The 56,377-nt window shown below is 60.9% G+C and carries 52 protein-coding genes and 7 pseudogenes (1 of these 59 cut by a window edge); 21 read left to right on the top strand and 38 right to left on the bottom strand.

Translation table 11 applies throughout. From position 1 onward, the window contains the following. Positions 1-25: 25 nt before the first annotated feature. Positions 26-997, bottom strand: a pseudogene (locus tag ABIN98_RS08290) (branched-chain amino acid ABC transporter permease). Between ABIN98_RS08290 and ABIN98_RS08295 the strand changes: the two are divergent. Further along, complete coding sequence (locus ABIN98_RS08295) at positions 933-1,085, top strand: hypothetical protein (RefSeq protein ID WP_346909182.1); 153 nt, start codon at positions 933-935, stop codon at positions 1,083-1,085. The pseudogene ABIN98_RS08290 and the gene ABIN98_RS08295 overlap by 65 nt on opposite strands. A gap of 10 nt (positions 1,086-1,095) precedes the next feature. Here the strand turns inward: ABIN98_RS08295 and ABIN98_RS08300 are convergent. The 4 genes and pseudogenes from ABIN98_RS08300 to ABIN98_RS08315 all read right to left on the bottom strand — a co-directional run bounded on the left by ABIN98_RS08300 (position 1,096) and on the right by ABIN98_RS08315 (position 4,499). Then, positions 1,096-1,965, bottom strand: a pseudogene (locus tag ABIN98_RS08300) (branched-chain amino acid ABC transporter permease). Positions 1,966-1,989: 24 nt separating this feature from the next. Continuing rightward, positions 1,990-2,736 (bottom strand): annotated as a pseudogene (locus tag ABIN98_RS08305) (ABC transporter ATP-binding protein). A 5-nt stretch (positions 2,737-2,741) separates the two neighbouring features. After that, positions 2,742-3,521 (bottom strand): ABC transporter ATP-binding protein, encoded by a 780-nt coding sequence (locus tag ABIN98_RS08310; RefSeq protein ID WP_346909170.1) that lies wholly within the window; start codon positions 3,519-3,521, stop codon positions 2,742-2,744. Positions 3,522-3,641: 120 nt separating this feature from the next. Then, complete coding sequence (locus tag ABIN98_RS08315; protein ID WP_346909087.1) at positions 3,642-4,499, bottom strand: IclR family transcriptional regulator; 858 nt, start codon at positions 4,497-4,499, stop codon at positions 3,642-3,644. 160 nt (positions 4,500-4,659) lie between these two features. Here ABIN98_RS08315 and ABIN98_RS08320 point away from each other — a divergent pair, with 160 nt between their 5' ends. The 7 genes and pseudogenes from ABIN98_RS08320 to ABIN98_RS08350 all read left to right on the top strand — a co-directional run bounded on the left by ABIN98_RS08320 (position 4,660) and on the right by ABIN98_RS08350 (position 12,069). Next, positions 4,660-6,774: a 3-hydroxyacyl-CoA dehydrogenase NAD-binding domain-containing protein gene (locus tag ABIN98_RS08320; RefSeq protein ID WP_346909089.1), complete on the top strand. Its 2,115-nt coding sequence runs from the start codon at positions 4,660-4,662 to the stop codon at positions 6,772-6,774. Beyond that, the gene (gene pimA, locus ABIN98_RS08325; RefSeq protein ID WP_346909091.1) at positions 6,771-8,441 is read left to right on the top strand and encodes a dicarboxylate--CoA ligase PimA; all 1,671 of its coding nucleotides are present in this window, start codon (positions 6,771-6,773) and stop codon (positions 8,439-8,441) included. Before ABIN98_RS08320 ends, pimA begins: the two co-directional genes overlap by 4 nt. A gap of 64 nt (positions 8,442-8,505) precedes the next feature. After that, a complete protein-coding gene (locus tag ABIN98_RS08330; RefSeq protein WP_346909093.1) occupies positions 8,506-9,693 on the top strand; it encodes an acetyl-CoA C-acyltransferase in 1,188 nt (395 codons plus the stop codon). 179 nt (positions 9,694-9,872) lie between these two features. Beyond that, positions 9,873-9,998: pseudogene (locus ABIN98_RS08335) on the top strand (pimeloyl-CoA dehydrogenase large subunit); the annotation flags it as partial. Between the two features lie 134 nt (positions 9,999-10,132). Then, entirely contained in the window at positions 10,133-10,549 is a 417-nt protein-coding gene (locus ABIN98_RS08340) for a hypothetical protein (protein WP_346909172.1), read from the top strand. Next, positions 10,524-10,664 (top strand): annotated as a pseudogene (locus ABIN98_RS08345) (pimeloyl-CoA dehydrogenase large subunit); the annotation flags it as partial. The gene ABIN98_RS08340 and the pseudogene ABIN98_RS08345, both read left to right, overlap by 26 nt. Positions 10,665-10,919: 255 nt before the next feature. Continuing rightward, positions 10,920-12,069, top strand: a pseudogene (locus tag ABIN98_RS08350) (acyl-CoA dehydrogenase family protein). 105 nt (positions 12,070-12,174) lie between these two features. On the opposite strand, the gene ABIN98_RS08355 reads toward ABIN98_RS08350, so the two are convergent. Continuing rightward, positions 12,175-12,501, bottom strand: a complete 327-nt coding sequence (locus ABIN98_RS08355; protein ID WP_346909095.1) for a hypothetical protein — start codon at positions 12,499-12,501, stop codon at positions 12,175-12,177. A 21-nt stretch (positions 12,502-12,522) separates the two neighbouring features. After that, positions 12,523-12,879: a hypothetical protein gene (locus tag ABIN98_RS08360; protein ID WP_346909097.1), complete on the bottom strand. Its 357-nt coding sequence runs from the start codon at positions 12,877-12,879 to the stop codon at positions 12,523-12,525. 474 nt (positions 12,880-13,353) lie between these two features. Here ABIN98_RS08360 and ABIN98_RS08365 point away from each other — a divergent pair, with 474 nt between their 5' ends. The 3 genes from ABIN98_RS08365 (at position 13,354) to ABIN98_RS08375 (ending at position 14,203) form a co-directional block, all read left to right on the top strand. Further along, entirely contained in the window at positions 13,354-13,467 is a 114-nt protein-coding gene (locus ABIN98_RS08365; RefSeq protein WP_346909099.1) for a hypothetical protein, read from the top strand. A gap of 136 nt (positions 13,468-13,603) precedes the next feature. Continuing rightward, positions 13,604-13,801 carry a metal ABC transporter solute-binding protein, Zn/Mn family gene (locus ABIN98_RS08370; protein ID WP_346909101.1) on the top strand — a complete coding sequence of 66 codons (198 nt, stop codon included), beginning with the start codon at positions 13,604-13,606 and terminating at the stop codon, positions 13,799-13,801. Between the two features lie 201 nt (positions 13,802-14,002). Next, entirely contained in the window at positions 14,003-14,203 is a 201-nt protein-coding gene (locus tag ABIN98_RS08375) for a metal ABC transporter solute-binding protein, Zn/Mn family (RefSeq protein ID WP_346909174.1), read from the top strand. Positions 14,204-14,272: 69 nt separating this feature from the next. Here the strand turns inward: ABIN98_RS08375 and ABIN98_RS08380 are convergent, their stop codons facing one another. The 4 genes and pseudogenes from ABIN98_RS08380 to ABIN98_RS08395 form a co-directional block, all read right to left on the bottom strand. Continuing rightward, complete coding sequence (locus ABIN98_RS08380) at positions 14,273-14,755, bottom strand: L,D-transpeptidase family protein (protein ID WP_346909176.1); 483 nt, start codon at positions 14,753-14,755, stop codon at positions 14,273-14,275. Further along, on the bottom strand, positions 14,752-15,201 hold the full coding sequence (locus tag ABIN98_RS08385) for a L,D-transpeptidase family protein (RefSeq protein WP_346909178.1): 450 nt from the start codon (positions 15,199-15,201) through the stop codon (positions 14,752-14,754). Before ABIN98_RS08385 ends, ABIN98_RS08380 begins: the two co-directional genes overlap by 4 nt. After that, positions 15,092-16,291 (bottom strand): annotated as a pseudogene (locus ABIN98_RS08390) (murein L,D-transpeptidase); the annotation flags it as partial. The gene ABIN98_RS08385 and the pseudogene ABIN98_RS08390, both read right to left, overlap by 110 nt. 391 nt (positions 16,292-16,682) lie before the next feature. Continuing rightward, the gene (locus ABIN98_RS08395) at positions 16,683-17,225 is read right to left on the bottom strand and encodes a single-stranded DNA-binding protein (RefSeq protein ID WP_346909103.1); all 543 of its coding nucleotides are present in this window, start codon (positions 17,223-17,225) and stop codon (positions 16,683-16,685) included. Positions 17,226-17,605: 380 nt separating this feature from the next. On the opposite strand from ABIN98_RS08395, the gene uvrA reads away from it, so the two are divergent. The 3 genes from uvrA to ABIN98_RS08410 all read left to right on the top strand — a co-directional run bounded on the left by uvrA (position 17,606) and on the right by ABIN98_RS08410 (position 21,498). Next, positions 17,606-20,560, top strand: coding sequence for an excinuclease ABC subunit UvrA (gene uvrA, locus ABIN98_RS08400; RefSeq protein WP_346909105.1), 2,955 nt, complete (start codon positions 17,606-17,608; stop codon positions 20,558-20,560). A 220-nt stretch (positions 20,561-20,780) separates the two neighbouring features. Beyond that, positions 20,781-20,933: a DUF1127 domain-containing protein gene (locus tag ABIN98_RS08405; protein WP_346900726.1), complete on the top strand. Its 153-nt coding sequence runs from the start codon at positions 20,781-20,783 to the stop codon at positions 20,931-20,933. A gap of 415 nt (positions 20,934-21,348) precedes the next feature. Further along, on the top strand, positions 21,349-21,498 hold the full coding sequence (locus tag ABIN98_RS08410; RefSeq protein ID WP_346909106.1) for a DUF1127 domain-containing protein: 150 nt from the start codon (positions 21,349-21,351) through the stop codon (positions 21,496-21,498). Positions 21,499-21,647: 149 nt separating this feature from the next. On the opposite strand, the gene ABIN98_RS08415 is transcribed toward ABIN98_RS08410, so the two are convergent. Continuing rightward, positions 21,648-22,265 carry a hypothetical protein gene (locus tag ABIN98_RS08415; protein WP_346909107.1) on the bottom strand — a complete coding sequence of 206 codons (618 nt, stop codon included), beginning with the start codon at positions 22,263-22,265 and terminating at the stop codon, positions 21,648-21,650. A gap of 219 nt (positions 22,266-22,484) precedes the next feature. Here ABIN98_RS08415 and trmFO point away from each other — a divergent pair, with 219 nt between their 5' ends. Next, positions 22,485-23,879, top strand: coding sequence for a methylenetetrahydrofolate--tRNA-(uracil(54)-C(5))-methyltransferase (FADH(2)-oxidizing) TrmFO (trmFO, locus tag ABIN98_RS08420; protein ID WP_346909109.1), 1,395 nt, complete (start codon positions 22,485-22,487; stop codon positions 23,877-23,879). On the opposite strand, the gene ABIN98_RS08425 is transcribed toward trmFO, so the two are convergent. The 6 genes from ABIN98_RS08425 to yajC all read right to left on the bottom strand — a co-directional run bounded on the left by ABIN98_RS08425 (position 23,876) and on the right by yajC (position 30,226). Continuing rightward, positions 23,876-25,753 (bottom strand): mechanosensitive ion channel family protein, encoded by a 1,878-nt coding sequence (locus tag ABIN98_RS08425; RefSeq protein ID WP_346909110.1) that lies wholly within the window; start codon positions 25,751-25,753, stop codon positions 23,876-23,878. The two genes, trmFO and ABIN98_RS08425, sit on opposite strands and share 4 nt — an antisense overlap. 188 nt (positions 25,754-25,941) lie before the next feature. Continuing rightward, positions 25,942-26,799: a phytoene/squalene synthase family protein gene (locus tag ABIN98_RS08430; protein ID WP_346909112.1), complete on the bottom strand. Its 858-nt coding sequence runs from the start codon at positions 26,797-26,799 to the stop codon at positions 25,942-25,944. Between the two features lie 27 nt (positions 26,800-26,826). Continuing rightward, the gene (locus ABIN98_RS08435) at positions 26,827-27,234 is read right to left on the bottom strand and encodes an Mth938-like domain-containing protein (protein WP_346909113.1); all 408 of its coding nucleotides are present in this window, start codon (positions 27,232-27,234) and stop codon (positions 26,827-26,829) included. Continuing rightward, complete coding sequence (gene secF, locus ABIN98_RS08440; RefSeq protein ID WP_346909115.1) at positions 27,209-28,165, bottom strand: protein translocase subunit SecF; 957 nt, start codon at positions 28,163-28,165, stop codon at positions 27,209-27,211. Before secF ends, ABIN98_RS08435 begins: the two co-directional genes overlap by 26 nt. Before the next feature lie 15 nt (positions 28,166-28,180). Continuing rightward, complete coding sequence (gene secD, locus ABIN98_RS08445) at positions 28,181-29,791, bottom strand: protein translocase subunit SecD (protein WP_346909117.1); 1,611 nt, start codon at positions 29,789-29,791, stop codon at positions 28,181-28,183. A 102-nt stretch (positions 29,792-29,893) separates the two neighbouring features. After that, entirely contained in the window at positions 29,894-30,226 is a 333-nt protein-coding gene (gene yajC / locus ABIN98_RS08450; protein WP_346897460.1) for a preprotein translocase subunit YajC, read from the bottom strand. A gap of 241 nt (positions 30,227-30,467) precedes the next feature. Between yajC and ABIN98_RS08455 the strand changes: the two genes are divergently transcribed. Further along, the gene (locus ABIN98_RS08455; protein WP_346909119.1) at positions 30,468-31,340 is read left to right on the top strand and encodes an ATP-binding protein; all 873 of its coding nucleotides are present in this window, start codon (positions 30,468-30,470) and stop codon (positions 31,338-31,340) included. Between the two features lie 62 nt (positions 31,341-31,402). On the opposite strand, the gene ABIN98_RS08460 is transcribed toward ABIN98_RS08455, so the two are convergent. From ABIN98_RS08460 to nagZ, 15 genes are all read right to left on the bottom strand, one after another. Then, positions 31,403-31,831, bottom strand: a complete 429-nt coding sequence (locus tag ABIN98_RS08460) for a nuclear transport factor 2 family protein (protein WP_346909121.1) — start codon at positions 31,829-31,831, stop codon at positions 31,403-31,405. A gap of 80 nt (positions 31,832-31,911) precedes the next feature. Then, positions 31,912-32,685, bottom strand: a complete 774-nt coding sequence (locus tag ABIN98_RS08465; protein ID WP_346909123.1) for an anti-sigma factor — start codon at positions 32,683-32,685, stop codon at positions 31,912-31,914. Then, positions 32,682-33,194 (bottom strand): sigma-70 family RNA polymerase sigma factor, encoded by a 513-nt coding sequence (locus ABIN98_RS08470; protein ID WP_346909125.1) that lies wholly within the window; start codon positions 33,192-33,194, stop codon positions 32,682-32,684. The genes ABIN98_RS08465 and ABIN98_RS08470 overlap by 4 nt, the downstream gene beginning before the upstream one ends. Before the next feature lie 108 nt (positions 33,195-33,302). Then, positions 33,303-34,691: a peptidoglycan DD-metalloendopeptidase family protein gene (locus tag ABIN98_RS08475; RefSeq protein ID WP_346909127.1), complete on the bottom strand. Its 1,389-nt coding sequence runs from the start codon at positions 34,689-34,691 to the stop codon at positions 33,303-33,305. A 233-nt stretch (positions 34,692-34,924) separates the two neighbouring features. After that, positions 34,925-35,617, bottom strand: coding sequence for a protein-L-isoaspartate(D-aspartate) O-methyltransferase (locus ABIN98_RS08480; protein ID WP_346909129.1), 693 nt, complete (start codon positions 35,615-35,617; stop codon positions 34,925-34,927). A gap of 26 nt (positions 35,618-35,643) precedes the next feature. Then, positions 35,644-36,402 (bottom strand): 5'/3'-nucleotidase SurE, encoded by a 759-nt coding sequence (gene surE / locus ABIN98_RS08485; protein WP_346909131.1) that lies wholly within the window; start codon positions 36,400-36,402, stop codon positions 35,644-35,646. Positions 36,403-36,411: 9 nt separating this feature from the next. Next, positions 36,412-37,686, bottom strand: coding sequence for a serine--tRNA ligase (gene serS, locus ABIN98_RS08490; protein WP_346909132.1), 1,275 nt, complete (start codon positions 37,684-37,686; stop codon positions 36,412-36,414). 75 nt (positions 37,687-37,761) lie between these two features. Next, positions 37,762-38,556: a twin-arginine translocase subunit TatC gene (tatC, locus tag ABIN98_RS08495; protein WP_346909134.1), complete on the bottom strand. Its 795-nt coding sequence runs from the start codon at positions 38,554-38,556 to the stop codon at positions 37,762-37,764. A 78-nt stretch (positions 38,557-38,634) separates the two neighbouring features. Further along, the gene (locus tag ABIN98_RS08500; RefSeq protein WP_346909136.1) at positions 38,635-39,234 is read right to left on the bottom strand and encodes a twin-arginine translocase subunit TatC; all 600 of its coding nucleotides are present in this window, start codon (positions 39,232-39,234) and stop codon (positions 38,635-38,637) included. Beyond that, positions 39,231-39,845, bottom strand: coding sequence for a Sec-independent protein translocase protein TatB (tatB, locus tag ABIN98_RS08505; RefSeq protein ID WP_346909138.1), 615 nt, complete (start codon positions 39,843-39,845; stop codon positions 39,231-39,233). The genes ABIN98_RS08500 and tatB overlap by 4 nt, the downstream gene beginning before the upstream one ends. A 40-nt stretch (positions 39,846-39,885) precedes the next feature. Next, positions 39,886-40,110 carry a twin-arginine translocase TatA/TatE family subunit gene (locus ABIN98_RS08510; RefSeq protein ID WP_346897477.1) on the bottom strand — a complete coding sequence of 75 codons (225 nt, stop codon included), beginning with the start codon at positions 40,108-40,110 and terminating at the stop codon, positions 39,886-39,888. Between the two features lie 140 nt (positions 40,111-40,250). Next, complete coding sequence (locus ABIN98_RS08515) at positions 40,251-41,402, bottom strand: ABC transporter ATP-binding protein (RefSeq protein ID WP_346909140.1); 1,152 nt, start codon at positions 41,400-41,402, stop codon at positions 40,251-40,253. Positions 41,403-41,430: 28 nt separating this feature from the next. Continuing rightward, positions 41,431-42,123: an SMC-Scp complex subunit ScpB gene (scpB, locus tag ABIN98_RS08520; RefSeq protein WP_394701467.1), complete on the bottom strand. Its 693-nt coding sequence runs from the start codon at positions 42,121-42,123 to the stop codon at positions 41,431-41,433. After that, positions 42,113-42,922: a ScpA family protein gene (locus tag ABIN98_RS08525; RefSeq protein ID WP_346909142.1), complete on the bottom strand. Its 810-nt coding sequence runs from the start codon at positions 42,920-42,922 to the stop codon at positions 42,113-42,115. Before ABIN98_RS08525 ends, scpB begins: the two co-directional genes overlap by 11 nt. Before the next feature lie 27 nt (positions 42,923-42,949). After that, positions 42,950-43,981, bottom strand: a complete 1,032-nt coding sequence (gene nagZ / locus ABIN98_RS08530; protein WP_346909144.1) for a beta-N-acetylhexosaminidase — start codon at positions 43,979-43,981, stop codon at positions 42,950-42,952. Positions 43,982-44,117: 136 nt separating this feature from the next. On the opposite strand from nagZ, the gene ABIN98_RS08535 reads away from it, so the two are divergent. Beyond that, positions 44,118-45,131, top strand: coding sequence for an alpha/beta hydrolase-fold protein (locus ABIN98_RS08535; protein ID WP_346909146.1), 1,014 nt, complete (start codon positions 44,118-44,120; stop codon positions 45,129-45,131). 3 nt (positions 45,132-45,134) lie between these two features. On the opposite strand, the gene ABIN98_RS08540 is transcribed toward ABIN98_RS08535, so the two are convergent. From ABIN98_RS08540 to ABIN98_RS08555, 4 genes are all read right to left on the bottom strand, one after another. Beyond that, positions 45,135-46,064, bottom strand: a complete 930-nt coding sequence (locus ABIN98_RS08540; RefSeq protein WP_346909147.1) for a DMT family transporter — start codon at positions 46,062-46,064, stop codon at positions 45,135-45,137. A 121-nt stretch (positions 46,065-46,185) separates the two neighbouring features. Beyond that, positions 46,186-48,564, bottom strand: coding sequence for an SPOR domain-containing protein (locus ABIN98_RS08545; protein WP_394701468.1), 2,379 nt, complete (start codon positions 48,562-48,564; stop codon positions 46,186-46,188). A gap of 72 nt (positions 48,565-48,636) precedes the next feature. Further along, positions 48,637-50,406, bottom strand: a complete 1,770-nt coding sequence (argS, locus tag ABIN98_RS08550; protein WP_346909150.1) for an arginine--tRNA ligase — start codon at positions 50,404-50,406, stop codon at positions 48,637-48,639. A 91-nt stretch (positions 50,407-50,497) separates the two neighbouring features. Next, positions 50,498-51,721 (bottom strand): deoxyguanosinetriphosphate triphosphohydrolase, encoded by a 1,224-nt coding sequence (locus tag ABIN98_RS08555; protein WP_346909152.1) that lies wholly within the window; start codon positions 51,719-51,721, stop codon positions 50,498-50,500. Positions 51,722-51,897: 176 nt separating this feature from the next. Between ABIN98_RS08555 and erpA the strand changes: the two genes are divergently transcribed. The 3 genes from erpA to ABIN98_RS08570 all read left to right on the top strand — a co-directional run bounded on the left by erpA (position 51,898) and on the right by ABIN98_RS08570 (position 53,605). Next, positions 51,898-52,239, top strand: a complete 342-nt coding sequence (gene erpA, locus ABIN98_RS08560) for an iron-sulfur cluster insertion protein ErpA (RefSeq protein ID WP_346909154.1) — start codon at positions 51,898-51,900, stop codon at positions 52,237-52,239. A gap of 119 nt (positions 52,240-52,358) precedes the next feature. After that, positions 52,359-53,141, top strand: coding sequence for an exodeoxyribonuclease III (gene xth / locus ABIN98_RS08565; protein WP_346909156.1), 783 nt, complete (start codon positions 52,359-52,361; stop codon positions 53,139-53,141). Positions 53,142-53,221: 80 nt separating this feature from the next. Continuing rightward, positions 53,222-53,605: a hypothetical protein gene (locus tag ABIN98_RS08570; RefSeq protein ID WP_346909158.1), complete on the top strand. Its 384-nt coding sequence runs from the start codon at positions 53,222-53,224 to the stop codon at positions 53,603-53,605. 8 nt (positions 53,606-53,613) lie between these two features. Here ABIN98_RS08570 and ABIN98_RS08575 read toward each other — a convergent pair whose 3' ends face one another. Continuing rightward, positions 53,614-54,453, bottom strand: a complete 840-nt coding sequence (locus ABIN98_RS08575; protein ID WP_346909159.1) for a tetratricopeptide repeat protein — start codon at positions 54,451-54,453, stop codon at positions 53,614-53,616. An 860-nt stretch (positions 54,454-55,313) separates the two neighbouring features. On the opposite strand from ABIN98_RS08575, the gene parE reads away from it, so the two are divergent. After that, positions 55,314-56,377: the 5' portion of a DNA topoisomerase IV subunit B gene (parE, locus tag ABIN98_RS08580; RefSeq protein WP_346909161.1), read on the top strand. Its footprint extends 988 nt past the window's final position; the window shows 1,064 of its 2,052 coding nt (coding positions 1-1,064); the start codon lies at positions 55,314-55,316; its stop codon lies off the right edge, out of view.

The following is a 56,377-nucleotide window of genomic DNA, read 5'->3' on the forward strand; positions in this document are numbered from 1 at the left end:
CCGAGGAATGCGGTTATTGTCAGTCTCATGGATATTTCCTCCCTTTACACACCAATTTCAGCGGCTTCTTCCGGCCAGTTTCGCCATGAGCATGCGGATAAGGCCCCGCAGCGCCCGATGGCATTGCATAGATGACGAGAATGAGAATGGCGCCATAGACCGCCCCTGCGAGCCCCTTGGAGATCTCCTCCGCGAAATTGGGCACGAACACCAGGAACAGGCCACCGAGCACGGCGCCCGGAATGGATCCGACACCGCCGATGACGAGCCCGACGAAGAGCGCGATGGCGAGAACGAAGGTGAAGCTGTCGGGCGCAACGAACTGGACGACGACAGCACTCAACGATCCGGCAATGCCGGCGTAAAGCGCGCTGACGCCGAACACGAGCGTCTTGTAGAGGGCGATGTCGACGCCCATGGCGCGCGCGGCAATCGGATTGTCGCGGATCGCGATGATCGCCCTGCCCGACCGGCTGTCGATCAGGTTGCGGGCGATGACGGCCAGTACCAGGCCGATCCCTAGAGTCAGAAAGTAGAACCACTGGTCGGAATTCACCGGCAGGCCCGAAGGGCGGATCCGGCTTGAGGGACGTAGATCCCCTGTACGCCGCCGGTCCAGGGCGACAGCGGTGTGGATTTCAGGATTTGCGGTGTCGCAGCTGCGAGCGCAAAGGTCGCCAACGCCAGATAGATCGCCTCAAGCCGCAGGGCCGGCAGGCCGAACAGGAAGCCGAAGGCAAAACAGATCAGCGCCGCCACCGGGATCGTCAGGTAGAAGTCGACCCCGTAGATTTCCATCAGGATCGCTGTCGTATAGGCGCCGATGGCATAGAAGGCCGAGTGGCCGAGCGAGAACTGGCCGTTTGAAGCCCGTCAGCAGATTGAGCCCGAGTATGGCGATCGCATAGATCAGCACCATCGTCAGCTGGAAGATGACGAAGTTCTTGACCACGAACGGCAAGGTCACCGCCAGCACGAGACCGGCAATCAGGGCGATCCGGGGCCAGGACTGGGGAACGTCACGCGGCTTCGCAGGGACCTGGCGCAGGGACTTGAACCGGGAAGAAAGCGTTGAAGGCATCTGATTCATATCCACTAGACCCTGCTGACGAGGCGGCTGCCGAATAGGCCGCTTGGCCGGACCATCAGCACGGCCACGATCAGGGCGAGTGCGATGGTCAGTTTCAGCTCCTGGCCGATGTAGGGGATGAAGGAGCCGGCGAGGTTTTCCACCACACCGACGATGAAGCCGCCGACCACGGCGCCGGCCGGACTGGTGAGCCCGCCGACCACCGCGCCGGCAAAACCGTAAAGCAGGATCGAGAGCATCATGTTCGGTTCCAGGAAGACCACGGGCCGCGATCAGCATGCCCGCAACCGCACCGATCGCGGCCGCCATCCCCCATCCGAGTGCCACCATCCAGCCGACCCGAATGCCGACCAAACGCGCCGATTCCGGATTGACGGCGGCTGCCCGCATGGCCAGTCCGACCCGAGTGAAGCGGAAGAACAGGAACAGGAGGATCAGCAGGACGAAGGTCACACCGAACATCCCCGTGTCATGGGCGCTGACGGGCGCGCCCTCGAACAGGGGCTGCGAGCCGAACGGCGTCGGGAAGGACTTGATGGTGAAATCCCAGATGAAGCCCGCCGCACTGTTGAAGATGCTGAACAGCGCGATGAAGACGACGATATGGCTCAGGACCGGCGCATTGTGCAGCGGCCGAAACACGATCCGCTCGATGGCGACCCCGGCAACGAAGGACAGCGCGAGAGTGAGGACAAACGCCGCCCAGTAGGGCATGCCCCATTCGATCAGCTGCCAGGCGACGAAGGTGGAGAACATCGCCATCTCGCCCTGGGCCAGATTGAGATGATGGATAGCCTGGTAGATCATCACGATGGCAAGAGCGATGCAGGCAATAGAATGCCGCCCGTTGCCAGTCCCGCGAGAACCTGGTGGATGAAGAGTTCCCATACTACTGCCCCCTAATAGCCCAGATACGCGCGTCGGATACTTTCATCCCGGCCGATCTCGTCCGCCGGGCCGGACATGATCACCCGGCCCGGTCTCGATCAGATAGGCGTGGTCGGCGATTTCGAGCGCAAGTGCGGCGTTCTGCTCCACGATCAGCATGGATATGCCCTGCTCGTTCTTCAGACGGCCGAGCGTTTCGAACAGCTCCTCGATGATGCGTGGAGCCAGTCCGAACGAGGGTTCGTCGAGCAGCATGAGTTTGGGCCGCAGCATCAGTGCCCTGGAAATGGCAAGCATTTGCTGCTCGCCCCCGCTCAGGGTCTGGGCCTGTTGATTGCGCCGTTCCGCGAGCCGGGGGAAACAGCTGGTACATCCGCTCGATATCGGCGGAAATTTCGCGCCGGTCCCCGACGGGTCATGGCGCCGAGCTTGAGGTTCTCCTCCACCGTCACGCCGATGAAGGTGCCCCGGCCTTCGGGAACATGGGCAACGCCGAGCGAGACAATGTCCTCTGTCGCCTTGCCGGCGATAGGAGTCCCGTCGAGTTCGATGTCCCCTTTCGTCGGGATCATGCCGCAGAGCGCTCTTAAGGTAGTCGTCTTGCCGGCCCCGTTCGCGCCGAGCAGCGTGGTCACGCACCCCGGGGCGATGTCGAAGTCGATATCGAACAGCGCCTGGATGCGCCCGTAATAGGCGTTCAGGCCACGGACCCGAAGCAAGGCCTCGCCGGAGAGCGCCGGGGTTTGGGATGCAGCCATGGCGCTCAATGTTTCGTCCCCCCGAGATAGGCCCGGATTACCTCGGGGTCGTTCTGCACCTCTTCCGGCGTGCCTTCGGCGATCTTTCGGCCGAAATCGAGGGCAACGACCTTGTCGGAGACCGACATGACGAGGCTCATGTGATGCTCCACCAGAAGCACCGTGACGCCCCGCTCATTGCAGATGCTGCGGATCATGTCGCCGAGTTCACCGACCTCGCTATGGGTCAGGCCGCCGGCCGGTTCGTCGAGCAGCAGCAGCTTCGGTTTCCCTGCAAGGGCGCGCGCCAGTTCGACCCGTTTCTGGGTCCCTGTCGGAAGATCGGAAACACGGGTGTGAATGCAGTCGCTCAGGTCGAAGGTTTCGATCAGTTCCAGGGCCGTTTCGTCGATGGCGGCCTGCCGCTTCGCCTCTCCGATCCGGAGGGCATCGATAACGAAATTGCTCGAGGTGCCGGAATGGGCGCCCAGGCGCACGTTGTCGAGCACGCTCATGGTCTTGAAGAGGGCAATGTTCTGGAAGGTCCGGGTAATGCCGAGCTGCGCAATCCGGTGCGCCGCCCGGCCGAGGAGTTCGCGGCCATCGAAGCGGATGGTCCCGTTGTTCGGGAAATAAAGCCCGCTCACACAATTGAACAGCGTCGTCTTGCCGGCGCCGTTCGGGCCGATCAGCCCGAGGATACGGCCGGGCTGAAGATCGAAGGAAATTCCGTCGAGCGCGACGATGCCGCCGAAGCGGATGGTCACGTTGTCCAATGCCAGCAACGGCTCAGCCGCCGAATGCACGCCCCCCTTGCCCGGCCGATCGTCGGCCAGGCGACTTGCAACAGATCTCACGCGCTCCTCCCAAGAGCAGGACGTCGCTCGCGAACCAGCGTTCTGGAACCGCTCGCCCGCAACCTCCGCCTAGTGGTGCCGGTTTTGACCGGTCTGCCATTCGCCCGCACCGCCGTTCAGGACGGTTCTTATTTGCCGGACGGCGTCGAGCAGCCGCGGTCCGATATCCTGTTCAAGCCGGTCTCTGGACAGTGAGAAAGCCGCGGCTCCGCAATTGAAGGCATAGATGCCGGAGCCGTCGGGCATGACCAGCGGCACGCCGATGCCGTTGATGTCCTGCCGCCAGTCGCCCATCGAAATTGAAAATCCCTGCCGGGCCACCTGCTCACAGCTAAGATCTATGTTGGCACGCAATGCCGGCCACTTATCGCCGTAGAACCAGGCCAGATCCTCAAACAGCACTTCGCGCTTTTCGTCTTGAATAACCGCGATATAGGCCCGCCCCATGGCCGAGGCGGCAAGCGGAATACGCGAACCGATGTCCAGACGGACCATCAGGGCATTCGCGTTGAAGCAATGTTCGACGTAGATCATCCGTCGCTTGTCCGGAGCCCCCAAGGCGACCGACGCCCCCGCCTGATCGGCAATCGCCTGCATGTAGGGCCGGGCGATCTGCCTAATTCCGAACTGAGCCAAGGCGCTGTAGCCCAGGGCCAGTGCGGCCGGTGCGATCTTGTATTTGGAAAACCGTTGCACGTGCGCGAGATAGCCGAGCTGCGTCAGCGTATAGGTCAGGCGTGAGACCGTCGGCTTCGGGATACCGGTTCTTTCCGCGATTTCCAGGTTGCCGAGCATGTCATCGTCGGGCCGAAACGAGCGAAGGACTTCGAGGCCGCGCGCCAGCGCCACGACGAACTTGCGGTCTCCCGAATAACGGGTGTCACCGGTCGCAATTTCGTGGCTGTCACCGACACGTTTTCCTGACATTTCTACTAATCCCCGGTACACCAGCGGGAGCGATTGACAAGGACTGCACCATAATCTAGCGTCCACGTCAAATTATAAAATATAGTTTCGCAGAGCGGAATTGGAGCAAAGCTCGATTGCCGCCGGCGAAACAGAACCGGTCAGGAAGGACGCCGAAAATATGAGCGATTTGGTCACGATCACGCGCAACGGCAGCATCGCCATCGTTTCCATCGAGAATCCCCCAGTGAACGCGCTCCCCTATGAAGTCAGGGCCGGAATCTTCAATGCCATGGAGCAACTGGCTGCAGACGATTCCGTTGCCGGCGTGGTTCTGACCGGCTCTGGGCGCACCTTCAGCGCAGGCGCCGACATCCGCGAATTCGGCAAGCCTTCCCAGGAGCCCTGGCTGCCCGTCGTCATCCAGAAGGTCGAGGATATGCCGAAGCCGGTGGTCGCCGCCATCCACGGCACGGTTCTGGGCGGCGGCTTCGAGCTCTCCCTCGGCTGCCATGCCCGGATCGCGGCGCCCGGCACCAAGGTCGGCCTACCGGAGGTCAAGCTCGGCCTGATGCCCGGCGCCGGCGGCACCCAGCGCCTGCCACGCATAATCGGCCCGGAAGCGGCTCTGAAAATCATCGTTCCCGGCGAACCGGTCGGGACAGAAGCCTCGCTCAAGATGGGTGTGATCGACGCGGTGTCGGACGATCCCATCGCCGCTGCCGTGGAACGCGCCAGCCAGATGGCGGCCGATGGGAAACCGCTGGTGAAGGTCCGCGAGAACGACGCTGCGCTTGCGGCGGCCAAGGCGGACCGGTCATCTTTTGAGGAAACGGCCGCAGCGCTATTGAAGAAGGCCAAGGGCCTGAAAGCACCTGCTGCGTGTATCGATGCCGTGCGCTGGTCCATGGATCTGCCTGTCGAGGAAGCTCTGCAGAAAGAGCGCGAAACCTTCATGAAGCTGATCGACGATGATCAGTCCAAGGCCCAACGACATATCTTCTTTGCCGAACGTGAAGCGGCGAAGGTCGCCGACATGCCGAAAGACGTGAAGCCGCGCGAGGTCAACAAGGTGGGCGTTATCGGCGCCGGCACCATGGGCGGTGGCATTTCCATGAACTTCGCCAATGTGGGTATTCCAGTCACCATCATCGAGACCTCGCAGGAGGCTCTGGACCGGGGCTTTGCCACGATCGAGAAGAACTACCGCATTTCCGTCTCGCGCGGGCGCATGACCGAGGACGACCTGAAGGCGCGCATGAGCCTCTTGACCGGATCGACCGACATGAACGACCTCGCCGACGCGGACATGATCATCGAGGCGGTGTTCGAAGAGATGGACATCAAGAAGCAGATCTTCGGCGACCTGGACCGGATTGCCAAGCCGTCCGCGGTTCTGGCCACCAACACCTCCTATCTCAATGTCGATGACATCGCGCAGATGACGACACGCCCGGGATCGGTTCTGGGCACCCATTTCTTCAGCCCGGCCAATGTGATGAAGCTGCTGGAGATCGTGCGCGGCGCGGAAACCGAGCCGGAAGTGCTGGCAACCGCCATCGAGATCGGCCGTCGCATCAAGAAGGTCCCGGTGGTGGTCGGCGTCTGTTTCGGCTTCGTCGGCAACCGCATGCTGCGCGCCCGTTCGCTGGAAACCGAACGCCTGCTTCTGGAAGGCGCGTCGCCGCAACAGGTGGACGCCGCCCTCACCGGCTTCGGCTTCCCGATGGGTCCCTTTGCCATGGGCGACCTTGCTGGCCTCGACATTGGCTGGCGTATCCGCAAACAGATGGGCGGAACGGCAGACGGCGGCAGCGCGGATATTGCCGATGCGCTGTGTGAAATGGGCCGCTTTGGCCAGAAGACCGGCCGCGGCTTCTATATCTACGAACAGGGCTCCCGCGCCGGTACGCCGGATCCGGAAGTCGAGGCCCTGATCGAAGAGACAGCCGCCAAGAAGGGCATCACCCGCCGCCAGATCAGCGAAGAGGAGATTGTCGAGCGGCTGATCTATCCGATGATCAGCGAGGGCGCGAAGATCCTGGACGAGGGCATTGCCCAGCGTCCGGGAGACATTGATGCCGTGTGGGTCTTCGGCTACGGCTTCCCGCTGTGGCGCGGCGGCCCTATGTTCTATGCCGACCAGGTCGGCCTTGCGCATATCCGCGACCGGCTGAACCATTATGCCGAGTCTACCGGCAACAAGGCGCTGAAACCCGCGCCGCTCCTCAACCGTCTTGCCGATGAGGGCCTGGGATTTGCCTCCCTTGCCCGCAAAGAGGCAAAGGCGGCATGAGCAAACGGCCGTTTGCCTGGGAGAAGTCCTATCCACCCGGCATGGAGTGGGACTTCAGACCGGAGCCTTCGGTGCTTTCCCGGATCGCGGACACAGCGGTTGCCCGCTATCCGGAACACCGGGCACTGGAATACCGCGGCCACGTCCTCAGCTACGCGGAATTCGGGCACAAGCTGAATTCCGCGGCGGCCGCCCTCCTGCGGGAGGGCATCGGCGCAGAAAAGGCCCTCGCGCTCTATATGCCGAATACGCCCTATTTTCCGGCCCTTTTCTTCGGGGGCTGCAAGGCCGGCGCGCGCATGGTCCTGCTCAGCCCGCTCGATGCGGAGCGGGAACTTGCCTACAAGCTCAAGGACAGCGGCGCGCGGGTGATGGTCACGACCGACCTGGGCTCCCTGCTGCCTATGGCATTGAAGCTGCTGGATGCCGGCCATCTTGATAAGGTCATCGTCGCCGAGGACAGCGCCTGGGGCGCCTCTCCGGCACCGCTCGCGGAAATCCCGGACCGGCCGGATGTCATGACCTGGGCCGACTTTGCCAAGGGAGCACCGATCCCGGACGCCTGGCCGGCGGTTTCCCCGGAAGATATCGCGCTGCTCCAGTATACCGGCGGAACGACCGGCATGCCGAAGGGCGCCATCCTGACCCATGGCAACCTTACAACGTCGGCTGCGATCTACAACAACTGGTTCCAGAAGCAGCGGCCGTCCGTGCCGGGGACCGACAAGATCATCTGCGTCCTGCCGCTGTTTCACATCTACGCCCTGACGACGATCCTGATCCGGCAGGTCAGCAACGGCAACGAAATCCTGCTGCGCCCGCGCTTCGATCCGGAAAGCGTGCTGCAGGATATCGAGATCAAGAAGGCGACGATCTTTCCCGGCGTTCCGACCATGTGGATCGCGCTTGCGAACCTGCCCGACCTGGACAGCCGGGATTTCTCGTCCCTCACCTATTGCAGCTCGGGCGGCGCGCCGCTTCCCGTCGAGGTGGCCAAGCGCTTCGAAGCGCTGACCGGTCTGCCCCTGCTTGGGGGCTGGGGCATGACAGAGACCGCACCGGCGGGCACCAACCTGCCCTGCTCCAACCCGGCCAAGCCCGGATCGATCGGCATTCCCATGCCGGGCCTCGAAATGGGGATCGTTGCGCTAGAAGATCCGACGCGTGAACTGAAGCCCGGCGAAACCGGAGAACTGCGGGTCAAGGGGCCCAACGTCACCTCCGGCTACTGGAACAAGCCTGACGAATCCGAAGCGGCTTTTGCCGACGGCTATTTCCTGACCGGCGATATCGGCCTGATGGATGAGGACGGCTATTTCTATATCGTCGACCGCAAGAAGGACATGATCCTGTCCGGCGGGTTCAATGTCTATCCGCAGGTGGTCGAACAGGCGATTTACGAACATCCCTCCGTCGCTGAAGTGCTCGTGGTCGGTATCCCTGACACCTATCGCGGCGAATCCGCCAAGGCCTTCGTTGCCCTGCGCCAGGGTGCTGCCCCGTTCACTCTGGAAGACCTGCAAACCTTTCTCGCCGACAAGGTCGGCCGCCATGAGATGCCACGGGACCTGGAATTCCGGACCGCCCTGCCCCGCACCGCGGTCGGCAAGTTTTCCAAGCTGCAATTGAAACAGGAAGAGATCAAGAAGCGCGCAAGCGGTTCTTGAGGCTCACAGAATAAAAACGCGCCGTCACGGCGCAGACAAAAGTTTATAGGGAGAAGCAGAACTCATGCGGGAAGCCGTCATCGTCTCCACGGCCCGCACTCCGATCGGCAAGGCCTATCGCGGTGCGCTCAATCTCACTTGCGGACCGACCCTTGCCGGCCACGCGATTGCCGCAGCCGTCGCGCGGGCCGGCGTCGACGGCGGGGAAGTCGAAGACGTCGTCTTCGGCTGCGCCCTTCAGGAAGGCACGACCGGCGGCAACGTCGCCCGCCGCGCGCTGCTACGCGCCGGCCTGCCGGTGACGACCGGCGGCGCGACGATCGACCGACAGTGTTCCTCCGGCCTGCAGTCGATTGCAGTCGTTGCCCGCTCGATCCTTCACGACGGCATGTCGATCGGCGTCGCTGGCGGCGTGGAATCGGTATCCCTGGTCCAGAACGATCACATGAACAAATTTCACGCTGTCGACGAGACGCTGATGGAGATCAAGGGCGACGTCTATCTGCCGATGATCGACACGGCCGAAGTGGTCGCCAAGCGCTATGGAATCTCCCGCGAGGATCAGGACGCCTATGGCCTGGAAAGTCAGAAGCGAACCGCGGCAGCGCGGGAAGCCGGACGGTTCGATGCGGAAATCGTACCGATTTCCACCCGCATGGCCGTGACCGACAAGCAGACCGGTGAGGTTTCCTTCAAGGATGTGGAACTGGCCGCCGACGAAGGCCCGCGCCCGGACACGAATGCGGAAGGGCTTGCCGGGCTGAAGCCGGTGCGCGGCGACGGTATGACCATTACCGCCGGCAATGCCAGCCAGCTTTCCGACGGCGCTTCGGCCTGTGTGGTGATGGAGCGGAAGCTCGCCGAACAACGCGGCCTGGAACCGCTCGGTATCTTCCGCGGTTTCGCGGTCGCCGGTTGCGAGCCGGACGAGATGGGCATAGGGCCGGTCTTCGCCGTTCCCCGGCTTCTGGAACGCCACGGGCTCTCGGTCGACGACATCGACCTTTGGGAACTGAACGAGGCCTTTGCCGTCCAGGTCATTTACTGCCGGGACCGGCTCGGCATCGATCCGGCCAAGCTCAACGTCAACGGCGGCGCGATTTCCGTCGGCCACCCTTACGGCATGTCCGGCTCCCGCCTTGCCGGCCACGCCCTGATCGAGGGCAAGCGCAGCGGAGCGGAATACGCGGTGGTGACCATGTGCGTCGGCGGTGGCATGGGCGCTGCCGGACTGTTTGAAATCAATTCGTGAGGCCTTAGCCATGGATCTGGCATTTACACAGGAAGAACAGGCATTCCGCGAGGAAGTCCGCACGTTCTTCCACGAGAACATCCCGGCCGACATCCACGCCAAGATGATCGACCAGCACTCGCTGGAAAAAGCAGGACCTGGTGACCTGGCAGCGGATCCTGAACGCCAAGGGCTGGGCCGTGCCACACTGGCCGGTCGAATTCGGCGGAACGGCTGGATCCAATCAAGCTCTATATCTTCTGGGAAGAAATGCAGCAGACGCCCGCGCCGCAGCCGCTGCAGTCGGCGTGCATATGGTCGGGCCAGTGATCGCCACCTTCGGCAACGAGGCCCAGAAGCAGCGCTTCCTGCCGCGGATCGCCAATCTCGACCACTGGTGGTGCCAGGCTTCTCGGAACCGGGCGCCGGGTCCGATCTCGCCAGCCTCCGCACCAAGGCCGTGCGGGACGGCGACCATTATGTCGTCAACGGCCAGAAGACCTGGACCACCCTTGCCCAGCACGCCGACTGGATCTTCTGTCTGGTGCGGAACCAATCCGGACGTGAAGAAGCAGGTGGGGATTTCCTTCCTGCTGATCGACATGAAGACGCCGGGCATCGAGGTCCGGCCGATCCAGACCATCGACGCGCAAGGAGGTCAACGAGGTGTTCTTCACCGACGTGCCGCGTGCCGGTGGAGAACCTGGTCGGCGAAGAAAACAGGGGCTGGGATTACGCCAAGTTCCTTCTCGGCAACGAACGCTCCGGCATTGCCCGGATCGGTATTTCCAAGCAAGGCGCATCCGGCGGATCAAGGAACTGGCAGCCAGGAATTCTACGGGTCTGCGCCGATGATCGAGAACCAGCGGTTCCGTGAGAGGCTCGCCGCCGTCGAAGTGGAGCTGAAGGCGCTGGAGATGACCCAGCTTAGGGTCGTGGCCGCTGAGGCCAAGCGGGGCGACAAGGGCAAGCCGGATCCGGCCTCCTCGATCCTGAAGATCAAGGGCTCGGAACTGCAGCAGGCGACCACCGAGCTGTTGATGGAAGTGGTCCGGGCCGTATGCCCTGCCGTTCCAGCCGGGTCTCATGGAAGGCTCGAACGAGCCGCCCATCGGCATGGACTGGGCCGCGACCGCCGCGCCGACCTATTTCAAACTGGCGCAAGGTCTCGATCTACGGCGGATCCAACGAGATCCAGAAGAACATTATCGCTAAGGCAATCCTGGGTCTGTGAGGGGGGCTGTGAGATGGATTTTGATCTGAACGACGAGCAACGGCTCATCAAGGACAGCGTCGAGCGCCTGCTCGCCGATCGCTACGATTTCGAGCAGCGCAAGAAGCACGGCGCTTCCGATAAGGCTGGAGCCCGGATATGTGGGCGCAATATGCGGAGCTCGGCCTGCTCGCCATGCCTTTCTCCGTGGACGACGGCGGAATGGACCAGGGACCGGTCGGCACCATGATCGTCATGGAGGCCTTCGGCCGCGCCTTGGCGCTGGAGCCTTATCTGGCAACCGTCGTCCTCAGCGGCGGGTTCCTGCGCAATGGAGCGAATGCGGCCCAAAAAGGCGGACCTGATCCCGCAAATTGCCGACGGCAGCCTGACGCTCGCCTTTGCCCAGACCGAACGTCATTCCCGCTACGACCTCGCGGACGTGACGACGACGGCGCGCAAGGACGGCGGTTCCTATGTTCTGGACGGGGCGAAGAGCGTGGTTGTTCACGGAGACAGTGCCGACAAGCTGATCGTGACGGCGCGGGTGGCCGGCGACCGGCGCGACAGGTCCGGGATCGGCGTGTTTCTGGTCGACGGGACTGCGCCTGGCGTGTCCCGGCGCGGCTATCCGACCCAGGACGGCCAGCGGGCGGCGGAAGTGCTGCTGGAAGGCGTTCGCGTCGAGGCCGATTGGGTGATCGGCGATCCGGAGAACGGTCTGCCGCTGATCGAACAGGTCACCGACGAAGCCATTGCCGCCCTCTGTGCGGAAGCGGTCGGCACCATGTCGGTGATGCACGAGACCACGGTCGACTACCTGAAGACGCGCAAGCAGTTTGGTGTGGCCATCGGCGACTTCCAAGTGCTTCAGCACCGGGCGCCGACATGTTCCTGATGTTGGAGCAGGCGCGCAGCATGTCGATGCTCGCGACCATGATGGCGAGTGAACAGGACTTGAGCGAACGCCACCGTTCCATTGCCGGGGCAAAGGTGCAGATCGGCCGCTCCGGTCGGTTCGTCGGCCAGCAGGCGGTCCAGCTTCACGGCGGTGTCGGCATGGACCATGGAACTGGCCGTCGGTCCACTATTTCAAGCGGATGACCATGATCGACACAGCCTTCGGCGATGCGGATTATCACCTCAGCCGGCTTGCCGATGCCGGCGGGTTGATTGCTGCCTGATTGTCGAGAGGTTTCGTATTGAGGCCCGCAAGGCATTGCGGGCCTTTTTGCGTCTGTGGGTCTAGAAGAAAAGTTGCTGCACCAGGATCTTCGCCGCGATCAGGGTCAGCAGCCCCAGCATGATCTTGTCGAAGGTTTCCTTCGCCAGATGCCGGGCCAGATAGTTGCGACCGGCATGAACAGGGCAATGGCAACGGTTACGCCGAGCCCGAGAAAGAACCGGTGCCAGTCAAGAAGCCCGACCACGACCAGTTGTTCAATCTGCCCGATGGACATGACGATAAAGAACACCGAAATCGTTGCGATGAAGGTGCTGCGCGGCAGCTTCAATGCATTGAGAAAGGTGATTGAGGCCGGTGCGGAAATGCCGGTCGCTCCCTGAAGCGCCCCGCCCAGAAACCGATCGGACCGGCCATCTTGACGCAGCGGCATAGCTCAGCATCCAGTCGGCCTTCAGGATCCGGAAACCGACATAGCCCAGGACGACCAGCGCCATGGCAACCGACAGGGTATCGGACGGCAAGCCGGCGAGAAGAACCGTACCGACAATCGCTCCAATGCCACCTCCGCCGGCAAACAGTACCATGAATGGCCATGGCAATTGGGCTTTGCGGTGCGCCAGGCCTGATTAACGTTGGTCAGCAGGTTCGACGTAACGAAAACGGCAACTGCGAACTGAACGTCGGTCAGCGCCGCGAGGACCGGCACACCGATAACGGGAGCCCCTGCCCCGGTCGCGCCCTTTAAAAGGCCGCCCAGGACACAGGCGAGCAGCGCCGGAAGGATCAATGCGAGATCGATGTGAGGCAAGGAACGCTCCGAAGAAATCTGAAGATGCAGCCAGGCTGGATTCGGTTGAGCTGCTCAACCCTATGACGGATAGGCCTTTTCGGATCCAAAAACCAGTCTTGGGTCGGCAAATCTCATATTTCGAGATAAACGGCCGAAACCTGAGACCCGGTCGATATTTCCACATTCACAATCAGAACGGGACCAGGGTCTTGCGCCACGCATCAATAGACGTTACATAGTTACATGTTATGTTATTACATACCGCCAATTGGAGCGTCTCTTGCCTGTATCCATCTCTTCGCCTCTCGTTCAAGCTCTGCTTCCTCGTCTGCTGTTTGCGGCGTCTCTGAGCCTGACCCTGCTCTTGCGTCAGCGGAAGTCTCCGTGGTGACAACGATCAAGCCCGTCCATTCGCTGGTTGCCGGCGTCATGGAGGGAGCCGGCTCTCCGGAACTCCTGATCAAGGGAGCCGCGTAGCCGCATGATTTTTCCATGAAGCCCTCCCAGGCGGCACTGCTTCAAAATGCCGATGTGGTTTTCTGGATTGGCGATCATCTGGAAACGTCTCCTCGCAAGCCGATTTCGACCATCTGCCGAAAAGGCTGAAAGGATCGAACTGTTTGACGCTCCGGGTGTCGAGCATCTCAAATTCCGCGAAGCGAGGTTTTGAGGCCATGACCACGATTCATGGTGAAGAGCATGGCCATGATCACAACGAAAAAGCATGCCAAAGGCCACGATCATGACGAAGCCGAGCATGCCGAAGGCCACGATCATGACGAGGACGGACATGAAGAAGGCCATCACCACAGTGCCGATGGACTTGAATCCCCACATCTGGCTCGACCCGGAAAACGCCCGCGCCATGGTCAAGGATATCGCCATACATCTGAGCGAGGCAGATCCGGACAATGCCGCAACCTACAAGGCAAAACGCTGAAGCCATGGATCAAAAGCTCGCGGACCCTGATCACAAGCACCGACGAAAAGCTCGCCCCGGTGAAAGGGCGGCCCTTCATCGTCCTTTCATGACGGCTACCATTATTTCGAGGACCGCTTCGGCATGCGGCCGCCGGTGCGATCACCCTGAATCCGGAAGTTCCGGCAAGGAGCAGACCGGATTACGGAGATCCACGACATCATCAAGAAAAACCAGGCCGCCTGTGTTTTTGCAGAACCCCAGTTCGAGCCGAAGATGATCCGTGTCGTTCTAGAAGGGACCCAGGCCCGTTCCGGCACGTTGGACCCGCTCGGCGCCGACCTGACGGACGGACCTGGTCTTTATTTCAAGCTGATCAGCAACATGGCCGACGCCATGACGGACTGCCTGTCCGGTTCCTGACGCCCAGAAAAGCAGAAAAGCCGCGGAGAGCAATCTCCGCGGCTTTTTTCGTTACGATCCGATCTGCTCTCAGACCCGGGCGTCTTCCCGGGTCTTTTCAGTGATGTCGAGTGCCTTCAGCAGATACATATCGCGATCGTAGATATCGTCGAAGTAACTGATGGTGCCCTCGTCGTTCGGCCAGGCCGTGAAATAGGAGATGTAGACCGGAATATCGCCGGTCACATCTTCCTGGGCATTCTGACCCTGGTTGATCCGGCCGGTGACATAATCCTTGGATTTGCCGAGGACCGCGGCGGCCATCGCCTTCGGATCCTGCAGACGGATGCAGCCATGGCTGAAGGCCCGGACATCCTTCTTGAACAGACTCTTGGACGGCGTATCGTGCATGTAGATGTGGTGTTTGTTGGGGAACATGATCTTCACCTGACCAAGCGCATTGGAAGCTCCCGGATACTGGCGAACATTGATGCTCTGCTGCTTGGAGGCCACCGCATACCAGTCAACGGAGGACGAGGAGACCTGCTGGCCGGAGACGGTCGAGACCCTCATAACCGGCTCGGTCCAGATAGCTCGGATCCCTGCGCCAGCTTGGGCAGCATCTCGTTGACGATGATCGAATAAGGAACGCCCCAATAGGGGTTGTATTCCACCAGCCTGATCTTGTCGTAGAAGAAGTTCGTCTGATTGGATTTCTTGCCCACCACCACACGCATGGAAAGCGGTTCTGTGCCAGGCTCGTAATAGGTCGCGGTAAAGGCCGGCTGGTTGATGAAGACCCGGCGAGCACCAAGGTCGACCGGCAGCCAGCGGCGGCGCTCCATAGCCAGTTTCACCTTGGCGATCTTGGCGACATTGGTCTCGCCGACCATGGCCCTTGATCGTGTTCTTGCCGATGATCCCGTCAGCCGACAGCTGGTTTTCCTTCTGGAAATCCTTGACCAGGGCAACCAGTTCAGGGCTGTACAGCTCCTCTCCGGCGTAAGCGGCAATAACATCCGCGTTCTTTTCCTTCAGTTCGTCCGAACCGTTTTTCCGGATCGCGGCAACGATGTGCTTCATTTCCGGGCTGGAACCACCGGCCTTCAGGAAGGTTCCCGGCGCGATCACGATCTGGTCTTCGGCTTCATCCTCCGCGCGCAGGCGGGCAAGTTCCTTCTTCAGAGCCGCATACTGCGGGTTCTGGGGATTGCGGGACACCAGATAGGCTTCCAGATTGTCCTTGGACTTGATCTCTTCCAGAACGGCCACGAGATCGATTTCGCGGCGCGGCAGATCGTGGTAGCCGGAGATCCGGTCCGGATCGACCCGGCCGCGCTCCGCATCGAGGACATAGGTCAGCACCGCGCTGGAAAAGGTCAGCTCAAAATTCATCAGCGCTTTCTCGCGCGTCAGCTTCGGGGCAGCGTCATCGGCCGATGCCGTATCCGGCACAGCTTTTTCGAAAGACGGCAGGTCGACCTTGTAGTCTTCCGGATCCAGGCCTTCCTTGTCCGCATCGGCAAGCGCCATCTTCGCGCTCAAGGCCCGGCTGTTGACATTGCCGTCCTTGATCCAGAGAAAATCCGGGTGTTCACGGTAGAAGGCCTTCAAGGCATCAGCCACTTCGGGAAGCATTTCGAAGTCGAGCCCCTTCAGGGCCGGACGGGCCTTGTCGAACTCGGTAAGAACGGCCGGAGCCGTATCGGCGGTAACGCCCTCACCCTCGTTTGCCTGATCTTCGTTTGCCGCGACAGCAGCCGTCTTCACCTCGGCAAGACCGGCAAAGGAAACCCGTTTCCAGACATCCGGCTTGTAGGTGAAGAATTTCGGCGCGGAGACACGCACCGTACGGGCCTTTTCGCGCAGGAGTTCGTCGCGCGCCCGGAGTTCCTGCATGCGATGGTATTTCGGATTGAACAGACGATCGAAGAACCCTTGCGCCTGAGCCGTATCAGCCCCGAAACCGGCAAAGGCACTGCCGAGCACCAGCGTCGCCAGCCCTGCGATGACGGTTGAGGACAAAGCCCGTCGTTTCACCTCATGAGAACCACCCGCTGTGCCGAAGCTGCTGGGCTTCATCTTTGCAACGTTCGCCAGGATCCGCATCTTCCAATCGCCTTAAGCTCGTAGGAACGGCGAACGACACCATTCGCCTTGTCCCGAATAAAATTTCGTTTCTTGCGAACCGCCTGCCTCACGAATCCGCATCCGTTACGCCTGCTTGAACCGGTCCCGTCGGACCGGCCATCCCAGTAAGCCCCAAACCGAGCTGGCGTAGCGGCAGCTTGGCAAAGTATTACACCATTCTTCGACACAGCGTTAAGAACCAAAGCCTTTTTGGCATCAACATTCACGCGGCTGTGACCGAAAAAACGCAGAACCGCACCGTCGGCGAGCAACAATGCAAATCACACAACTTGCAAAGCCGCCCCCTTACGGAGCCTTAACGGGCCTGAATAGCACCGTGCAAAACCGCGAAAAAGCCGTCTCGGAAGGTTTAGAACGGAATTTCATCGTCCATGGGTCCGGCGCCGCCGCCACCCTGAGAACCGCCATAGCCGCCACCGGAGCCGCCGCCATAGCCTGGGCCGCCGCCGTAGCCGCCACCAGACGATTCGCCACCGCCAAAACCGCCTCCGGAAGAACCGTAGTCGGGCAGGCTGCCGCCACCCTGGCCACCGCCTTCGCCCCGGCCGTCAAGCATGGTCAGGTTCGAATTGAAGCCCTGCAGAACCACTTCGGTGGAATACCGTTCCTGACCGCTCTGGTCCTGCCACTTGCGGGTCTGCAACTGGCCTTCGAGATAGACCTTGGAACCCTTGCGCAGATACTGCTCCGCCACCTTGCAGAGACCTTCGTTGAAGATCACCACCCGGTGCCATTCCGTCTTTTCCCGGCGCTCGCCCGAATTGCGGTCGCGCCAGGATTCCGACGTCGCGATCCTGAGATTTGCGATCGGCCGACCGTCCTGTGTGCGGCGAATTTCGGGATCCGCTCCCAGGTTGCCGACCAGAATTACCTTGTTGACGCTGCCCGCCATGACTGAACTCCCGAGATTACGCTTCCGGCTCTGCGGCCGCCGGATCTTGTCTTCGGCCGACCCTAACGCCAAACACAAGGGCACGCCGGGTCTTTCCACGCAATTCCGGCCTTTTCCACAAAGGCTTGGTCATGCGTGGGGTGCAAAACTTTTCCAGTTGCCATATTTGTTCTTCTTATGTTCTGATTGTCAAGGCTGCACCGCACCTGGTGTCAGGAGAGATCGGGCGAGCTTGCGTTTTTTTGACGCCCGTCATTTGCCTTCGCCATTGAACATTCTAAATATGGAGCGTCGCCGGACAGCGCCAAAGCAAGCCGCCTCCCCAAGGCTCGTTCAGGCTACCCCGGACTCCCAAAGCCGCCCGAGAGGATCAATACCACATGGCGCATGACGTTCACGCCGACACAAAGGCCCCGGACCCGACCCGGATCATTTCCGTGCGCGGTGCGCGGGAACATAATCTGAAAGGGGTCGACCTGGACCTGCCAAGGGACCGGCTGATCGTCATGACCGGCCTGTCCGGATCTGGTAAATCGTCGCTTGCCTTCGACACGATTTATGCCGAGGGCCAGCGCCGCTATGTGGAAAGCCTGTCCGCCTACGCACGCCAGTTCCTGGAAATGATGCAGAAGCCGGACGTCGACCAGATCGACGGCCTGTCGCCGGCCATTTCCATCGAGCAGAAGACCACCTCCCGAAATCCGCGATCCACCGTCGGAACGGTCACCGAGATCTACGACTATATGCGCCTGCTGTTCGCGCGCGTCGGTGTCCCCTATTCTCCGGCGACCGGCCTGCCGATCGAGAGCCAGACCGTGTCCCAGATGGTGGACCGGATCCTTGCGCTCCAGGAAGGCACGCGTCTCTACCTGCTGGCGCCGATCGTGCGCGGCCGAAAGGGCGAATACCGCAAGGAACTCGCCGAGCTCATGAAAAAGGGCTTTCAGCGGGTCAAGATCGACGGCGAATTCCATGAGATCGCCGAAGCCCCTGCCCTCGACAAGAAGTTCAAGCACGATATCGACGTGGTCGTGGACCGGATCGTGGTGCGCGAGGACATCGCCGGACGCCTGGCGGATTCCCTTGAAACCGCTCTGCGGCTCGCCGACGGCATCGCGATTGCGGAATTCGCCGACAAGCCTCTTGAGGCAGCCGCCCCCGGCGCGGTGCTGCAGAACCAGAACGAAACCCACGAGCGCGTCGTCTTTTCGGAAAAATTCGCCTGTCCCGTTTCCGGCTTTACCATTCCGGAAATAGAGCCGCGGCTGTTTTCCTTTAACAATCCCTTCGGGGCCTGTTCGGCCTGCGACGGACTGGGAACGACGCTTGCCTTCGAGGCAGAACTCGTCGTGCCCGACCATACGCTTTCCCTGCGCGAAGGCGCCGTTCTGCCCTGGGCAAAGACCGGGTCGACCTCACCTTATTATGTCCAGACCCTGGAGGCGCTGTGCCGGCACTTCGATGCCTCCATGGCGACGCCGTGGAAGGAACTGCCGGAAGAGGTCCGACAGGCCATTCTCTATGGCACCGGCAAGGACAAGGTGGCCTTCATCTATGATGACGGCGCGCGCAGCTACAAGACCGAAAAGGTCTTCGAAGGCGTGATCGGCAATATCGAACGGCGCTGGCGGGAAACCGAATCCACCTGGGTGCGGGAGGAACTCTCCCGATTCCAGTCCGACCACGCCTGCCCGGCCTGCACCGGGTACCGCCTGAAGCCGGAAGCGCTTGCGGTGAAGATCGGCGGCCTGCACATCGGCCAGGTGACCGAGTTCTCCATCCGTGTCGCCAACGACTGGTTCAATGAGCTGCCCGAAAAGCTGACGCAGAAGCAGAACGACATCGCAGGCCGGATCCTCAAGGAAATTCGTGAACGGCTGAAATTCCTCAACGACGTCGGTCTGGAATATCTGACCCTGTCGCGCAACTCCGGCACCCTTTCGGGCGGAGAAAGCCAGCGGATTCGCCTTGCCTCCCAGATCGGTTCAGGTCTGACCGGTGTGCTCTACGTTCTGGATGAGCCTTCGATTGGTCTTCACCAGCGCGACAATGCCCGGCTGCTGGATACGCTGAAGCACCTGCGCGATCTCGGCAACACGGTCATAGTCGTCGAACACGACGAGGACGCGGTGCTGACGGCGGACTTCGTGGTCGATGTCGGGCCGGGAGCCGGCGTCCACGGCGGCGAGATCGTCGCCCAGGGAACGCCGCAGGAAATCATGGCCAATCCGGCCTCGCTGACCGGCCAGTATCTGTCCGGCGCGCGCATGATCCCGCTTCCCGAAGAACGGCGCAAACTGAAAAAGACCAGGAAGATTTCCGTGGTCGGCGCGCGCGGCAACAACCTCAAGGACGTTTCCGTCGATGTGCCGCTCGGAACATTTACCTGCGTCACCGGGGTTTCGGGCGGCGGCAAGTCCACCTTCCTGATCGACACCCTGTTCAAGTCGGCTGCCCGCCGGCTGAACGGCGCGCGTGACAATCCTGCCCCTCACGACCGGATCGACGGGCTGGAGCACCTGGACAAGGTGATCGATATCGATCAGTCGCCGATCGGACGCACGCCTCGCTCCAATCCGGCGACCTACACGGGCGCCTTCACGCCGATTCGTGAATGGTTCGCAGGCATGCCCGAGGCAAAGGCCCGCGGTTATGCGCCGGGACGCTTTTCCTTCAACGTGAAGGGCGGACGCTGCGAAGCCTGCCAGGGCGACGGGGTCATCAAGATCGAGATGCACTTCCTGCCCGATGTCTATGTCACCTGCGACGTCTGCAAGGGCCGGCGCTACAACCGGGAAACCCTCGAGGTCGAGTTCAAGGGCAAGTCGATCGCGGATGTGCTCGACATGACGGTTGAAGAAGCCGCGGAGTTCTTCTCCGCCGTTCCCGCGGTCCGGGACAAGATGGAAACCCTGGCACGTGTCGGTCTTGGCTATATCAAGGTCGGTCAGCAGGCGACGACGTTGTCCGGTGGTGAGGCGCAGCGGGTGAAGCTGGCGAAGGAACTGTCACGACGCTCGACCGGGCGCACGCTCTATATTCTCGACGAGCCGACGACCGGGTTGCACTTCCATGACGTTGCCAAGCTTCTGGAAGTCCTGCACGAGCTGGTCGAGCAGGGAAACACGGTTCTGGTGATCGAACACAATCTGGAAGTCATCAAAACGGCCGACTGGATCATCGACATGGGACCGGAGGGCGGCGACGGCGGCGGAACGGTCGTTGCGACCGGCCGTCCGGAGGATGTCGCGGAGATCGGGGCCAGTTATACGGGGCAGTTTTTGCGGGAGCTTTTGCAACGCAGACCACAGCACGCATCGGATGCTGCCGAATAGGTTGCAACGCAACATAATCCCACTTCGCATTGATTTACCTAATTTTTCTGACCCGGCATGCATCTGTGCCGGGTCATTTATTTTGCATTGCACTGAACGCATGACTGACATGCATACATGGCACTTCTTTTTTTTCGGCCTCGAATTATATTCCACTCATCGGATCAATGATGCGGCGCACACAAAAGATGCTGCGACGCAATCGACAAGGACAAAAACAATGTTCGACAATGTCGTTCGCAAATATAACAACTGGGTCAACTACCGGCGTACCGTGGACGAGCTCTCCCGCCTGTCCAGCCGCGAACTGAGCGACCTCGGCATCAGCCGCAGTGACATTCGCTTCGTCGCACGCCGCACTACCGCCCAGTAAAGAGCTCGCGTTCCTCTAGCTACCTCCTCCCAAGCGACGGAACGCGCGACCTTGGCAAGGCATCCTCCTCCCAGTCTTGCCAATCAAAACGACGCCCGCCAGAACCTCCTCCCACTGGCGGGCGATCGTTTTTTTAAAGCCTGAAAATCCGCTTACCAGACCGCACCCTCGGCAATCTCGATTGACCGGGGATTTTTTGCGCCTCCCCGATGCGGCCACACCGCCGGGGATTCTGTTACGCGGCCCGTTTATAACCTGCTGTGAGATCTGCATTTTTCGAAGAGCAGACGTGCGGTTTCCCTTCTAGCTGCCGCAAAATTAGGCGCCTATATCCCGCCCATACAAAGAAACGAATGAGCCAGACGCAGAACGACAGCGCCAGGTCTAAAAACAGAAAACATAGAAAGGCCTCATCATGCTTGACCAGGTTGTTCGCCATTACCGGAACTGGAAGCAGTACCGGAGCACCTACGATGAACTCTCCCGCATGTCGAACCGGGAACTTGCCGACATCGGCATCAGCCGGAGCGATATCGCGCGCTACGCCCGCATGGCGGCGAAATAATAGCGGTTGGCAGCCCCTTCCGGGCAGCCCGATTTGCCGAACCGCAAACGGCAACAAACAACACCTGCCCGCGTCCTCCCGCCGGCAGGTGTTTTTGAGTCTGATTCGATTCGAATCGCGGCCTGATTCAGGCTCCAGGAGCTTGGCCTCTAGCTGGCCATCCAGGCGTCCAGGTTCTGCACCACCGGCTTTTCGCCGTTTTTCTTCGGCCATGAATCGATGGCGAAGACCTCTCCGGTCTTCTTTTCCTTCACCGTCGCCGTTGCATGCGGATAACGGCCATCCAGGAAGAAGCCCCGCGCCACCGGTCCGCTGACCGTGTGATATTTCAGATAGCCGTGCTTTTCGGCGACCAGCAGCAGGCTTGCCGTATTCGTCGCCTCGTCGATGCAATCCATCTGTCCCCGGACACCAGCATTGTGCAGGTCCAGTCCGCCGACGTCGTTTTCGGAGCCGACTTCGGGCGCGACGCGCTTCTCATTCCAGGCCACCGCATTCGCAATCGCCTTGCGTTCCGCTTCCGCTGAGCGGCTGCCGGCGGACAGAATGCGCTTCAGACGCTTGAGGCTCCGGCTGGAGAAATTCACCGGGGTTTTATACGTGCAGCCGAAGCCGTGGCAGACATAGGTTCGGTCTGGCCGGGGTGCTACACCGTCATGGGAGGCGTACCAGGACGTCGCCTGACCGGTCGACTGCCCGGCGCAGGCATTGAGCAACAGCAATCCTGCCAGGCCGGCCGCGTTCAGAGCTTTCGTCGCGATCTTCAAGACGTCCTCATTCACGAATCGTGGGTGTACGAATTGAACGAGTGAACCAACGCCGTTCCTTAACGTCAATCCAGATCCGACCATTGCTTGAATTTGTCTCTGCCTGTAAAGGGAAGGAATGTTGAAAACGCAGTTCCTCCCAGATGGCGCCCGTGCCGAAGGCATGCCGGCCAGGAGGCGGCAGCCGCACCACCCAGAACTCTTTGAAGGTTAGACAGGATGACCCCCATCCATGTGATCGGCGGCGGCCTAGCAGGTTCCGAAGCCGCCTGGCAGATCGCCGAACGCGGCATACCAGTTGTCTTGCACGAGATGCGCCCGGTGCGCGGGACGGATGCCCACAAGACAGACGGACTTGCGGAGCTCGTGTGCTCCAACTCGTTCCGCTCAGATGACAGTGAGCAAAACGCGGTCGGCCTGCTGCATCATGAACTGCGCCATGCCGGGTCGCTGATCATGCGCTGCGGCGATGCCCATCAGGTGCCCGCCGGCAGCGCGCTTGCCGTCGACCGGGACGGGTTTTCCGATGCGGTCACCAAGGCTCTTGAAGACCATCCTCTGGTCACCATCGAGCGCGGGGAAATCGCAGGGCTACCGCCGGCCGACTGGGACAGCGTTATCGTGGCGACCGGACCTCTGACCTCCCCGGCCCTGTCGCAAGCAGTCCTGGAAAAGAGTGGGGAAGATGCGCTGGCATTTTTCGATGCCATTGCGCCGATCGTCCATTTCGACAGCGTCGACCTGTCGAAAGCCTGGTTCCAGTCACGCTACGACAAGGTCGGGCCCGGCGGAACAGGCAAGGACTACCTCAACTGTCCCATGGACAAGGATCAGTACGAGGCCTTTATCGACGCGCTGCTGGCTGGCGAAAAGACCGATTTCAAGGAATGGGAGGAAAACACCCCCTATTTCGACGGCTGCCTGCCGATCGAGATCATGGCCGCCCGCGGACGGGAAACGCTGCGCCACGGCCCCATGAAACCGATGGGGCTGACGAATGCGCATAATCCGGACATGAAGGCCTATGCGGTGGTGCAGCTGCGTCAGGACAACGCGCTTGGCACGCTCTACAACATGGTAGGATTTCAGACCAAACTGAAATACGGCTCCCAGGCCGAGATTTTCAGGATGATTCCCGGGCTAGAGAATGCCCAGTTCGCACGCCTCGGCGGCCTGCACCGCAACACGTTCCTGAATTCCCCACGGGTGCTCGACGGCACGCTCCGGCTCAAGGCAGATCCGCGCCTGCGCTTCGCCGGCCAGATCACCGGCTGCGAGGGCTATGTGGAATCGGCAAGCGTCGGCTGCATGACCGGGATCTTTGCCGCCCTGGAACGTCTCGGCCGCCCGATCACGATACCGCCGGAAACCACCGCGATGGGCGCTCTCATCGGTCATATCACCGGCGGCCATATCGCCCGGGACGACGAAGGGCCCCGCTCCTTCCAGCCGATGAACGTCAACTTCGGCCTGTTTCCGCCGGTGGAAGCACCGAAGACCGGCCCTGACGGCAAACGCCTGAAGGGCAAGGAGAAGACCAAGGCGAAGAAATCCGCCATGACCCAGCGCGCCAAGGCGGATTTCGAAACCTGGTTCGTCGCACTGGAACGTTAACCGGCCTTCCGTTCACTGTCCGAAGCCAAGTCGGCAGGCTTGCGCTCCTCGCGCCATTCCCGTCCAACCGCGGGAAGACCGCTGTCCTGCGCCAGGTAGGTGGTGGAGGATGGGAACGCGAAGTCCGTACCGCTGTCGTGGACGATTTCCATGATCTTCATCAGGATATCCTGCTGGACTTCCAGGAAGGTATCGCGCGCCGAAGTCTGGATATAGGCATAGATCTCGATATCGAGAGAGAAGGCACCAAGCTCCATCAAGCGGACACGAAGCGGTTCCTCGGCGACCAACTCATGGGTTTCCAGGAATGAACGGATCCCGTCGATCACCTGGTTCAACTGGGCTTCGCTGGTCTCGTAGCGCAGGTTGATCCGATGTTTCAGATGGAACTGGTCCCGTCGGCTGTAATTGATGATCTTGCGCTTCGCGAGGTCCGCGTTCGCAACGGTGATCACAGTGCGGTCGAGTGCCCGGATCCGCGTGGAGCGAATGCCGATCGCCTCGATCGTTCCGGAAAGATCGTCGAATTCGCAGAATTCTCCGACGCGAACCATCCGGTCCGCATAAAGGATGATCCCGCCGATGAGGTTTTCAAGCGTGGGCTGTGCGGCAAGGGCAACTGCCAGACCGCCGACACCGAGACCGGCGATGACGCCATAGACCGGAATGCCGATCTGGGTCGCGCCGTAGCCGATGACCAGCACTGCAACGGCCACGCCGACCAAACGGAAGGCCGTAACGAGCAGGCTGGAGTCGAGGCTTCTGGTCGGAACGGACGGGTTCTTGATGACCCACGCGGAGATGAGTTCGACGATCCGATAGGCAAGCCACCCCGTCGCCGTCCAGACTATCGCGGTGGAGATGGTTCCCGTGGCGATCATGACCTCGCCAGTGATGTTGATCTGTTCCTCGATCAGGTACCGGTATGCGAGCACCGACAGGATCACGATCGACGGTATCTGCAGACCGCGCAACTTGCGTCTGGTATCCGAAAGAGGAACGGGCCGCCAACGGCTCCACCGATGGTACAGGACCGGGACCGCCAACGTGAGAGCGGAAAGAAGCACCAGCGCAATCCACTGCCAATAGGCCTGGGACAGAACCTGATTGCCAAGCCATTCAGGGCCGGAGCGGATCAGGTTGTACCACTTCGGCGCAACGAGATTTCCGGGTGTGTAGATGTAATAGGCATAGAGATCATCGCCCCTGTCCTGGCGGGAGGGAAACGACTTGATCAGCTCGTAATCCTCTGGAATCCCGTCTACCGAAGACTTGGTGATCAAAAAACGGCTGCCGTTGCCCGGCATTTCCGTTCTCTCAAAGACGATATCCGTCCCGGGAAGCTTCCAACGTTCCGGCAACTCGCCAATCGCCTTGGAATTCAGGAAAGATCCCGCCGGCGCACCTGGCACGTCCTCCAACGCCGGAAGGTAGATCCGGTCGAGGATCTCCTGAAACTGCAGGACTGTCTCCAGGCTCGCGCTCTTGCGCGCCGTATCCGGGATGTCGCTCAGATCGAAGATTCCGGCTGCCTTGTCGAACATCGCCCTGACGAAGGCGAGCCTGTGTTCCTGCTCTGGGGTCAGAAACCTGTTCGAACTTTCCTGGAATTCGGAGCGGACATTACGCCAGATGGTCTCCGCCTCCTCCATGAGCATGAGATAGCTTTCAAGCGCCGCGCGCGGACTGCTGGTGTCCGGCGGAGCGAGAGGATTTTCTCGCAGGTAGGTTTTGATGTCGAAAGCGGCCCTATTAACGGCAGGTTCAGAGACCTTCCTGATCGCTCTCATGGCCGCCAGATCGGGATCCGGCTTCACCCCGGTTGCCGTCTGGGCAAAGCTGTCCGCCCCCCCTGCCCAGACGGCGATCGACAACCCTACAACCCCACAAAACAAGCGAAAGGCGCGAACAACAGCTTCGCCATGAATCCGTAAAACAGCCATCAGCTACCAAACCCCGGCGGGCAAGAATGCCCACTTTCCCCTACTCAAAAACCGTGGTCATTATTATCAAGGAAGGCTGAATATTGGGTTACGCACGCGGGACGTCGCGGGAATTCCTGTCAGGCGGACAGGACGGCGCCGGATTTCCGCGCAGCGCGCCACAGGATCCACTGCCGGCGGAGTTGGGACATGCGCACCGGTTCGCGCAGCGGATCGTACCCCGGCTTTTCCATCCGCTTCAAAAAGGGCTCGACCAGCGCGACCGGCAGAAACGCCGGAGCGACATGAGGCGGAATGTCCGAGACATGCTGCCGAACCCGATCCAAATGATGACGTACGTGAGAGCGCAATTCCGCCAGTGCCGCGCGTAGCGGGTCCGTCGTTTGACCGTTGAAGACGGTCTGCGGATCGACGCCATGGCGCTCCAGCAGATCCTTCGGCAGATACATCTGCCCCCGCGCCGCATGCCATGGCAGGGAGCGTATCAGACCGGCCAGTGCATAGGCGACACCCGCATGACCGGCAATCGTTGCAGTACCCGCATCCTCTCCCCGGTTCAGAACCAGACTGCCGAGCTGGATCAGCGCAGACGAGGTTTCTCCCGCGTAGCCCTCCAGATCATTCAGGCTGGGCATCGGATCGTCGTAGAGATCGAAAATCCGCGCTTCGGTCATCGCGATCAGCGGTTCCTTCGGCAACCGGTATTTTTCAACCGTCTCGCCCAAAGCAGCTGCAACGGGGTTTGCCGAAGCGGTTCCATGCTCAACGCCTTCCAGATAATCACGCCACCACTGCAGCCGAACCTCGCCCGGAAGCGGGTCGCTGACCATATCGCGGACCCGGGCGATTTCGGCGTTGAAGGCGTAAAGCGCAAGAAGACCCGGCCGATCCTCGGCCGCCGCGAACAATGCGGTCAGGTAGCGGTCCCGATCGGCTTCATAAACCAGATCGCGCGCGTGATCGAAATCAGAGTTCATGTGGAGAGATATGATCCGGCATCGGCTTTAGTCCACCGCCAGAAGGGCTGCGGCAACCGCACGGTCCTCGGACAAAAGCACGTTGAAGGTTCTGACCGCCGCCCCTGTCGACATGGGATCCGCCAGAATGCCGGCCTCGCGGAAGGCTTCCTTCAGTTGGGCCGGCAAAGGCCGCAGCTCTTTCCCGGTCCCGACCAGGAGAACCTCGATGTCCTCCTGCTCCTCGAACACCCGCTCGAAAGCGGCTGCAGTGAATTCTGAGGTATCAGTCAGGTTCCAGCCGTAGATCCCGCTCGGCACGCACAGCAGAGATCCGCGATGGGACATATTTGCGAAACGGAACCCGCCGTCGCCATAGGCGTCCAGCGGGGCCCGTCCCGGAAAATGCGCATCCCGGATGTCCATGCCGTCAGGCGGCCGCTTCCGCGTCGACATCCGGCTCTTCTGCGTCCTCGCCGCCCGGCGTCTTGCCGTCGCCGCGCAGGTTGAACAGGATCAGGAAGGGTGCCGCCAGGAAGATCGACGAGTAGGTACCGATCACGATACCGAAGATCATGGCGAGCGTGAACGACCGGATGACCTCACCACCGAAGGCCCAGAGCGCGAACAGCGCCAGCAAGGTTGTGAACGATGTAAGTGTCGTTCGTGACAGGGTTTCGTTGATCGACCGGTCCAGCAAGTCGGTCAGCGGAATTTTCTTGTAACGCCGCAGGTTTTCGCGGATGCGGTCGTAAACCACCACCGTATCGTTCAGCGAATAACCGATAATGGTCAGCACCGCCGCGATACTGGACAGCGAGAAATCGAGCTGCAGGATCACGAAAAGGCCGACGGTGACCAGAACGTCGTTTGCCGTTGTCAGAATCGCGCCGATGGCGAACTGCCATTCGAAACGGAACCAGATGTAGACCAGGATGGCGAGCAGAGCCGCGCCGACCGCCATGATGCCTGCACGCGCCAATTCGCCGGACACGCGCGGGCCGACCACTTCGGTACGGCGGAATTCCACATTCTGATCTTCAAAGGCGGCCTTGATATTCGCGACAACCGACTGCTGGGCCAGTTCGCCACCGGACTGTTCCTCAATCCGGATGAGGACCTCGTCATCGGCGCCGAACTGCTGCACCTGAACGTCACCCAAGTTCAGGTTGCCGAGTTCGGACCGGATGGACGCGATATCGGCGGGACCTTCGGTCTTGATTTCGATGACCGTGCCACCCTTGAAATCGATGCCGTAATTCAGGCCAACGGTGAAGAACAACGTAATCGACGCGATCGCGGCCAGGATCGACAGCGGAAAACTGAATTTCCGCAGCCACATGAAGCGCAACTTGGTGTTGTCCGGAACAAGTCTGAGCAGTGCCATTTTTCTTCTCCCGGATCAGATCGGCAGTTTCGACGGCCGGCGCGTCCGCACCCAGAGGGAGACGAGCAAGCGGCTGAAGGTGAAGGCGGAAAACACCGTTGTGAAGATACCAATGGCAAGCGTCACCGCGAAGCCCTTGACCGGGCCGGAGCCGAGCTGAAACAGGATCAGGGCCGCAATCAGGGTCGTGATGTTGGCATCCATGATGGTTCCCAATGCCCGCTTGTAACCGGCATCGATCGCCGAGATGGCGGAGCGTCCTGCCCTAGCCTCCTCGCGAATACGCTCGAAGATCAGCACGTTGGCATCCACCGCCATACCGATGGTGAGCACGATCCCCGCGATACCGGGCAGTGTCAGGGTTGCCTGCAGTAGGGTCAGGGCGCCGAAGATCAGGATGATGTTCGCCGCAAGAGCGATATCCGCGATCACGCCGAAGCGGCCATAGGCAAGAACCATGAAGATGACCACCGCCGCAGCTGCAATCAGCGAGGCGAGCTTGCCCGCTTCGATGGAATCGGCACCAAGTCCCGGCCCGATGGAACGCTCCTCGATCACAGTCAGTTTCGCGGGCAGAGCACCGGCACGGAGGAGAACCGCCAGATCGTTGGCGCCTTCGACGGTGAAGTTACCGGAAATCTGCCCCGATCCGCCGGTAATCGGTTCGCGGATAACCGGTGCGGAAATCACGTCTTCATCGAGAACGATGGCGAAGGGTTTGCCGACGTTCTGCTGGGTGACGACCGAGAACTTGCGTGCCCCGGCCGTATTGAAACGGAAGTTGACCACCGGCTCGTTGGTGCGCTGGTCGAAGCTGACCTGCGCATCGACGAGATCGTCACCGCCCAACAGTGCATTTTCCTCAAGCAGATAGGGAATTGGCGGATCGTCGATCGAATTCAGGATGATCGTACCGACCGGCGGCCGATCCTGCAGCGCCTGCTGGGCCGTCATGGTGGTGTCGACCATGTGGAAGGTCAGCTGTGCCGTCTGACCGATCAGGTCTTTCAGCCGCTGGGGATCGCTTTCGCCCGGCGCCTCAACCAGGATTCGGTCCGATCCCTGGCGCTGGATGTTGGGTTCCGTCGTTCCAAGTTCGTCGACGCGGCGTCGGATCACTTCGATCGATTGCTCGACGATGGACTGCATCCGATCGGCCAGGCCCTCTTCCGTGTAGGTGAAACGGGCGAGACCGTCGTCGGACACGGAGAGTGCGAATTCATAGACCTGCTGGCCGCCGAACAGGGAATTCACCAAGGGATTCCGCAAGCCATCAAGCCGCTCGCGCGCCTCGTCGAGCTTGGTCAGGTCGCGGATGCGAACCTGAGCACCTTCACCCTGAACGCCCAGGCCGGTGTAACCGATACGCGGCTGCTCGCGAAGCGCCGTGCGAATCTCGCCGACCAGCGTCTTCAGCCGCTTCTGCATATAGTCCTGCTTGTCTATCTCGTAGAGAAGATAGGCACCGCCTTGAAGATCGAGGCCGAGAACCATCTTGTTCGTCGGTAGAATATCGGGCCAGCTCTGCAGTGTCTTGGCAGAAAAGAAGTTCGGCAGCGTCGTAATGGCGCCTAGGGCGATCACAAGAGCAATCAGCGCGATCTTCCAGCGAGCGAAGTAAAGCATGACTTGAGCCTAAGCTGGGGCCTGTTCAAAGGCCCTATCCGGGCGACCCGGCCGCGCATCGCCGGCCGGGCTAAGGGAGACGGTAAACGAAATAACGGAGCCTCAGGCGCCGTCTTTCGCCGGCTCCGACTTGGAACGTACTTCCTGAACCATCGAGCGGACGATGCGCACCTTCACGCCTTCGCCCAGTTCGACCTGCAGTTCGTTATCGTCAACGACCTTGGCAACCTTGCCGATCAGGCCGCCGGACGTAACGACCGTGTCGCCCCGGCGAAGGTTTGCCACCATGTCCTGATGCTGCTTCATGCGTTGGCGCTGCGGGCGGATGATCAGGAAATACATGATCGCGAAGATCAGCACGAAAGGCAGCAGAGACATGAGAAAGTCCGGGCTCATGGGAGATCCGGTCTGCGCATAGGCTGGGGTGATGAACATTAAACTCTCCTAAGGGCGGCTCTGGCTTCCGGATCCGCTTGAACGGTTTCCGGCAAGAAAGCCTCAATTCCAGTGGCGCGGACTATAACGACGGCGCTCCGGTTTTCAAGGGATTGAACCGGTATCAGGCGTACCGAAACCGGAATATCCGGCGTTTTCGGTTACCGCCAGCCATGATAGTCCTTTGCCACTGTCACACAGGGCCTGAAATGGTCCCCATTGCAAAGGGTTACAAGACCAGATGTCTGACGGAAGCGACCTATCACGCTTGAACGAAAAACTCGATACCCTGATCGGCCTGATTGAACGGGCCGTCCCGGCACAGCCCTGCCCGCCCGATTTCGACGCTGCCGAGGCTTTTGTCTGGTCCCCCCATCCGGGTGAGCTCGTTCCCGTGGCGAAGGTGAATCGGGTCGACATCACCCTGCTTTGCGCCGTCTCCCGCCTGCGGGACCTTCTCTTGGACAACACGAGGCGCTTCGCCAACGGCCTGCCCGCCAACAATGCGCTTTTGTGGGGCGCGCGCGGCATGGGCAAGTCGTCGCTGGTCAAAGCCGCCCAGGCCGCCATCAACAAGGAACTGGGCACAAGCATCCTGAAACTGGTGGAAATTCACCGCGAAGACATCGAGAGCCTGCCGCTTCTGATGAAGATGGTGCGCGACACGCCCTACCGTTTCATCATCTTCTGCGACGATCTGAGCTTCGACCAGGACGATACGTCCTACAAGTCGCTGAAGGCCGTGCTGGAAGGCGGGATCGAGGGACGTCCGGACAATGTGATCTTCTACGCCACGTCCAACCGGCGCCACCTCCTGCCGCGCGACATGATCGAGAACGAGCGCTCCACAGCCATCAATCCGGCCGAGGCGGTTGAGGAAAAGGTCTCTCTCTCCGACCGTTTCGGCCTGTGGCTCGGCTTCCACAAATGCAGCCAGGACGACTACCTGGACATGGTGAACGGCTATGTGGCGCATTATGGCCTGAAACTCGAAGCCGACCGGCTGCGGGCCGAAGCCCTGGAGTGGGCGACCACCCGCGGCAGCCGGTCCGGTCGTGTCGCCTTCCAGTTCATCCAGGACCTCGCCGGTCGCCTCGGCCAGACGCTGGACTGATCGGACAAGGTCCGGAGGCTCCGGGGCGCATATGTCGCCCGGAAGCCTCCGGCATTTTCACATCAGTACTTGCCGAGCTTCGGGTCGATCTGCCAGATCTCGGCGACCAGCTTCTTGTCCCGGAACGTCATCACGTAGCGGACCGGGATGGTGTTCTTGCCCGAGAATTTGACATCGGCCGTGACGGTTGTCCCTTTCGGATTGGCGTTTTCCCGCAGATCCGTGACCTCGGCCTTCAGCGGACCCTGAACCTTGGCGAATTTCGTCCACACGCCTTCGATGGCGGACTTGCCCGTGTAGACGCCGTTGAGCGGGCCGCCGACCCATTCGAATACGGTCGTGTCGGTGTAATCGGCCGCGATCCCGGCAACATCGCCCTTGGCAATGGCAGCGATATGGGCCTTGGCGAGACCCGCATCGGCGAAGGCCTGACCGGCGGACAGAACGGACAGTGCGGCGACCGCCGCAGCGGCAGAGATTTTCAGTGACATGGATTGTACTTCCCTGTTTTGAGGTGCAACACCTGAAGTACGTTCCGGGGGAGCGTTTATTCCCGGGTCACCGTATTTTTTCAAATATCGAATTGGGCGCGGACAAGCTGGGCCGCCGGCATGAGCTCCTTTTCCGTAAAGCCGCCGGCAAGACCGAAACCGGCATTTCCATCCGACCAGGTCACGACACCGGTGTCCGCCCTTCGCTCGTAGCGCATTGCCGGGGCGCCCTTTCCGCCCCCATCGTTGCGGACATAAAGAACAACCCGTCTGCCCTGGGCATTTTCATACATGAGGAGCGCTGCGGGGCTGTCGTCGGCCACGATCAGACGTCCGCCGATAAACGCGAAACCCAAGTCCTTCAGGCTTGGGATCGTGATCGGCATTCCAAGGCGGTTGGTGAGCCAGGTCGACAGATGCGCGGACTGGTCGGCCCGCACTTCCACCGGATGCAGCTTTTCGGGCGCATAGACGTCATAGGCAGCGGTCGAGCCGAACGCCAGACGCTCCCGGCTGTCGTCTCCACCTGTTTGCATCCCCAAGACACCGACAGTGAGGCCGGCACCGAGAATCATCCCGGCAACGGCCGCAGCCATCGGAACGACGAACTGCGTCCTGCGGCCACGGGCGAGCGCAATCTGCGCGGGCGGAATCGGTTCCTCGAAAGCCGGATCATAGGTTTGTTTCAAGACGCTGTTGATGAGACGGTAGTCCTCCACAGTCTCGCGGGCTTCCGGATTGGCCGCAAGATACGTCTCCATCTCCGCAATCCGTTCGTCCGGCAACAGTCCGTCCGCATAGGCGTGAAGATCGTCGCGGCTTGGTATATAGGAGGATTTTTCCGTCATCGTCATTTCACCCGCCGGATTGCCGGCTTGCCTTCCGTTCGCCCCAGGCTTTCGCGCAGTCTCGTTCGTCCGCGGTGCAGACGCGACATGAGCGTACCAATCGGGATACCGAGCACTTCAGCCGCTTCGGCATAATTCAGTTCCTCGATACCGATTAGAAGCACCGCGTCGCGCTGCTCCTGCGGCAACCGGTCGATTTCGTCGAGAACCGCCTTGACCTCCAACCGGCCATCAGGTCCGGGCCCCTTGGACGCGGTCATGTCGTTTTCATCCAGCGGCAAAGGCAGGCCCCGCGCCGACTGATGGCGGATCATGTCGACATGGAGGTTGCGCAGAATGGCGAACAACCAGGGGCGCAGACGTTTTCCCTGCCGGATGGAATGAAATCCGCGCAGCGCGCGCTCAAGGCAGCCTTGCACCAGATCATCCGCCCGCTCGCTGTTACGCGTCAATGCCCGCGCATATCGCCTGAGGTGGGGAATTTCCGCCACAAGATGGGAACGATCTGGTTTCATTTTTCAAAGGCCCGGACATCAGGAAAAAGGCAGCGGATTGACACCCGCTGCCTTTGATAGACGTCGTTGCGGCAGCATTATTCCCGCCGCCTTCAAAAATATTCCGCCTCAGCTTTTCGGCAGATACTTGAGCGGATCGACCGGCTTGTTGCCTCGGCGCAGTTCGAAGTGAACCTGCGGCTGGGAGACAGACCCGGTTGCCCCGGCATTGGCGATCACCTCGCCTCTCGACACATTGTCGCCGCGCTTCACGTTCAGCTTGCTGTTGTGGGCATAGGCCGACACCCAGCCATCCGCATGGCGCAAGAGCACCAGATTGCCGAAACCCTTCAGCTCATTGCCGGCATAGATCACAGTTCCGCTTCCGGCTGCCTTGACCGGCGTCCCTTCCGGCACGGCCAGATTGACGCCCTCATTGCGGGTTCCGCCCGGCTTCGAACCGAAGTCGGAGATGATCCGGCCGCGCACCGGCCACCGGAACAGCTGTCCGCCGGCGTCGCCCGAATCGCTCTGCTCGACGCTGGCGACTTTTTCCGCCGGCTTGATCGGCTCTGTCGGCCGCGCCTCATCGTCTTTTGTGGTGCTGATCACCGTGACCCGGGGCGTCGTCGTGGAATTGCCGCTTTGCGCCGGCATTTCCGGCGGAACCGGCACATTCCCGCCAACAGGCTGAACCGATGCGGAGCGTACCGACCCGGTCGTCGTCACGGGCTTGCGCTTCGGTAAAACAGCAACGCGGACAGGCGCGGCATCAGCAGTGTTGCCGGAGCGGACTTCGGCAAAACTCGGCTGGCGAGCCGGCTTGCGATCCGGCGACGGGGCGCCGCTGGCGACCGGTGCGGTCGGGCTGACCGAGCCGGTGTAGACAGGCTGACTGCTTCGGGGCGGAGCCGGTCGCGCCGAATTTCCCGATGCCGTTTCCGGATGCACATAAGTCGGGATCAGCAGAGACTGACCTGGCTTGACCTGTCCCGGATATTCAATGCCATTGACGGCTGCGATCGCTTCCACCGGCACCCCGTAGCGGCGGGACATGGCTTCGACCGAATCGCCTTCGCGAACGGTCACGCGCGTTCCTCCGACAGAAGTCCAGTTTTTCCAGCGAACCGCACCGGAAGAGGCGACTTCCGGCGCAGGCACGGTTTCCACCGGGCTGGTGCGCTGACTTCTCACGATCTGCGGCTCGGAAGACGGAAGGCTCGCGCGCTCCACGGCGTTGCGCTGCGTCGGCACAGACCCCGTATAGGTCGGCTGGGAAGCTGTGGGCGGCAGGCCTCGTTCGGTCCCTCCCGGACCGTTTACGATATCCTTATAGGTCGGCTGCTTCGCCCCGCCAGCCAGAATGGCGCGCTGGTTGTTTGTGCCGCCCGTATATATCGGGGCTTCGCCGAAGCGTTCGACGTCGGCACTGCATCCGGCAAGGACCCCGGCGGCGACTGAAATGAGAGCGACCTTGAGAACCCGGCCACTGCGGACGATACGCTTCCGCTTTTTCATAGTTCTACTCAAACCGATAGACATGAAGGTTATGGTTAAGAGTAGAAACCAGTAAGGTTTATAAAGAGCTAAGACGCCTGCTAAAATTGATGACAAATCAGCAAACGCACATGAGCAGCCGGATTACGGATCATTGACTGATCCCGGTACTGCATTGTTCACACGCCGTGTCGCGTTCTTCCGGTACCTCGCGGTATCGGATGCCATGCATTACCGCTCTTTTACAGGCAGCTTTACAGGCGGTCGGCGCGGCTTTCCATCAAGGATACAAGGCGAACCCGGTCGATCTCCTGATATTCATCTCCGGCAGCACCACGCAGGATCCTCGTCAGGATCTGCTGTTCGCCCGGCTTGCCGACGGCTGCGATCAGAATACCTTCGGGCGCGAGCTGGCTGATCAGGACTTCCGGCACTTCGGGAACGGCACCGGTCAGCACGATGCGGTCAAACGGGGACCGTTCCTTCAATCCGCGAAGTCCATCCGCATGGTGGATACGAACATTCCGCAGCTTGAGGGCGGCAGCCCTTTGGGTCGCCAGCTCCACCAGGGTCTTGTAGCGGTCGATGCTGTCGACTTCGCCGGCCAGATACCCAAGCACGGCCGTCTGATAGCCGGACCCAGTTCCCACCTCCAGAACCCGGTGATCCCGGGTCAGGGCCAATGCCTGAACCACGCGGGCAACATAGGAGGGAGCGGAAACCGTCTGCCCGCATTCGATCGGTATCGAGGCGTCCTCGTAGGCCAGCCGGTGATAACGGGCAGACAGAAACAGGCGGCGCGGCAGACGTTCGATGGCGGAAAGAAGAGACCGGTCGCCGATGCCGCGGCCGCGCAAGGCAAGAACCAGCCCGGCGCGGGCCTCCGCCTCATCGTTGGAAACGGCAGTCGCATCTTCGGGAACGATCGCCCCCGGATGATCGGTCATGATGCGCCCTGCCTCCTTTTTCGAATCTATCCCAGCTCCCTGGCCAGGTTTTCGATCATATCATGAGCCGTCAGATCGATCCGCAACGGCGTGACTGAAATGTAACCGTCGGCAACCGCCTGAAGATCGGAATTCTGGAGGACGGAGGGGCCGCGGTCCCTGAAACCGAGCCAATAATAAGGATAGCCGCGGCCGTCCATGCGCTCGTCAATGACCAGACCGCTCTGCTCGTGGTGGCCCTGGACCGTCACCTTCACGCCCTTGACGTTCTCCGGTCCGAACGACGGAAAATTGACGTTGAGCAGCGTGTAACGGGCGAGCGGAAAATCGAGCAACTTTCGGAACAAGTCCGGGGCATGGGTTTCCGCGGTCATGTAATTCGGCTCGCTGCTGACGTCCCAGCTATAGGCCTGCGATACGGCGATGGAGCGAACGCCTAAGATCGCCGCTTCCATCGCACCCGCGACCGTACCCGAATAGGTAACGTCTTCGGCCAGGTTCTGCCCCTTGTTGATGCCGGACAGTACGAGGTCCGGCAGGCCGGGCAGAACCTTGCGCACGCCCATGATGACACAATCGGTCGGCGTGCCCTTGAGCGCATAGTGCCTGTCGTCGATCTGGCGCAGGCGCAGAGGCTCGCTCAAGGTCAGCGAGTGGGCCACGCCACTCTGGTCGGTCTCCGGCGCCACCACCCAGACATCGTCGGACAGGGTGAGCGCGATGCGTTCAAGCGCGGCGAGACCCGGCGAATGGATGCCGTCGTCATTGGTAATGAGAATACGCATAGCTGCCCTTTAGCGAATCTTTTCCAGGCCGTTCATGTAGGGACGCAGGACATCCGGTACCGTGACCGAGCCGTCCGCGTTCTGGTAGTTTTCCATGACCGCGATCAGCGCACGGCCAACGGCCACTCCGGAGCCGTTCAGCGTGTGTACGTGACCGATCTGCTTGCTGTCCTTCACCCGGTAGCGGGCATTCATGCGCCGGGCCTGGAAGTCGCCGCAGACGGAACAGGAGGAGATTTCCCGATAGGCGTCCTGCCCCGGCAGCCAGACCTCAATGTCGTAGGTCTTGCGCGAGCCGAAACCCATGTCGCCAGTGCAAAGCGTCATCACACGGTAATGCAGGCCGAGCAGTTCCAGCACTTTTTCCGCACAGGCGAGCATCCGTTCCAGTTCCTCGATCGACTGGTCGGGGGCGGTCACCGAAACCAGTTCGCATTTCATGAACTGGTGCTGGCGCAGCATGCCGCGGGTGTCGCGGCCGGCGGAGCCGGCCTCGGAGCGGAAACAATAGGTCAGCGCGGTGACCCGCAGCGGCAGCTCGTCCTCGGCCAGGATCTCGCCTGCGACCATGTTGGTCAGCGGAACCTCGGCGGTCGGAATCAGGTAATGCTCGCCACCGGTCTTGAACAGATCTTCCTCGAATTTCGGCAGCTGGCCGGTGCCGTAAAGTGCGGACCCGTGCACCAGAAGCGGCGGCGACACTTCCGTGTAGCCGTTCTGCTGCGTGTGCACATCCATCATGAACTGGCCGATGGCCCGCTCAAGCCGCGCGATCTGTCCCTTCAGGAGGACGAAACGCGAGCCGGACAGCTTCGCGGCGGTGGCAAAGTCCATTCCCCCCTGTGCTTCGCCCAGTTCGAAATGTTCTTTCGGTTCGAAGTCGAAAGACGGCTTCTCGCCCCACTTCTTGAACTCGACGTTACCGGCCTCATCTTCCCCGTCCGGCACATCATCGAGCGGCAAATTGGGGATAACCGCCAGGGCGGCTTCCAGATCGGCGATCAGACGGCGCTCCACCTCCTCGCCTTCCTGGATGAAGGACTTGATCTTCGCGACTTCGTCGATCAGCGCCTGGGCGGCAGCCTCATCGCCGGATGCCTTTGCCTTGCCGATTTCCTTGGAGGCGGCGTTACGGCGCTCCTGGGCTTCCTGCAGGCTTGCAATGTGGGAACGGCGTGCCTCGTCGAGCGCAATCAGCTTTTGTGCAGAGGCTTCATAGCCACGGCGTGCCAAAGCCTTGTCGAAGGCTTCGCTGTTTTCCCTGATCCATCTGATATCGAACATCGTGCTTCCCGGACAGCGCTTGAAGGTCAAACCTGGGTTGGCGGCCTGACGAACTGCGCGGGATGACGAGGAACCTCAGGCCTCTTCGGCCTCCCGTTCCGCTTCGAGCTCCGCACGCTTCTTTTCGGCAAGCCGGACAGAAATGATGGAGACTTCGTAGAGAAGCAAGGTCGGCAGCGCAAGACCGATCTGCGAGATCGGGTCAGGCGGCGTCAAAAGAGCGGCCGCGGCAAAGGCGCCGACGATCGCGTATTTGCGTTTGGCCCTCAACCCGTCCGCCGTGACGATCCCTGCGCGCCCGAGCAGGGTCAGCACCACCGGCAGCTGGAACACCAGGCCAAAGGCGAAAATCAGGATCATGATCAGGCCGAGATATTCACTCACCTTTGCCAGGTGATGGATCGCGACCTTGCCCGTATCGCCGGTCTGTTCCATCGACAGGAAAAACGTCATGGCCATGGGCATGACCAGGAAATAGACCAGGCAGGCTCCGATCAGAAACAGGATCGGTGTGGCAACCAGGAACGGCAGAAACGCCGAACGCTCGTTCTTGTACAGACCGGGCGCGACGAACATGTAGACCTGGGAGGCGATGACCGGGAAGGCAAGGAACAGCGCGCCGAACAACGCCAGTTTCATTTGGGTGAAAAACCACTCCTGCGGCGCTGTGTAGATCATCTCCACTTGCGCATCCGGACCGGCGGCCTGCAGATACGGCACCGTCAGGATATTGTAGATATCGTTCGCGAAATAAAAGCAGATGATGAACATCACCAAGACGGCCGCGATCGACCACATCAGCCTTTGCCGCAGCTCGATCAGATGTTCGATCAAGGGCGCCTTCGACGCTTCGATATCTTCGTGGCTCATGCCTTGGTGTCTTTCTGTACCGGTTCGCCTTTGGCGATTTCGCCTGTTCTTGCCGCCTGGGCTCTGGTCTCGTTACGCTTATCCATGCTGGGGATCCAGCTTAACATTCCTTGCCCGCAGCAGCAGGGTCAAGACGACGGGAATCTGGAACGCCAGTCCGAAGGCGAAAATCAGGGACATGTTGAAACCGAGATATTCGCTTGCAAGGGTATAGTGATGGAGCTCGGCCGACAGGGCGCTTCCAGCAGGGGCCATCGGCACAAGGACATTCATAATCACCGGCAGGACGAGGAAGTAGGCCAGAGATGCGCCAATCAGTGCCAGGATCGTTGCCACCATCAAAAACAGAAGGAATGCACGGAGCTTGTCCCGGTAGAGGCCGCGCGCAACGAACGAATAGAATTGCGAGGCGATTATAGGGAGAGCCAGAAACAAGGCTCCGAAAAACGCGAGCTTCAATTGGAAGAAGAACCATTCCTGAGGCGCCGTATAAGCTATTCCCACGTCAGGGCCGAGGCCTGCGGCCTTCAGGTACGGCATGCTCAGAACATAGTAGATTTGATCCGCGAAATAGAAACTCACGACAAACATCACTATGATGGCGGCCATCGACCAAACCAGTTGCTTAAGCAATTCGGCCAAGGGCCTCTTGGTCGGGCCGATACCTTCGTGGCTCATGCCTTCGTGTCTTCCGGTGCCGGTTTGGCCTTTGCCGTTGACTTGGCAGGGGCTTTGGCCTTTGCCGTCGATTTGGCGGGGGGCTTGGGCTTAGCAGGGGCTTTGGCGGGTGCCTTCGCCTTTGCGGACGTTCCGGCCTTCGCCGCAGCCGGAGCTTTCTTGGAGGCGGTGGTTGCGGACCCCGTCTTGGCCGATGCCTTGGCTTTGGTCGCCGCCTTCGCAGGCGTTGCCGCCTCGGCGGGCGCCTTGGCCTTTTCCGCAGGCGCCTCTTCCTTCGGCATCCAGGGCTGCGGCTCGGAAGCCGCCTTGTTCGCCGCGTCGACCTTTGCCTGAGCCTCGGCCTTGTCGTCTTCGATGGATTTCTTCAGATCGCCGAGCGGATTGAAGTTACCGGCCTCCTCGACCTGTTTCTTCATGTCGGAGATATCCGCCTGGCGCTCCGCATCGCGCAGAGCGTCATTAAAGGTCGACTGAAATTCGCGCGACATGCGCCGAACCTTGCCAATCGTCTGGCCAAGGGTACGCAGCATCCGCGGGAGGTCTTTGGGACCGACCACGATAATCGCCACGCAGGCGATCACCAGCAGTTCAGTCCATCCGATATCGAACATCTAAAATCCGCCATTCAAGCCAAGAAAACGCGGACTTGGATCAGCTCGCCTTGGACTGGTCTTCAGTCTTTTCAGCCGAAACGGTTTCGGACGGCTGATGGTCGATGGTCTTCGGAGCATCGGCGGTATCGTCCTCAGCCATGCCCTTCTTGAAGCTCTTGATCCCTTTGGCAACATCGCCCATCAGATCAGATATCTTGCCGCGGCCAAACAGCAGGATAACGATCACCGCGATGATCAGGATCTGCCAAATACCAATGCTCATACGCCAAACTCCCGGTTTCTCGGCCCAATGGCCGGACTGCCCTTATTGCAAAATTCCACACCAGCCGCAACACGGACACTCCTTCATCTTTTGATGAATGCCCGAAGTGCTTAACCGGCGGGTTTCTGTTCTGACAAATGTCAATCCTCGGCCGGAAATACAAGCACATCTTTGGGATCAGTGGTCAAACCCACATCCATTCCCGCGCTGTATTCACCACCGGCACGCACTCTTGCGTGCACCGGATCGTCCAGACCATCCACAACGATTGACAGAAGATCGACTTCACCGACGAACCGCTTGCTGGAAATACGGCCGACAACAGCCCCCTCCCCGGGTTCTCCGACGAGAATTCCCTGGGGACGAACACAAACATCCACTCTGGTCCCGGTGCTGTGCCCGGAGCTGTGACTGGAGCCGGGCAAAAGACCCAGCGGCGTATCGACGCCACCGTCCGTTACCTTTCCGGTAAACTGATTCACTTCGGAAAAGAACCGGGCGACAAAAATGTTTTCCGGGTTGTTGTAGAGGTCATCGGCCGTACCGTGCTGAACCAGCCGTCCGCGGCGCATCAGGGCGATACGGTCGCCCATGCGCATGGCCTCTTCCGGATCGTGGGTGACGATGATGCAGGTCGCGCGGGTTTCGCGCAAAATGGCCATCGTTTCCTCCCGAACGTTGTCTCGAAGCCTGCGGTCGAGCCCGGAAAACGGCTCATCCATCAGCAGGACACCGGGGCGTGGGGCAATGGCCCGAGCAAGCGCCACCCGTTGCTGTTCGCCACCGGACAAGGCGTGCGGATAGTCCCCCGCATAGCCTTCCAGTCCGACCCGGGCCAGGGACGCGAGGGCCTCGCGTTTCGCCGCTTCGCGGGGCAAATTCGTCAACCCAAACATGACGTTGTCGAGAATTGTCATATGCGGAAACAGAGCATAGTCCTGAAACATCAGGCCAACGCCACGTCTCTCCGGCGGAATGAAACCGCTCGCTCCTGACACTTCACGCCCGTTGATCAGGACCCGTCCTGACGCTTGGCGCTCCACGCCGGCGGCGATGCGCATCAGCGTCGTCTTGCCACAGCCGGAATGCCCCAGAAGGCAGAGTACCTCGCCGGGCGCGATTTCCAGAGACAAGCCGGCAATGGATTCGTTGCCGTCATAATCATGATAGACATCTTCGAACTTGAGCCCGGCGGCGATTGTTGCGCCCGCGGTGCCCCGCGCGCCCCAGCGCAAGGCAGCTCCCGCATCCCGGCCGGGTCGGGTCAGCAATGAAGTTTCTTTAACGCTCATGCGGGTCTTAACACCAAGGTCCTGCCACCTAATCCCTGTCGTCGTCCTCGAACAGTGTGCCTTCTTCCAACGGGTCCTCGTCTTCCGTCAAGGCCGGATCGTCGCTCGGTGACGGAACCAGGAAGCTGGCGGGTACGGCGCTGTCGAGAAGACCGGCCCCTTTAAGTTCCTCCAGACCGGGCAGATCCTTTACGGTGTCCAGGCCGAAATGCTCCAGGAATGCCTCCGTGGTCCCGTAGGTTACAGGCCGGCCCGGCGTTCTCCTGCGGCCGCGCATGCGGATCCAGGAGGTTTCCAAAAGCACGTCCAATGTTCCCTTTGATGTGGAGACGCCGCGGATTTCTTCAATCTCCGCACGGGTCACGGGCTGGTGGTAGGCAATGATCGCAAGGGTTTCGAGGGCTGCCCGCGACAATTTGCGCTGCTCTTCCATGTCCCGGTGCATCAGGAAGGCCAGATCTTCAGCGGTCCTGAACGCCCATTTACCGGCCACACGGACGAGGTTGACGCCCCTGGCAGCATAGGTCTGTTGAAGATCTTCCAACAGATAGTCCACCGCGCACCCTTCCGGCAGACGCGCCTTGAGCTCCTCCGCGGACAGCGGTTCGGCTGACGCGAACAGCAGCGCTTCGACCATGCGAAGCCCATCCGGGTCCGGGACCCGTTTTTCCTCTGCCGGGCCGGAACCGGTCCCACCCAGAAGGTCGGCTTCAATTTCCATTCTTGTCTCCCGCAGGACGCGCCCGAATGTAGATCGGCGAAAACGGATCGCCCTGCCTGATTTCTACCTGACCTTCGCGTACCATTTCCAGACTTGCGGAAAACGTGCTGGCGACAATCGTTGCCCAATCCTCATCGTCGCGCAAATAGTCCTGCAGATAGCCGTTGATCGGCGCCCATTCGGCGACCTGGCCGACAAGCCGCGCCAGAAGCTCCCGTGCTTCCTGAAGGGACCAGACATTCCGCCGCAACACCCGCACGGAGGTAACCGATTGGCGCTGGCGCTGGGTCGCATAGGCGCTGAGCAGTTCGTAGATCGTCGCTGTCCAGACGCTCTTGTGGTCGACGGAGGTGGTTTCCGGGCGACCTCTGGCAAAGATGTCCCGGCCGAGCCGGTTGCGCGCCAGGAGTTTTCCCGACACGTCGCGCATGGCTTCCAGACGACGCAGGCGAAACGCAAGGGCAGCCGCAAGCTCCTCACCCGTCGGTTCATCCTCGTCCTTCTGCTCCGGCAACAGCAGCCTGGATTTGAGATAGGCAAGCCAGGCGGCCATGACGAGATAATCGGCGGCAAGTTCCAGCCGCATGCGCCGTGCTTCGGCCACGAACTCCAGATACTGCTCGACCAGCGCCAGGATCGAGATGCGCGTCAGGTCGACCTTCTGATTGCGCGCCAAGGTCAGCAACAGGTCCAGCGGCCCTTCGAAGCCTTCCACATCGACAACCAGCAGGGGATCGTTGGAGGCACGATCGGCCGCATCCACATTCGTCAGCAGATCCTGATGCGTGTCGCGGGCCATGTGCCTGTCGCTTCCCCTTTTCCCCGCCTAGCCGACGGCCCACTCCGGAACGTCTGAAAGCAGCTCGTCGAACTCTTCGCGCGCGGCAAGCGGATCGAACCCTGCTTCCGGCGGCCTCCGCCTTGCCAGCGCTTCGTCGCAGCGTTGAAGAGACTTCCCCTGCAACGCAGGCGCAGCATCGGCAACAGCCTTCATTTCCGCCATATCGCCGTTGCAGTGAAGCACAAGATCGCAGCCTGCGGCAAAGCTTAGCGCCGCTCTTTCGCGCATATCCCCACCTAGCGCCTTCATAGAGATGTCGTCGCTCATCAGACAGCCGTCAAATCCGATCTCACCGCGGATGATATCGTGAATGATCCTGTGGCTCTGCGTCGCGGGATGCTCGGGCTCGATCCCGGCGTAGAGGAGATGCGCGGTCATGGCGAGCGGCATGTCCGACAGATCCTTGAACGGCAGGAAATCGGCTTGCGAAAGGTCCTCGTGAGATGCCGGGATCCGGGGAAGCTCCAGATGACTGTCGACCAACGCCCGTCCGTGACCGGGAAGATGCTTGATCACAGGCAGGACGCCGCCTGCCAGCAGCCCCTCGCACGCAGCGCGTCCGAGATCGGCGACGGTTGCCGGATCGTCGGAATAGGCGCGGTCACCGATGGCATCCACGGTTTCCGCCAGGCGAAGGTCGAGCAGCGGCAGGCAATCGACCGTGATCCCGAGGGTGAGAAGGTCATGGGCAATCAACCGGGCACCGAGCCATGCAGCCCTCAGGCCGCCCTGACGGTCCTTTTCATAGATTGTCCCGAAGGTTCCAGCCGGCGGATAGGCCGGCCAGTTTGGCGGCCGCAGACGCCGGACCTTGCCGCCCTCCTGATCGATCAGGACCGGCGCGTCGGGCCGGCCGACCGCTTCCCGAAATGAAGCCACCAGATCGGCGACCTGGTCGGGGGCTTCGCAATTGCGCCGGAAAAGGATCAGCCCCCAGGGATTTTCCTCCCGGAAAAAGGCCGTTTCCTCGGGTGTCAGCGCTGTGCCCGAACTACCGCTAATGAAGGCTTTGATCATGATCTGCCTTACCTTGGGAGCGGTTTGACGGTCAAGCAGAAGGATCAACGAGATAGGCTTGCATCCCCTGCCCCGGGCTGCGATGACATGAAGCCTATTGTAGCCTGGCACCGAACTTTGCAAATTGGAGATAATCATGCGCGCCCGCCCCGATATCCCAGCCGGAACCCTGCACAGGATCAGCGTGACGTCTCCCATTCTGGAAAAAAACCGCCTCGGCGACCCGTCAACGCGGGAGGTTGTCGTCTATACGCCCTCCGGCCATGACGGAGCCGGTTTACCCCTTCTGGTCGACCTGGCCGGCTTCACCTCCGGAGGTCCCGCGCATGTGAACTGGAAGAACTTCGGTGAAAATATCCCGGAACGACTCGACCGGCTGATCCATGAAGGCACCCTGCCCCTTGTCACGGTCGCATTTCCCGACTGCTTCACCCGCCTGGGCGGCAACCAGTATATCGACAGCGCCGCAATGGGCCCCTGGGCCACCTGGCTGACGACGGACATGCTGAATGCCGTGGAAGGCAGCTTCGGCTGCGGAGGCAAGGGAAAACGGGGCCTGTTCGGCCGATCCTCGGGCGGCTACGGCGCGCTGGTCCACGGCATGCTCCACGCGGACGTCTGGTCCGCGGCTGCGTGCCATTCCGGCGACCTTGCTTTTGAGCTCTGCTACCTGCCGGAAATGCCGAGCGCTCTCCGGGCTATCGCCAGATACGGTTCCGTCGAGGCCTTCGTAACCGACTTCGAAAGCGGTCCCAAATATCCGGGCGGCGCGATGCACGACCTGATGACCTTCGCCATGGCGGCGACCTACGATCCCGATCCGGATCCGGATACCTTCTGCGGCATTCGCCTTCCCGTCGATCTGGAAACCTGCGAAGTCATCGCCGATCGCTGGTCCAACTGGCTGTCCTGGGACCCGGTTCAAATGGTCGACCGGCACATGGACGCGCTCAAGTCGCTGAAAGGCCTCTGGATCGACTGCGGCACGGTCGACCAGTACAACCTCCTCTACGGCGCGCGCCGGGTGGCCCGAAAACTCGATGCGGCAGGCGTCAGGCATGTTTACGAGGAATTCGACGACAACCATTCCTCGATCGACTACCGCCTGGACCGCAGTCTGCCGTTCCTGGCCGACGCCCTGATGGCGTAAGGCCTATCGCGGCACAGGCCGCCTCAGCCGGAAGCGGCTACCGAAAGTCAGCACGAACCCGCCGGCCACGATCAGCAGTGCTCCGAACCCCGCCTTCAGGGTCGGCACCTCACCGAAAAAGAAATAGCCGAAGGCGGCTGCGGTCAGAACCCATGCGTAGCCGACCGGCGCAAGCGTCGCCGCATCGGCTCTCCGATACGCCTCGATATTGAAGGTCTGACCGATAATCGCGACAGGTCCAAGTGCCAGAAATGGCAGGGCGAACGCCCAGTCGATGCCATCCGTTACAGCGATCCAGACCACCGGGAGCGTCATGATGACCGCCGCAAACGCATTGACGTAGCCAAGCACCAGCACCGCGCTTTCCCGGCGGGCAAGAACCTTGATCATCAAGGCCTCGCAGGCAATGAAGAAGGCACCCAGAAGTGCCGCCAGCACGCCATCCCAGACCCATGCGCCGCTCTCGCCGGGCGCCACGGCTGAAGACCGGACGACAAGAAAGGCGCCCAAGGCACACAGGATACCGGCGACCCAGTGGCGAAGGAGGATCGTTTCGCGAAGGAGAAGCCCCGCCAGAGCAATTGCCATGAAGCCCTTGGTCAGTCCGATCGCGGCCGCATCGATGACCGGCAGCCTCGAACTCGCATAAATGATGCAACCGAGGCCGCCGGTGCCAAGGCCGGCCCGTAGAAGATGCAATTTCCACTGGGGGCTTTTCAGGGTTCCGTCCGGCAAGCCGCGCAGCGCAACATAGCCGCCCATGGTCATTGCCCCGCCCAGGTAGCGCAGCCAGACAAGAACCACCGCGGGCAGCAGACCGTCAGCGAGCTTGCCAGCGGCAAAGACCGGCGTGAACATGATGACGCCGCACAGTACCAGACCTATGGCGAGTGGTGTGTTTTCATCCGGCAGATAGCGGGATCGCGGGGACATTCGGAAGACCTTTCCGATCCCTCCTATCCCCATGCTCCCCAGTTGCCAACAAAAAACCCGCTCAACTTGCGCTGAGCGGGTGCTGTCAAACCTTGGTCGCCGGTACGGCAGGCCTATCGTTTCAATTTCTCCGCACGAAGCAGTCGCCGCCGGCGGATTTCAGGCTTTCGCAGAGCGAAATCGCTTCATCACGTGAACCGGAGGGGATTCGTGCCCGATAGAAGGTGCCGCGATCTTCGATGTTCGCGGAAACTATCACGGCCTGCTTTGAGCCCAATATGCTCGGATATCGCTGCTGCAGCGCCTGGTAGGCGGACCGCGCGGCGTCTTCAGAACGCTGCGACGTCACCTGGACCACATAGGTTCCGGGCGCAATCCGTCCCGCAGTGGAAGCCACCGGCGCGGCGGCCTGCGGCGCGGCAGGAGCAGGACTATTGAGGTTGAGCGGTGCGTTCTGTTGAGCCGGAGCCGTCGTTTGCGGGGCGGGTTGGCTCGTGGTCGCGACCTGCACCGGAACCTCCGGTTTTTTCCGGGGAACGACGGTTGTGACCGGACCGGTCGCTTCGGCGTCCGGGGTACCGGTCTCGGTGTCGGTCGAAGCGACAATCTGCGGCGTTTCAGGTTGCGTCGGCTCGGGCGTTGCAGCGGCAGGGGCTGCTGGCGATGGCGTCCCGGTGACAGGCGTTGCCGGTGCCGGAGCCGGAGCCGGCGTTTCAGCCGTCGGACGAACCGGTGTCGTTTCCACGGTCCGAACAGGTGCGGCATCCGGTTCGCCGGAAATAATCGTGCCATCCGGGCGGACAACAAGCGTCCTCACCTTCTTTGGACCGCCAGGAACGAGCGGATCTGAGGCCGCGGTTCCTTCAGGTGCCGGCGGCAACTCGGCCGGCTTGGTCTCTTCGGGCAGAACCAGCCGTTCGTTGGTCTGACCTTCAGCCGTTCCGACGCGGTCGTAAATCAATTTGGAGGCGGAATTCTCCGCCGGAGCTTCCTTGTTATCCGGATAGATCTTCAAAGGCTCCTGGAGCCCCGCAATGACCGGGGGCGGACCGGAGGGAACATCGACGGACGAGCCGTCGAACATCAGGAATGCGACCCCACCAAGAAGAGCAACCGCAACGACGCCGGCGGCGGTGTACAGCCCCTTGCGGGAATTTCGTTCATGACCTGGAGCCGCGAGCCGTTCTTTTCTGGGATGAGGCGGCAGTACGCCGGTTCCGTCGAGAGAGGGATCGCTCTCCTGCATGGCCCGTGCAACCGCATCTAGATCATACCCTTCCGGCGGCGGCGGCGTTTCGTCGTTCTCGTCAACCGGAATGGAGTTCGCGGCATCCGGCCAGACCATTTCGTCAATGTCATCGGATTTCACCGGTTCCCGATACTGGGGATCCTGTTGGTCCTCGAAGTCCAGCGCGGTAAAATCAGGTTCATTCCGGAGTACTTCTTCTGGCCGAAGTACTGCTTCTGACCGCAGTTCTGGTTCTCGCGGGAGTTCCGCCTCTGGCCGAAATTCCGGCTCTGTCCGGAAATCCGGCTCAATCTGGACCTCTGGCTCCGATCGGGTTTCCCGCTCGGGCGAAAATTCAAGATCGGCGAAAAGCGTATCGAGCCCGGAGGGTTCCGGCTCGGACGGCGCAGTCGTCCGGGTGCCCCGGATTTCGGCCTCAAGTGTATCAAGCCCCGCGAAAAGATCATCGTCCGGCGGCGGGCTTCGGTCATTTGCAGGCTGCCTGTAAGCACTTACGCCCAGATGACCCAGATTGCCGCTGCGTGCCTGATGCCAACCGCGTTCCTGTTCCGCGACTGGCTCGCTGTAGGCCGAGGACGCCGAATGCTCCGGAGCGCGTTCCTCCGGCTCCGTGTCGTATGCGGTTGCTGTTTCGGTCTCGTACTCGTAGTCCTCGGCCGGCGAAGGCTCCACCGTATCGGGTTGAGACCGGGCAGCCGAGACCCCGGCCGGCGTGAAAGACTGTCGGAAAGCACCGATCAGTTCGTCTTCCAGTTCCGCGGTCAGGTTGTCTTCCAGATTCTTGGAAACCGTCTCATGCAGCCGGCTCTGCGGGATCTCTGCTTCGACGGGTTCATCCGTCATGACCGTGGAACCGCTTAAGGAATATGTACTCATGTCACCTGCTGCAGGGTACTGCATCGTTTGGGAAGCAATGGTTTCGTTTACGTCAAAGCCCGGCATCTGTTGATCGGCAACTCCGGCCGCGTCCTCTGCCGGCTCCACGTCGGAAACCTTAGACTCCGAATAAACGTATGGCGATTGTGTGACCGGGTACGTTTCCTGAACGCTTTGCCTTTGATTGGCAGGCTCGTCCGGAACCGGAGCCTTTACGGGCGGGGCTTCGACCGCGGCCGAAGCCGTTTGCTTGTTTCGATGGACAATTCTGGCCAGTTCCACCAACGGATCTTCCATCGGCGTGGAGCCAGCGCTGCTCGCGTCCGCCGAGGTCTGCGGAAGATCGGTTTTCGGATGGTCGGAATCTCTAGACATCTGCGATTTGCTATCCGGCCGGATGGTTTTCCTTCGCCACGCTGTTTGCGCAACCAGTTCTCAATTACAACTTCAGCGCATTTCCTCCGGAGCATCAACACCAAGAATCGCGAGACCGGAAGCAAGCACCAAAGATACTGCACGGACCAGAGCAAGACGCGCTAGGGTTAATTTGGTATTATCTGCGTTAATAAAACGTAATTGCGGCAATTCCTTGCCTCTATTCCAGTGCGCATGCAAAGAACTGGCGAGGTCATAAAGGTAGAACGCAATGCGGTGCGGCTCATGCGTTTCCGCAGCCGCGTCGACAATCTTCGGCCACATGGCCATCTTGCCGATCAGCTCCAGCTCACCGACATCATCCAGCTGCGCAAGATCCGCCCCGGCAAGCGCCGCGTCGCTCGCATCGAGGCCCGGCAGCTCTTCCTGCGCCTGACGCATGACCGAACAGCAGCGCGCATGACCGTACTGAACATAAAAGACCGGGTTGTCCTTAGACTGCTCGGTGACCTTCTGGAAGTCGAAGTCGAGCGGCGCATCGTTCTTGCGGTAAAGCATCATGAAACGAACCGGATCGCGGCCGACTTCCTCGACCACATCGCGCAGGGTCACGAAATCGCCAGACCGCTTGGACATTTTTACCGGTTCGCCGCCACGGAACAGTTTCACAAGCTGGCAGAGACGCACAATGACCTCCGACTTGCCGCCGGAAATCGCCTTGCCGACCGCCTGCAGGCGCTTGACGTAACCGCCGTGGTCGGCCCCGAGCACGTAGATCATCTCATCGAAGCCGCGCAGGTACTTGTCGCGGAAATAGGCGACGTCGGCCGCGAAATAGGTATAGGACCCGTCCGACTTCTTCAGCGCACGATCGGTATCGTCGCCGAAATCCTCGGCCCGGAACAGCGTCTGCTCGCGGTCTTCCCAGTCTTCGGGCACCTGCCCCTTCGGCGGCGGCAACGTGCCCTGATAGACAAGATCCTCCTTGCGCAACGCCTCGAGCATCTCGTCGATCTTCGACGGCTTGCCGCCGGCATGCATATGCAGGGTGCGCTCGGAGAAGAAGACGTCGTGATGGACGTTGAGCGTCGCCAGGTCGTCCCGGATCAGATCCATCATGCCCGCGACCGCCTCTTCCTTGACGATCGGCAGCCATTCCGCTTCGGCCATATCCTTCAGGGCGGGGCCATGAGCCTTGGCGAGCTTTTCGCCGATCGGCTTCAAATAGTCGCCCGGATAGAGGCCGGCGGGGATTGCACCGATATCCTCGCCCAGCGCCTCGCGATACCGCAGGAACGCGCTTTTCGCCAGGATATCGATCTGCGAACCCGCGTCGTTGATGTAGTATTCCTTTACTACGTCATAGCCGGCATAGGCCAACAGACCGGCAAGCGCATCGCCGACCACGGCGCCACGGGTATGCCCCACGTGCATCGGTCCCGTCGGGTTGGCGGAGACATATTCGACATTGACCTTCTTGCCCGCGCCACGCGCCGACCGGCCGAAACCAAGCCCTTCTTCGATCACCGTCGCCAGGATCCGGTGCCAGACGGCGGGTGTGACCCTCAGGTTGATGAAGCCGGGACCGGCCACGCTGACTTCCGTGACATCGGCATCCGCGCGCAGGCTTTCGGCGAGCTGTTCAGCCAGGTCTCGCGGTTTCATGCCGAGCTGCTTGGCCAGCACCATTGCCGCATTGGTCGCAAGATCGCCATGAGCCGGATCGCGCGGAGATTCCACGGTCACGCGGGAAAGGTCGGGACTGGCGCCGTCGCTCCCCTTCAGATCAAGCCCTTGAACGGCCGCTCTTACCCGTTCCGCGAATTCAGCAAAGATATTCATGACCATCCGACCGGTTGGAAACGTAAAACACAACAAACCCGCGTGCTGCAGACGGATTTTCCGTCGAGCACCGCAGGCTTCGAAAGGCGGGCTAACCTAATTCGGGAGTATCGTCAAACAATCTGCGATGTTCGCTGATGGCAAACCGGTCGGTCATTCCGGCGATATAGTCGCAAACCCGGCGCGCCAGAACCGATTCTTCGATTGCCTCAAGATCCGTGTTCCAGGGTGCCGGCATGAGCTCAGGTTCCGCCATGAACCTGGCGAACAGGTCGCGCACGATACCGGCCACAAGCTTGCGGATCGCCAGAACATCGCCGTGCCGGTAGACGTTGGCGAACAGGAAGGTCTTCACCTCCCGCTCCCTGGCAGCCAGGGTGTCAGAGAAATTCACGAGGCAACGGGCAGCATTGCGCACGTCCGTTGCCGATTTCGGATCCACCTCCCCGATCCGGCGCAGGGATTCGGTGATCACGTCCTCCACCATACGGGTAATCGACCGGCGCACGATTTCATGGATTCGGCGATGCTCTTCCAGGCCCGGGTACCTGGCATCAACCTCATCCAGGATATCGGCCAGGAACGGGACGGTCCGGATATCCTCGACCGCGATCAGCCGTGCGCGCAGGCCGTCATCCAGATCGTGGGCATCATAGGCGATATCATCGGCAATTGCGGCCGCCTGAGCTTCCGCGCTCGGCCAGGTATGCAGCTCAAGGTCCTGCTTTTGCGCGTATTCGCGAATGGCGAACGGCAGCTCTCCGCCCGCGAACTTGCCGAGCGGCTTTCCGTCGGACGAAACCAGGGGGCCGTTATGCTTGACCAGGCCTTCCAGGGTTTCCCAGGACAGGTTCAGCCCGTCGAACTCCGCATAACGTTGTTCGAGGCTGGTCACCACCCGCAGGGATTGGGCGTTATGGTCGAACCCCTCGTAGGGTGCCATGCATTCGTGCATCACGTCTTCGCCTTCGTGGCCGAAGGGGGTATGCCCCAGATCGTGAGCAAGGGCCAGGCATTCGGCGAGATCCTCATCGAGACGCAGGGCGCGCGCCAGCGCCCGGGCGATCTGGGACACCTCGATCGTATGGGTCAGCCTGGTGCGGAAGTGATCGCCTTCGTGATAGACGAAAACCTGGGTCTTGTGCTTCAGGCGGCGAAAGGCCGACGAATGGATGATCCGGTCGCGATCGCGCTGAAACGGCGTCCGTGTCGGACTGGACGGCTCGGGATAGAGGCGGCCGCGCGTGTCGTTCGGATCCTGCGCAAATTGGGCCAGCGGCTGCGCGCCATACCCGAGTTTTCCCTGGGCAGTCATTTCTGAGCCGTCCTATCCCTATATGATGATTGTTTCGATCCCGAGCGTCATGATTGCCCCCGCACATTGACGCGATGCCTTCAAGACCATACCTATCTTACATGATCAAGACTGCGGGCGGGTCAGACCGCGCTCTGCAGCAGTCCACTCCCAACGATCTTTCACGACGGCGAACCATGACCGATACACTTGAACATCCCGTAACAGTCAGTGACCGCGCTGCCAAGCGGATCGCAAGGATTCTGGCCAGCGAGCCGGCCGGGACCGATCTTCGCGTCAGCGTGGAAGGCGGTGGTTGCTCCGGACTGCAATACAAATACGATCTCGTGACCGAACGCGAGGACGATGACCTGGTGATCGAAAAGAACGGCATCGCGGTTCTGATCGACAGCGTTTCCCTGCAGTATATGGCGGGATCGGAGATCGATTTCGTCGACGACCTGATCGGCCAGTCCTTCCAGATCAACAATCCCAATGCGGTCGCCGGCTGCGGCTGCGGAACCAGTTTCACGATCTGAGTTCTCTGAAGCGTAGCCGTTTCCTGTTGGCAATTGCGGTTTTGCCGCCAAAGACGGGACAAAGCAGCGCCTGCGATGCTACCAATTCCCCAAGAGCGTAGCGAAGCTGGAAGCAAGTGATGAAGATTGCCACCTGGAACATCAACGGCGTCAAGGCCCGGATCGACACCGTGCTCGAGTGGCTTAAGGAAGCCCAGCCGGACATCGCCTGTTTCCAGGAAATCAAATCCGTTGACGAGAACTTCCCGAGGGAAGCCATCGAGGAACTCGGGTACAATGTCGCGACCCACGGCCAAAAGAGCTTCAACGGCGTAGCGCTGCTGTCGAAGCTGCCGCTTGAAGACGTCGAGCGCGGACTGCCGGGCGACGACGGCGACGAGCAGGCGCGCTATATCGAGGCAGGTGTTTCGACCGACAAGGGCGCAATCCGTTTCGGCTGCCTGTATCTGCCCAACGGCAACCCGCTTGGCACCGAGAAATTCCCCTACAAGCTCGGCTGGATGGACCGGCTGATCGCGCATGCGGAAAAACGCCTTGCCGAGGAAACGCCGTTCCTGCTGCTTGGCGACTACAACGTCATTCCGGATCCGATCGACGCCAGAAACCCGGATGCCTGGGTCGACGACGCCCTGTTCCAACCGGAAAGCCGGCAGAAATTCCGCACCCTTGTCAACATGGGCCTGACGGAAGCGGTACGCGCCTGCACGCAGGCGCCGGAAACTTATACCTTCTGGGATTATCAGGCGGGCGCCTGGCAGAAAAACAACGGGATCCGGATAGACCACATCCTGATGTCGCCCCAGGCGACCGACAGGATGACCGGCTGCGGGATCGACAAATATGTGCGCGGCTGGGAAAAGCCGTCGGACCATGTTCCCGTCTGGGTGGATCTGGCCGCCTGAAACGGCGGCAAGCCTGAATAATTTCCGTCCCGGCCGCGGATATGCTAGAGTTTTTTCTTATTGAGAAGACGCGGCATGGGATGGCTATGACACAGATCCTGACCTTCTTCGCAAAAGGACGGTCGGCTGCCGCGGCACCGGCCCGGATCGGCCTGCTGATCGCCACCGCTGTCCTGCTGACCGGCATCAGCTATTCTGCCGCTCATTCCGGCGAGATCACTTCAGGAAAAACGCAAACAGCGACGACAGTTCAGGCTCCGGCCGTCAACTGTACCTGCCGTTACCGGGGCACGGACTACCATCTGGGCGATGCGGTGTGCCTGAACGGACCGTCAGGCCCGAGAATGGCAACCTGCGACATGGTGCTCAACAATACATCCTGGAGCATGAGTGAGACGCCCTGCCCAACCGCCAGGATGACGCCCCTGCCCGATTACATCAGACGGATCAGTTCAAACGGGTAAACCCGGGCCTACTGTACAGGCACCTGCTGGGCCGTAACCATGTCGGGACGGTTCTGGGTGATCCAGTTATCCGCCATGCCGCGGGCCAGTATCCGTACATTCTCGCTGGAAAGCGAGAAATAACGCTCGTGCATTTCGTTGATCCAGTCTGCATCGGATCCGTGAACCTGCCGGCGGGCAACCGAAAGCCACATCAGGCCCCGGGCCTTCTGCGCATCAGAATGCGCCATGTTGTAGAGCGTTTCCCCGAGCCGGGCCTGAGCGCCGATATGGCCTTTCAGCGATGCGAGGTTGTACCAGCGAACCGCCAGACGGCTGCTGGAGCCTTCATACATGCGGCCGAGTTCGTACTGGGCTTCCGGGTCGCCGAAATACGAGGCTGCGTGGGTAAAGATCTGCCGGGCGCGCGCCACATTCTGCGGAACGGCATCGCTGATCCCGTTCAGATAATAGGTCCCAAGGGCGACGAAGGCACTTGCCACGAACGGCGCATCCGGCTCGTGCGGACCGCTGTCACCGTGCTCGCGCACCACCTGGCTGTAATACTCGAACGCCTTGATGTCGTCTTCCTTGACACCGTCGCCCTTGGCATACATTTCGCCGAGTTTCCAGGCGGCCATCGGCTGGCCCTTCCTCGCCGCGTACTGCAGGGAACTCAACGCAGCGGCCTTGTCGCCGGCGTAATATTGACGGGCACCGGTCCTCAGCGCCTCACGCGGGGAAAGGTCCTCGACCTTGATCGCGTCGTTAGCTGCCGGCGTGCCGTCGAAAGCGACGGCCTGCCTGAGCGACCCGAAGCCTCCGGCCAGAACAAGACAGGCAACCAGGCACGCCGATACCGCCGGCATCGGCGCCTTTCTTCCCGTTCCTGTCTGTCGCCACGCCCGAGGCATCATCCTGAACTCATCACATTGACCGCTTTTCTCAGCGAAACCGGTCCTGTTGAACACGTTGCGCAAAGCGTATCCGCTCAATTCGGCCAGAGTTGGGCCCTTGTCGGACGGAATGCGGCAGGAGCTGGACATTGTTCTGTCGAACCCGCCTTCTGCAGGTCCGGCCGAAGCGCACATGCGGATGCATGATGCTGCTGCGCTTCCGGTCGCTTGCTTGCGCTCTTCGCATTTCCGCCGATCCGGCAATCGGTCCTGCGGACCGTATTGCCCCAATCTGACGTTGTTAATTCTTCATCGCGCCGTCATCCCGGCCGGACCATGCCAATCGACACTGCCCAGCCTCATGCCGCGCAAGATCAACGGGTGCAGATGAAACATGGCCGAAGAACGGCAGCAATGCCGACACCCCTCCTGTGATGAGACTTCCTTCGCGCATGTTGCGTTGATGTCACACTTCCATGAGGGGTTTCACCCCATCAGAGCCATAATCACTGCGCAAACTGCCAAGGTGCCGGCACAGAACAGGTCTGCCTGCTGCCGGATTGCGACTCCATATTGTTTGATCATTTGCCCATTCCCCTTTGTTTGCTGCGGTTTTTATACCCGCTGTCATTCTCGGGGCTCATGAAACCACAGACCGGTTGACATTCGGTTGCCGTGAGAGCATTCGGGCTGGAGAACCCGGCGATAAATTGGGGGCGACTGCGCGGAACGCTTTGCTGTTCCGGCTTTGTCCTGCGAAACTGGTATGGTGATTCGCGAGACATGTTTGTCGGCGGACAAGATTGTGATGTGACCAACGCGGCGGAAACTGAATGAGCGGAAAAGACGATCTTTTTGCAGGAAACGCGCAGGCGGCAGTCCCGGTCGATCGGGATCCGCCGGCCTCTCCGGCACGAAAGACCGCGCGCCCCGCCCTGAAAGCCGTGGCAAGCGGCGAAGACTATTCCGCCGCCGACATCGAAGTTCTGGAAGGCCTGGAGCCAGTGCGCCGGCGCCCTGGCATGTATATCGGCGGCACAGATGAAAAGGCGCTGCACCACCTTTTCGCCGAAGTCATCGACAACTCCATGGACGAGGCCGTCGCAGGCCACGCGACCTGGATCGATGTGTCCCTTTCCGCAGACGGCTATCTGACCGTGACGGATAACGGCCGGGGTATTCCCGTCGATCCGCATCCGAAGTTCAAGGACAAGTCCGCGCTTGAGGTCATCATGACCACCCTGCACGCGGGCGGAAAATTCGACAGCAAGGTCTACGAGACGTCCGGCGGCCTCCACGGCGTCGGCGTGTCGGTCGTCAACGCCTTGTCGGAAGATCTGGTCGTCGAGGTTGCGCGGACGCGCAAACTGTACCGGCAGCGCTTCCAGCGCGGCATTCCGCAAGGCCCGCTGGAACTCGTCGGCGACACGCAGAACCGCCGGGGAACCAGTGTCAGCTTCAAGCCGGATGCGGAAATTTTCGGCAAAGGCGCCAAATTCATTCCCGCGCGCCTGCTCAAGATGGCGCGCTCGAAAGCCTATCTTTTCGGCGGCGTCGAGATCCGCTGGCATTGCGATCCCGCCCTGTTGTCGGAAAAGGACGAGACCCCGGCGGAAGCCGTGTTCCATTTCCCCGGCGGATTGCGCGACTTCCTGGCCGAACGGCTTTCCAAGGAACGCACCGTCGTCGATGACATATTCGCTGGGCGCACGGACAAGGCGGGAAGCCACGGGTCGGTCGAGTGGGCGGTGACCTGGTTTGCCGGCGACGGCTTCATAAATTCCTACTGTAATACGGTTCCAACCCCGGAAGGCGGCACCCATGAGGCAGGCCTGCGCTATGCGCTGCTGCGTGGCCTGAAGGCTTATGGCGAACTGACCAACAACAAGAAAGCATC

Source organism: uncultured Roseibium sp. (assembly GCF_963675095.2).
GTDB lineage: Bacteria > Pseudomonadota > Alphaproteobacteria > Rhizobiales > Stappiaceae > Roseibium.

Bases quoted from the DNA above. Each gene is read 5' to 3' on its own strand.
- ABIN98_RS08295 (WP_346909182.1), top strand. From the start codon at position 933: ATGACGAAGTTCTTGACCACGAACGGCAAGGTCACCGCCAGCACGAGA.
- ABIN98_RS08315 (WP_346909087.1), bottom strand. From the start codon at position 4,499: ATGTCAGGAAAACGTGTCGGTGACAGCCACGAAATTGCGACCGGTGAC.
- ABIN98_RS08320 (WP_346909089.1), top strand. From the start codon at position 4,660: ATGAGCGATTTGGTCACGATCACGCGCAACGGCAGCATCGCCATCGTT.
- pimA (WP_346909091.1), top strand. From the start codon at position 6,771: ATGAGCAAACGGCCGTTTGCCTGGGAGAAGTCCTATCCACCCGGCATG.
- ABIN98_RS08330 (WP_346909093.1), top strand. From the start codon at position 8,506: ATGCGGGAAGCCGTCATCGTCTCCACGGCCCGCACTCCGATCGGCAAG.
- ABIN98_RS08355 (WP_346909095.1), bottom strand. From the start codon at position 12,501: ATGCCGCTGCGTCAAGATGGCCGGTCCGATCGGTTTCTGGGCGGGGCG.
- ABIN98_RS08365 (WP_346909099.1), top strand. From the start codon at position 13,354: ATGAAGCCCTCCCAGGCGGCACTGCTTCAAAATGCCGATGTGGTTTTC.
- ABIN98_RS08370 (WP_346909101.1), top strand. From the start codon at position 13,604: ATGACGAAGCCGAGCATGCCGAAGGCCACGATCATGACGAGGACGGAC.
- ABIN98_RS08380 (WP_346909176.1), bottom strand. From the start codon at position 14,755: ATGAGGGTCTCGACCGTCTCCGGCCAGCAGGTCTCCTCGTCCTCCGTT.
- ABIN98_RS08385 (WP_346909178.1), bottom strand. From the start codon at position 15,201: ATGTTATTGCCGCTTACGCCGGAGAGGAGCTGTACAGCCCTGAACTGG.
- ABIN98_RS08395 (WP_346909103.1), bottom strand. From the start codon at position 17,225: ATGGCGGGCAGCGTCAACAAGGTAATTCTGGTCGGCAACCTGGGAGCG.
- uvrA (WP_346909105.1), top strand. From the start codon at position 17,606: ATGGCGCATGACGTTCACGCCGACACAAAGGCCCCGGACCCGACCCGG.
- ABIN98_RS08405 (WP_346900726.1), top strand. From the start codon at position 20,781: ATGTTCGACAATGTCGTTCGCAAATATAACAACTGGGTCAACTACCGG.
- ABIN98_RS08410 (WP_346909106.1), top strand. From the start codon at position 21,349: ATGCTTGACCAGGTTGTTCGCCATTACCGGAACTGGAAGCAGTACCGG.
- trmFO (WP_346909109.1), top strand. From the start codon at position 22,485: ATGACCCCCATCCATGTGATCGGCGGCGGCCTAGCAGGTTCCGAAGCC.
- ABIN98_RS08430 (WP_346909112.1), bottom strand. From the start codon at position 26,799: ATGAACTCTGATTTCGATCACGCGCGCGATCTGGTTTATGAAGCCGAT.
- ABIN98_RS08435 (WP_346909113.1), bottom strand. From the start codon at position 27,234: ATGTCGACGCGGAAGCGGCCGCCTGACGGCATGGACATCCGGGATGCG.
- secF (WP_346909115.1), bottom strand. From the start codon at position 28,165: ATGGCACTGCTCAGACTTGTTCCGGACAACACCAAGTTGCGCTTCATG.
- secD (WP_346909117.1), bottom strand. From the start codon at position 29,791: ATGCTTTACTTCGCTCGCTGGAAGATCGCGCTGATTGCTCTTGTGATC.
- yajC (WP_346897460.1), bottom strand. From the start codon at position 30,226: ATGTTCATCACCCCAGCCTATGCGCAGACCGGATCTCCCATGAGCCCG.
- ABIN98_RS08455 (WP_346909119.1), top strand. From the start codon at position 30,468: ATGTCTGACGGAAGCGACCTATCACGCTTGAACGAAAAACTCGATACC.
- ABIN98_RS08460 (WP_346909121.1), bottom strand. From the start codon at position 31,831: ATGTCACTGAAAATCTCTGCCGCTGCGGCGGTCGCCGCACTGTCCGTT.
- ABIN98_RS08465 (WP_346909123.1), bottom strand. From the start codon at position 32,685: ATGACGATGACGGAAAAATCCTCCTATATACCAAGCCGCGACGATCTT.
- ABIN98_RS08470 (WP_346909125.1), bottom strand. From the start codon at position 33,194: ATGAAACCAGATCGTTCCCATCTTGTGGCGGAAATTCCCCACCTCAGG.
- ABIN98_RS08475 (WP_346909127.1), bottom strand. From the start codon at position 34,691: ATGAAAAAGCGGAAGCGTATCGTCCGCAGTGGCCGGGTTCTCAAGGTC.
- ABIN98_RS08480 (WP_346909129.1), bottom strand. From the start codon at position 35,617: ATGACCGATCATCCGGGGGCGATCGTTCCCGAAGATGCGACTGCCGTT.
- surE (WP_346909131.1), bottom strand. From the start codon at position 36,402: ATGCGTATTCTCATTACCAATGACGACGGCATCCATTCGCCGGGTCTC.
- serS (WP_346909132.1), bottom strand. From the start codon at position 37,686: ATGTTCGATATCAGATGGATCAGGGAAAACAGCGAAGCCTTCGACAAG.
- tatC (WP_346909134.1), bottom strand. From the start codon at position 38,556: ATGAGCCACGAAGATATCGAAGCGTCGAAGGCGCCCTTGATCGAACAT.
- ABIN98_RS08500 (WP_346909136.1), bottom strand. From the start codon at position 39,234: ATGAGCCACGAAGGTATCGGCCCGACCAAGAGGCCCTTGGCCGAATTG.
- tatB (WP_346909138.1), bottom strand. From the start codon at position 39,845: ATGTTCGATATCGGATGGACTGAACTGCTGGTGATCGCCTGCGTGGCG.
- ABIN98_RS08510 (WP_346897477.1), bottom strand. From the start codon at position 40,110: ATGAGCATTGGTATTTGGCAGATCCTGATCATCGCGGTGATCGTTATC.
- ABIN98_RS08515 (WP_346909140.1), bottom strand. From the start codon at position 41,402: ATGAGCGTTAAAGAAACTTCATTGCTGACCCGACCCGGCCGGGATGCG.
- scpB (WP_394701467.1), bottom strand. From the start codon at position 42,123: ATGGAAATTGAAGCCGACCTTCTGGGTGGGACCGGTTCCGGCCCGGCA.
- ABIN98_RS08525 (WP_346909142.1), bottom strand. From the start codon at position 42,922: ATGGCCCGCGACACGCATCAGGATCTGCTGACGAATGTGGATGCGGCC.
- nagZ (WP_346909144.1), bottom strand. From the start codon at position 43,981: ATGATCAAAGCCTTCATTAGCGGTAGTTCGGGCACAGCGCTGACACCC.
- ABIN98_RS08535 (WP_346909146.1), top strand. From the start codon at position 44,118: ATGCGCGCCCGCCCCGATATCCCAGCCGGAACCCTGCACAGGATCAGC.
- ABIN98_RS08540 (WP_346909147.1), bottom strand. From the start codon at position 46,064: ATGTCCCCGCGATCCCGCTATCTGCCGGATGAAAACACACCACTCGCC.
- ABIN98_RS08545 (WP_394701468.1), bottom strand. From the start codon at position 48,564: ATGTCTAGAGATTCCGACCATCCGAAAACCGATCTTCCGCAGACCTCG.
- argS (WP_346909150.1), bottom strand. From the start codon at position 50,406: ATGAATATCTTTGCTGAATTCGCGGAACGGGTAAGAGCGGCCGTTCAA.
- ABIN98_RS08555 (WP_346909152.1), bottom strand. From the start codon at position 51,721: ATGACTGCCCAGGGAAAACTCGGGTATGGCGCGCAGCCGCTGGCCCAA.
- erpA (WP_346909154.1), top strand. From the start codon at position 51,898: ATGACCGATACACTTGAACATCCCGTAACAGTCAGTGACCGCGCTGCC.
- xth (WP_346909156.1), top strand. From the start codon at position 52,359: ATGAAGATTGCCACCTGGAACATCAACGGCGTCAAGGCCCGGATCGAC.
- ABIN98_RS08570 (WP_346909158.1), top strand. From the start codon at position 53,222: ATGGCTATGACACAGATCCTGACCTTCTTCGCAAAAGGACGGTCGGCT.
- ABIN98_RS08575 (WP_346909159.1), bottom strand. From the start codon at position 54,453: ATGCCGGCGGTATCGGCGTGCCTGGTTGCCTGTCTTGTTCTGGCCGGA.